This is a genomic window from Sporosarcina sp. AD_1 (assembly GCF_057373025.1).
Genome location: NZ_JBPVIR010000008.1, coordinates 1 through 57,161, shown reverse-complemented (window position 1 = coordinate 57,161; position 57,161 = coordinate 1). Strand labels below are relative to the sequence as shown.

Sequence of the window (57,161 nt, the reverse complement as noted above, 5' to 3'; positions counted from 1 at the left end):
GCTCTTCTGATTTTCGTCCATATCATCTTCACCCCATCTTTTGACCGATTGTTTCCTTCATCATATGCAAAACGAAACCGGTAATTGACCAAATTAACAGAAGAACGAAAATCCTGCCCCGTTTGTCCATGGCCCCAAACTCGCCTGGCTCACTATTTAGAACGACAAAAAACAAGGCTGTCTTGCCTAGCCTTGTTTGATCATACTTATCGATTCAATAAGCTGCCTACATAACGCAGCAATTCATTGGCAGATACCGAATTATAGCCATAATCATCGATGAGGCGCGCCACCACTTCATTGATCTTTTTTAATTGGGATTCATCCGGCGTGGCAGAAGACGTGGTAATTTTTACGACATCCTTTAAATCGGCAAACAACTTTTTCTGTATCGCTTCCCGCAGCCGCTCATGTGACTGGTAATTAAACCGCTGTCCTTTTCTCGCATAGGCGGAGATCCGGATCAGAATCTCTTCCCGGAATGCCCGTTTCGCATTTTCGGAAATGCCAATCTGCTCTTCAATGGACCGCATTAATTTTTCATCAGGATTCATTTCTTCCCCGGTCAACGGATCTCTCAGTTTATGTTTATTGCAGAACGCTTCCACATTATCCAAATAATTATCCATTAACGTTTTTGCGGATTCTTCGTACGAGTACACAAACGCTTTTTGCACTTCTTTCTTTGCGATTTCATCGTATTCCTTCCGCGCAATGGAGATGTAATTCAAGTACGCTTCCTTCGCCTCGGATGTAATGGACGCATGCTGGTCGAACCCATCCTTCAACGAACGCAGGACATCGAGTGCATTAATGGAAGGCACTTCTTTTCGGATAATCGCCGACGAAATCCGGTTGATGACGTAACGCGGATCGATGCCGTCCATGCCTTCATTCGGATATTCTTTTTTCAGCTCTTCCAGATCGTTAATATTGAAGCCTTCAACATTTTCCCCATCATACAGACGCATCTTTTTCACGATGTCGATCCCTTGTTTCTTTGAAGCCTTCAATCTAGTCAGGACAGAGAAAATGGCTGCCACGCGCAATGCATGAGGTGCGATATGGACATGTGCCATGTCACTTTCGCGAATCATTTTATCGTAAATACGCTCTTCCTGGCTGACCTTCAAGTTATACGGGATCGGGATGACAATAATCCGTGAATGTAAAGCCTCATTTTTCTTATTGGAAATGAAGGATCGATACTCCGTCTCATTCGTATGCGCTACAATCAATTCATCTGCACTAATCAAGGCGAAACGCCCTGCTTTAAAATTCCCTTCCTGCGTCAGTGATAACAGATGCCACAAAAACTTCTCATCGAGCTTCAGCATTTCTTGGAACTCCATAATGCCCCGGTTCGCTTTATTCAACTCTCCATCAAACCGGTACGCTCGAGGGTCAGATTCAGAACCGAACTCCGCAATCGTCGAGAAATCGATGCTGCCGGTCAAATCGGCAATATCTTGGGATTTGGGATCGGAAGGTGTGAACGTCCCAATCCCAACCCGTTTATCTTCGGAGAAGAAAATCCTTTCGACTAGGACATTTTCAATCCTGCCCTCATACTCCTGTTCAAGACGCATTGTGTTCAACGGCGATAAACTTCCCTCAATGCGGATGCCAAATTCCTCGTAAAACTCCTCACGCAGATGGTTCGGGATCAGGTGGAGCGGATCCTCATGCATCGGACAGCCTTTAATCGCATAAACGGCGCCTTCCTCAGTCCTCGAGTATTCTTCAAGCCCCCGCTTAAGCATCGTGACAATAGTCGATTTCCCCCCGCTGACTGGACCCATTAACAATAATATACGTTTTCTGACGTCCAATCGTTTAGCAGCAGGATGGAAATATTCCTCCACTAACCGTTCAATTGCCTCATCCAATCCATAGATCGCATCATCGAAAAAATGATATTTCGTGAGCCCTTTCTCTTTCGTTGTGCCAAAGCTGTTAATCATATGATAAACGCGAGAATGTGACGTCTGTGCTACTTCCTTCCGTTCTTTCAATAGGTCTAGATACTCGGCAAACGTCCCTTCCCATTTCAGCTGATCCTCTTCCTCACGGGCCTGTTTCACCTTATTTAATATATCCATAATGTCCCCCCCAGTTGGAGCATGGTTTGCATTAGTCTATGCATACAAGGACGCGATGATGTACAAATCGATAGATCCTCTCTGGGGGAGTAGATAGAATTGATTGACATAAAAATAGGCAGCCCCATGATGAGAGGCTGCCAATCCATTGTTCATTTTTCCTCTGGATAAAGGTCTTGCAAAAACTCAACCGATTGTCTGATCAATTTTCGTAGGATCTCTTCATCGATATCGTCTACCTTATTAATATAGACACACGCTTTCCCGGCTGTATGTTTACCGAAGTGTTGAAGCAATTGATCCCTATTCGGATCTCCAGTCGCAAAATACAAACTGATTTTCGCTTTTCGCGGAGAGAAGCCGACTAGCGGCGCATCCCCTTCATGACCGGAGTCATAAACGTAATGATAGCTGCCAAATCCGATAATACTCGGTCCCCACATTTTCGCTTCGAACCCAGTTGTGTCACGAAAAAGGTCAAGCAGCCGATACGCATCTTGCTTTTTCTTCGGGCTTTCCACTTGCTCAATAAATTCAATGACCGACTGGTCCGTTTCTTTCGTCTTTTGTTCATACATAGAAGGCTTCTCTCCCTGCATTTTGATTTATCATAGCATACATCCTCATCTGAATCGCTCCATTTTGCTGTTTTATTCTGATAATGTGCCTCGGTTGACCTGTGCATTCGAGGAAATTAAACTAGACTAGTCCCATTTTTTGATTGTAAACAAGGGAAACTATTTTGCAAAGGAGCACAACGATGAAAAAAATAATCACATCCATGCTATGCATCCTCCTATTATCGGCTTGCAGCACAAATAATTCTGAGAAAGAGCCTGCAACTACAAAAAATCCCGCTACCGAAACTCAATCTGCCAACGACGTATCGAATGAAGCGAATTCAGATGCAGCTGCTGACAATGACACAAGCTCAACGGACAACAAATTGGCTTCATATGATGAATACGATACCATTGCATCTACGATTGACCTGTCCAACAACAAAGGAATCGTGGAAACAGATAACAAAGGAAACCGCGTCATTTTATTTGAAGACGCCAATGGGATTAAAACATACAAAAGCATCTTTACGAAACATGACCGTTTTTTGAAAATCATTGATTTATCCACTGATCAACTGTTGTTTAAAGATCGGCTCAACTAAACGCAAAGCTTGAAACGTTCATGGCGTTTCAAGCTTTTTGCATATAGAAGTAAGTATGTCAATGGTAGTATAGCCACGCCGTTAGATGTAAACCATAAATGTAAAGAAAGGAGCTGACTTTACATGTTGGAATTGCAAACTGGCATCGAAGGCCTGCAAGCACATTTCGGGCCGACAATGGATTTAATTAGCGACTTAGGATATAAATTAGGTGGCGGCTGGGATTACGACGGCGGCTGTTTTGATTCGGTCCTCTGGAGAGAGGGCGGCGAGACGATTTACTTGCGCATACCCTTCCATGTTAGCCATGGTGAACTCGATCAGTATCATACATCGATCGTTTTTCGCACCCCATATGTTATCAAACATGTCGTCAATGTCGGCTTGGACCGGGATGCTAGCTCGCTAACAACAGCGACGTTCAATCAATTCCAAGATCCCATCGACAAAGACGCAGAAATCCGTGACAAGAGCAGATGGGAAGAAGCCGGCGAACAAGCTGTTGAGGAAGTCATTACTTTATTGCAATAAAAACAGGAGCATGGAATTCCTTCCATGCTCTCTTTTAGTTCAATTATTCGCCTGTATATAACCGTTTTTTCCTGCCTTCATCCCCGAAAGGAGGATAATGAACGAAGCGATAAGTAACACTACCAATGATACGGACCAACTTCCCGTCACATCATGCAGCGAGCCGAACAGGACCGGACCGATTGCGGCAAGCAAATAGCCGAAAGACTGTGCCATTCCCGAAAGCTCTGCGGCTTCCACCGGTGTATGTGTCCGCAGCGTGAAAAACATCATAGCGAGCCCAAAGGATGCGCCGCCGGCTATGCCTGTAATGACCATCCATAGCGGTACCAAACTTGATCCGCCGACGAGAATTCCACCATAACCGATCAAGTAAAGCAGCACGATGATGATTACGATGAGCCGCTGGTCCTTCAACTTCCCTGCGACTATCGGAATAATAAATGTCATGGGCAATTGGGCAATTTGCAAAAGAGACAGCATCCATCCGGCTTGGCCCGCGTCAAGTCCTTGGGATTTAAGCACTTCAGGCAACCATGCCGAAGTCGTATAAAAGAGGAGGGACTGCAATCCCATGAATAGCGTAACACCCCATGCGACTGGCGAACGCCAAAGTGTGGTTGGCCGTTTCGTTCTTGAACTCGGAAGAGATGTTGTTTCGTTCTTGCTGCGTCTTAATTGTGGCAACCAAATAAGAATCGCAAGCCCTGTCAGAACTGCCCAGACGCCAAGTGCCCCCTGCCAGCCATACGATGTCTTTTCTAAGATCGGTACACTTAGCCCAGAAGCAAAGGTAGCCGAAATATTCATCGAAACCGAATAAATTCCTGTCATTAGCCCGATTTGGAGCGGGAAGCTAAGTTTCAGAATAGCCGGCAGCAGTACGTTACCGAATGAGATGGCAACGCCAATTAAAAATGTTCCTGTAAAGAGGAATAGAATGCTCCCTGCTGAACGCAGCAAAATACCAGCCGTTAAGAGACAAAGTGAAAAGAATAATGTCGTTTCCATGCCGAAGCGGCTGCTCACTTTCGGAACGAGCGGTGAAATGAGTGCAAAGGCTAGAAGAGGTATTGTTGTGACAAAACCTGCCACAGCGTTTGGAATCCCTAAATCATCACGAAGCGGCGCAATAATCGGGCCGACAGAAGTGAGCGGCGCCCGAAGTGTAGCTGCAATACAAATGATACCGAGGATTAAAAGCCAGCTGGCCCGCTTGTAGGTTAGCTTTTTTGAAATATGTATAGTTTGTTCCTTTTCCAATCAACCAACCTCCTTTTATTAGATTTCAAAAGACACAAAGAGCATTTACAAGATCAAACTCGTTGCCCTCTATGATTGCTTTAAAAGGATAGCATACATCGAACCATAAAAAAACGGATTCCAGAGTACTTGGAACCCGTTAATTAATGGAACAAAAATGTTCCCTCTTATGAATAGCGATTCTCTGAACGCCTTAATTCAAGTGTTAATTATGATAAAGTTACCTTCTCCTTCAATACGGAACCAAGGATGTCAACCGCTTCGTCGATTTCCTGCATAGAGACCGTCAATGGCGGGAGCAGCCTGATCACAGTCTGCCCCGCTTGCACGACAAGCAATCCTGATTTCTGCAATTCCTCGATAAAAGGAACAACATCGACTCCGCATTCAATTCCGACTAACAGGCCTCTGCCTTTAAGTTGGAATGGACTCTCCTGAAACACTTCCTGCAGCCGTTTCTGTAAATACACCGATTTCGTGTTCACTTCATCCAAAAATACTGGATCGAAAATATGGTCGACAACCGCTTGAGCGACTCGAACCGCTAATGGATTACCTCCGAATGTCGTGCCGTGTGTGCCGGGACCGAAGGCGTCTGTAAGTTCATCGGTCCCCGCCATCGCGCCAATCGGGAATCCTCCACCCAGCCCTTTCGCAAGCGTCAGGATATTGGGTTTCAGCAAAGTTTGTTCATAAGCGAAACGGGTACCCGTTCTGCCGATTCCCGTTTGGACTTCATCGACGATTAATAGGATTCCTTTAGCGTGACAAATATCGGTGATCACCTTCGCAAAGTCAGGTGTGATCTCATTCACTCCTCCTTCGCCCTGGATCACCTCCAGCATGATAGCACCAACTTCATCTGTCACAGCTTCAGCTAGGCTGTCAGGGTCATTGAATGGCACGGTGACGAAGGAAGGCAGCATCGGACCAAATCCCTGCTTCACCTTTTCCTGCCCCGTCGCCGCCATCGCCCCAAATGTCCTGCCGTGAAAAGAGTGTTCAAACGTAATGATCGTATGCTTGCCAGTATATTTTCTTGCCAGTTTCATCGCCGCCTCATTCGCTTCCGCCCCACTATTGCAAAAGAACATCCGGCTCAAATGAGTGTCTTGCAAGAGGGAAGCGGCAAGCCTTTCCTGCTCGGGGCTTTCAAATAAATTAGAAACATGCCATAATTGCTGGCTTTGCTCATCTAACGCTTTGATTAATGCAGGATGGCTGTGCCCGAGGCTATTGACCGCAATGCCGCTAATAAAATCCAAATAGGATTTGCCATCAGAATCCGTTACGACGGAACCTTTTCCTTCCACAAGATGAATGGGGCGTCTGGCATAGTTCGGAAATAAATGGCTCAACTGAAAACCTCCTCCGCTTCAATGACAGTTCCGACGAGATGCTGATCCGTTATGCGGACGGTTGGAATGCCTTCTTGGATACAATCGAGCGCCGCTTTTACTTTCGGAATCATTCCGCCGTAGATGTCCTCTGTCTCAATCCACTTAACGATATCCCCGACTGTCGCACGTTGCTGGACATTGCCCTCAATTTTGATACCTGGCGTATCCGTCACGAGAAGCAGACTTTCCGCACCGACTGCTAGTGCGACTTTACTCGCTACGGTATCCGCATTAATATTCAACGTCTTACCACATTCAGTGGAACCGATGCAGGAAAAGACCGGAACCACACCAATACCGATGAATTGGTCAATCAATGGTTTATTGACAGACTTGATGTCGCCGACGAATCCATATATGTCTTTATTCAAAAAGCCGCACGTAAATAATTTACCGTCAAACCCGTTCAGCCCGATTGCCACAATTCCTTCCCTGTTCAGCTGATGGACAAGAAGCGGATTGACTGCTCCGACCAATACATTCCGGACGATATCCGCCGACCTTTCGCATGTGACTCGAATCCCTTCCATAATCGTGGACTGTATTTCATTTCTCGCAAGCTCCGCGTTGATGGCGGGGCCTCCGCCGTGGACAATGATGATGTCATAGCCTTCCGCTTGCAGCCGTTTGAAGTTGGTAAAGAAATGGCCGCTCAGACCGCCGAGCATGCTGCCTCCTAATTTGATGACGATGCGCTTACGATCGGTAGGTTGCATTGATTTGGACATAGTCATACGTCAAATCACACCCCCATGCTGTGCCGGAGCCGGATCCTGCATGTAAATGAACGGAGATTTTCACTTCCGGCTGCTTCAAATAATCGGTCAGCTGCTGTTCCGAAAAGAGGACCGGCTCTCCTGCCTTGACGACATATGTTGATCCGATTTGAATGTCGATCTTTTCCGGATCGATTGCCGCCCCGCTATAGCCAACGGCCGCAATAACCCGTCCCCAGTTCGCATCACAGCCGAAAACCGCCGTTTTCACTAAAGGCGAACCGACCACTGTCTTTCCAATTTTCCGCGCCTCTTCATCATTTATTGCTCCGGTCACTTCCACTTCGATCAACTTCGTTGCGCCTTCCCCATCCTTGGCAATCATTTTGGCCAAGTCTTGCGCAACCGCGTGCAATGCCTGCATAAAAGCCGGCCAATCGGGATGAAGAGCTGTCAGCGTTTCATTCTCAGCGAGCCCATTTGCAAGAGCGAGGACCATATCATTTGTAGACGTATCCCCGTCAACAGTAATGGAATTGAATGTCCGGTCTGTGACAGATGACAGCGCCTGCTGAAGATGTTTCGATTCAATATTGGCATCCGTTGTAATAAATCCAAGCATCGTCGCCATATTCGGTTCAATCATTCCTGAACCTTTCGCTGTTCCTGCCACGATGACTTCCTTCCCATCAATTTCAGTTTGATAGGCAATGTTTTTTGTTACTGTATCTGTCGTTAAGATTGCTTGGGAAAATTGAATGGATCCTTCTAAACTGGCAGTGGGCTGGAGCATGTCGATTCCCGCAAGCAACGTCTCCATCTTCAGCTTTTCTCCGATCACTCCGGTAGAAGCGACTCCGACGAGCTGTGGATCAATCCCTAGCTTTTCTGCCGTTTTCTGCTGCATAGTGTATGCGTCTGCCAACCCTTGTTTTCCTGTGCAGGCATTGGCATTGCCTGAATTGATGATGACCGCCTGCATTTTTCCAGTTTCATAGACGACTTGTTTTGTTACCTGCAAGGGAGCCGCCTGGATCTGGTTCGTCGTAAAGACGCCTGCAACACTGGCGGGGATTTCACTGACAAGTAAAGCCAAATCATTTTTCTTATGCTTCAGTCCACAATGCACACCGACCGCTTGAAACCCTTTGGGTGAGACGATATTCCGTTTTGAAATCCGCTTGATTTGTTGAACAGCTACTGTCATACAATCCCCTCCGAATGTTTTATTAAATAAATAAAGGAATGCCGGTCAATCCGGCCGTTTCCTTAAAACCGCATTGGATATTCATATTTTGTATGGCCTGCCCTGCGGCGCCCTTCACCAAGTTATCGATAACAGAAACGATCGTTGCCCTATTCGTCCTTTCATCTACTTTTACGTGGATATCGCAGTAATTGGAGCCATACACTTGATTCGTCCCTATGACGGCTGCATCCCGAATGATCCGTACAAAGGTGCTGCTTTCATATGCAGTTTCAAGACAGTCAAACAAATCCGTCTCTTGTATATCTGCCGTGACTGGCGCATAGCTTGTCGCCATAATACCGCGGGTCATTGGAACAAGATGAGTCGTGAACGTGATGGGTGAAGAAGCCTTGGCAAATTGGCCAATCGCCTGCTCAATTTCCGGGATATGCTGGTGTTCATGCAATTTGTATATCGAGAGGTTTTCATTCGTCTCCGCAAAGTGCGTGATGCGGCTTAGCGAATTGCCGGCTCCTGATACCCCGCTTTTCGCATCGATGACGAGAGAATCCCCGTCGATTACCCCTGATTTCAGCAATGGCAGCAAAGAGAGCAAAACTGCGGTAGGATAACAACCCGGATTGGCGATTAGCTGCGCTTCAGAAATGGCGGAACGGTTCCATTCCGATAGTCCGTACACACTCGCTTCAAGCATTTCCTCCGTGGCGGGCTGCTTCTTATACCAGTGACTATAATCATCTGGATTTTTCAACCGAAAATCGCCCGATAGGTCAATTAACTTCGGCTTCTTCCCAAGCAAAGATGGAAAGAGGGTACTCGTCACCCCTGCCGGCGTACTGGCGAAAACAATGTCCAGTTCCGCCAACAGATCCAATTTTATCGAGTGCAGCGGCACATCGTATAGTCCTCTCAAGTGTGCATACTTGGCAGAGTAATTCACGCCTTCTTCCGAAGAAGTGAATAAACTGATTTGTTCAACCTCCGGATGCCCGTGGAGCAGACGAAGCAGTTCGACTCCACCGTAACCCGTCGCACCAATGATTCCAACCTTCAACACCCTCACCCCTTTTGTGATTATGAATAGTATACTTATGCATAAATATAAAGTCAACTGTATTTTTATTAATTTAACAAACTACTTCTTATGTCCTGGGTAACATCTTGTTTTGCATTCAAGCGGATTATGATATAATATTTTTATTACTTGGTACTAATAGAAGGTGATAGTTTGTCGCCAAATCAGGAGGTCATTATGGAGGATTTGCTGAAGCTGAAAGGGAAAAATATTGTCGTCATGGGTGTGGCAAATGAACGGAGTATCGCATGGGGTGTAGCAAAATCACTTTTCGACGTAGGTGCGAATGTGATTTTCACGTACCGGAAAGAACGGTCTTTAGCAAAGCTGGAAAAGGCATTAGAGAAAGCTGGCTTGGAGCCAAAAATGATCGTCCAATGTGATGTAAATGAAGATGAAAGCATCGAACACGCCTTCACGTTAATTGGCGAAACATTGGGCACGATCCATGGGGTTGTTCACTCCATCGCGTTTGCTCATGCCGAAGACTTACATGCAGATTATATTAATACATCAAGAAGCGGGTACGCATTCGCTCAAGATTCCAGCTCTTATTCTCTTGTTGCGACAGCACGGGAGTCCCGCCGTTTCATGACAGAAGGCGGTTCGATCATTACGATGAGTTATTTAGGCGCGGAACGCGTCTTGGAAGGATACAATGTCATGGGCGTCGCAAAAGCTGCACTTGAAGCATCGGTCCGTTATTTGGCGAGCGACCTCGGTAAGGACGCCATCCGGATCAACGCCATTTCGGCCGGAGCTGTGCGTACCCTATCCGCAAAAGGCGTTCCGTCCTTCAACACCATTCTCGGTCAAATCGAAGAACGCGCACCACTCAAACGCAATATCACAAACGAAGAAGTCGCCAAGATGTCCATCGCCATGTTAAGCGATCTATCTTCTGGCGTAACAGGCGAAGTCATCTATGTGGATGCAGGATATCACATTATGGGATAAAACGAGTCGGCAGGGATGATATGTCCCTGCCGGTTTTTTTGTTTTATTTGATTTGGCGTGGGCGCCTGCTTCAAATTAACTTCAGCTGAACTCCAGTAAATCTGGATGTACGACATTGAATCAATTTGAACGCCATTAAATCAATTTGAACGCCATTAACTCTGGGGGAACGCCAATTAATCGAAACGAACGCCATTATCTCCGGGGGAACGCCAATTAATCGAAACCAACGCCATTAACTCCGGATGAACGCCATTAAATCGAAACGAACGACATTAACTCCGGATGAACGCCATTAAATCGATTTGAACGCCATTAACTCTGGGGGAACGCCATTAAATCGAAACGAACGCCATTAACTCTGGGTGAACGCCATTAAATCGATTTGAACGCCATTAACTTCAGCTGAACGCCAATAAATCGATTTGAACGCCATTAACTCCAGATGAACGCCATTAAATGGAGCGGCTGCTAAGCTTCTTTCAGCCTAATGCACGCTCACTCTCCCTAACCAAATCCACGAACGTCTTATTAATTGATTTCTTATGTACATCTCTGTTCTCTAAACAGTAAATCTACAAATCTAATGGATACACCATGCTGATTTCATCCTCGACCACTTCCCCCGTATGCTGGAAGCCTGCACTTTCGTATAGCTTGCATGCTACTTCATCTTCTTCGTGATAACAAAGAGTGATCGCTTCATGTCTCCCTTCCGTTTCAATCAACGACATCCACTCCTGCAGGGCGGCTCTCCCATATCCCTGGCCTTGATATTGTTCTTCAATCATGAATTGATCCAGCACACAATAGATCTTTCCGTTTTCTTCGTAGTCCCGCTGCATCAGCACGCCTATTGGTAATTCGGCATGATAGATTGCATGGACATGGCTATTTTGGCTCCGGTACACGTATGCCCTTGCCATGATAGTGACGTTCGGAGCGACATACTTGCTCTGCTCTTTCTTCACTTTCAATGAATTAAATAAACGCCAATTGTCTGGCGTAACCTCCCTAAACTGAATAGTCATCATATCTCCTCCCCTAAGGCTTACAATTATTTTACTGGTCCAATGGAAGAAGTCTAGTAAAGAATAGCAAACTAGTAACTTTGCAAAGCTTTTTTCGTCTTATCTATATGAGGTGAATGAATTGAAAAGTAAACCGATTTACGTGGAAATTCATATAGATACTGACGTGGATGCAGTTTGGGAGGCCTCCCAGGATCCGTTTCTTCATTCCCAATGGGATCTGCGCTTTTCTTCCATCACTTATTTGCCGCGGAACGAAGGAGAGCCCCAGTTGTTTACCTATGAAAGAAAGGTTTTGCCGTTCCTTTCTGTACAAGGCTGGGGGAAGAGCTCAGGTGTTTCGAATCAACTCGACGGCAGCCGTTCTTCTGCCCTTCATTTCGGGACGGATCAATGGTATTCTCCCATTAAGGAAGGAAAAGGATATTGGAAGTATGTACCTGAAAACGATGGCACGACATTTTTGACGCAATATAACTATGATGCTACCTTCGGCAAAATGGGAAAGTTTCTTGATACCTTTATCTTCCGTCCGATGATGGGCTGGGCGACCGCCCTCAGTTTTGACGTTTTGAAAAGATGGCTGGAGAAAGGCGAATCGCCGGCTTCCCAGTATTTACGTTTTTTCACTGCGTATGGCTTGTCTATTTTTTTCGCATTTATTTGGATGTACCAAGGCCTCATGCCAAAGCTAATCGGAATGCATCCTGAAGAGCGTTCCATGATTGGTTCCGCGTTGCATTTGACAGATGCCCAATCGGCTAAAGCGGTTATGGTGATTGGCATTATGGAAGTTTTATTCGGTCTTTTCTGGCTCGTTTATCGAAGAAAAAGGCACCTATTTGCTTTGCAGCTAATCGTTTTTCCTCTTTTGACGCTTGGCGCAATTCTATCCAGTCCAGAAATTGCGATTGATCCATTCAATCCCATCACATTCAATCTAGCCTTATTCGTCTTATCCTGGGTTGGCTATGTGAACAGCGATCGTTTGCCTACTGCCACAACATGTAAAAGAAAGCGGGGATAGTATGTCGATCTATAAAGAGATACTTGGGGATCGCTTTGATCAATTGCATCCTAAGCTGCAAAAGCGGTATCGAATCGAGGAAGGCTCCCCTTTTCGCGGGAAGGGGATAATGCATGAAATACAAGGAGGTCCTAAATGGCTTTTTCCTTTATTTTGGCTGGGCGTACGTTGGAAGCTGTTATTCCCGGAACGAGGTCATGCCGTTCCCTTTACGGTGACTAACCGTTTTCAAATGGGAAGAGATGGCGAGCAACAGATCCACTGGGAGCGGATTTTTCATTTTCCAAAGAAAAAGCGCTATTTCAACGCCTTGATGAGTTTGGATAAAGACCGTTCCATCATTAAGGATTACTTAGGGGAGCCCGCCATTGTCTATTCCGATTTACTTTTCACGGTCACAGATAATAAGGAACTGCTTATTCAGTCCAAGGATCAGCGACTTGTGATCGGAAAGCTGGAAATCCCGCTGCCATATCTTTTTCAAGGGCTTGCCACGGTCCATGAAGGATACGATGAATTGCGCGACGTCTATACAATTCACGTCCGAGTTCGTAACCCGTTACTTGGCCATCTCTTTTCATACAAAGGAGAGTTTGTGCAAGATGCGTAACTTTGTTCTGTTTCATCTACTATTACTTTTGGTAATTGCGATAGCAAGTTCCAATCCGTGGCCGTTTCTGCTGTTAACCGTAGCCCAAATTGTATATGTTCCGATCATGCTAAAGCTGTTGATGCGAGATAATTGGTTTGCCCGCATTTATCTGTACTTTGCCATACCGGCTTACGTTTCAGTAGCGCTCTTGCAAATTGTCCAAGTATCATGGGCAATTGTGCCAGCAGGCATCTATTTGCTCTACACACTCGCCGTTGCAACCTATGGGGTCACACGTTTTTTCCAAAGAGGATTTACGAACGCGGAAGAATTTTCAATTGATCTCGGGTTAATCTATCTCGCGATGGGAGGAGCCTGGTTCTTTGCCTTCATTGGCGATATCAACACTGGGTTTTCTCCACTTCTCACTTGGCTGACAGCAATCCATTTTCATTATTCGGCGTTTCTGCTTCCCGTCTTTATCGGACTGGCCGGTCGCATTTCCAAGCCGTCCCGTTTCACCCTTTATGCAGGACTGCTGTTGATTGCCCCGATGCTCGTAGCCATTGGCATCACGTTTTCAAGATGGATTGAGCTGCTATCCGTTTTGGTCTATATCATAGGATTAGTCGGAATGAATTTCATTGTTTGGAGAATTATACGGATCCCCCCGGCTCAGAAATGGCTCATACGAGTGTCGTTTGCGTCCTTGCTGGTGACCATTTTGTTTTCCTTACTCTATGTATTAGGAAATGGATTTGGATTGACCTCCATGACAATTGATGACATGCTGCGCTTCCACGGTATCCTCAATTGCGTCATTTTTGCTTTATTCGGAGTCGCCGGCTGGTTATTGCATATGCCGAAGCCTATTTACCAACCGCCCTCTTTTCCCATCAGTAACATACGTGGTAAGCAAATTGTCGAGCATTTAGGGGCTGCTGGAAGCGGAAAAGGCCTAGTGGACGATATGAAGCTGTATCAATTACAAGGTATCGCTCCTCAAATCGCGGATTTCTATGAGAACACGCGGGAGTACCGTTTATTCGCCACAGTTCGATGGCATGCCTGGTTCAAGCCTTTTGCTTGGATTTATTCATGGATTAGCCGAAGAACAGAGCAGATTAATTTGCCGACGCATGGTCGGCAAGTTGAGATGACGGGAGATGTGATCCAATTGCATGACGAGTTGGATGACAGGGAAGACGTCAGGGCGTGGATACGGAAAGTGGAGGAACAGTATGCCTTCATCGCCCTGTATTCCTTCCATCTTTCTACAGAAGGCAAACCGTATATGAATATTGCGCTGCCGCTTCCTTTTACGAATATGACGGGTGTTTTGGAACTGATTGGTACAGACGAGGGATTGATTTTGACCAGCGAACGCATCTCCCCTACTTCAGATGCAGGCATTTATTTGATTGGCAAGAAAGGGTATCGGTTCAGGCTCCCACTGGAAGAGCATTTTAAGGTGAGCGCAGAGGAAACTGGAACCTTGCAAGCAGAACATAAGATGAAATTGTTCTCAATCCCCTTTTTGACAATCGACTACACCATCTATAGAAAATAACGGCGAGGGGAAACCCCCCGCCGTTTTCATTTGCTTATTGATCCCCTACTTCTTTCATCAAACCTTTATTCCCTTTGGATAAAATATTTTCATAGTCGATGTATTCATAAATATCATCACGGATCGAACCGCTGAATGACGCAAGTTCTTCTACTGTCAAGTCTTCGATCGCCTTGCTTTCTGTTTCGCAATAAAGGATGATCTTGCCTACGATCTCATGGGCATCCCGGAAAGGTGTGCCTTTGCTGACGAGGTAATCAGCCACTTCCGTCGCATTTAAAAATCCGCCTTTGATCGCCGCTTTCATCCGATCTGCATTGACTGTTAACGTTTCAATCATTTTTGACATGATTTCCATACAATCCAGTACCGTATCGAGCGCGTCGAAAAACTGCTCTTTATCTTCTTGCATGTCCTTGTTATATGTCAATGGCAGACCTTTCAATGTAGTCAGCAAAGCGAAGAGCGAACCGTAAACCCGGCCGGTTTTCCCACGAATCAATTCAGCCGCATCCGGATTTTTCTTCTGCGGCATGATGCTGCTGCCTGTTGAATATGCGTCTGCCATCGTAATGAACTTGAATTCCTGGCTGCTCCACAGGATCAATTCCTCGCTCAGGCGGCTCAGGTGCATCATGATGATGGAGAAGTCGGACATGAGCTCCAGCATATAATCGCGGTCGCTGACGCCATCGAGAAAATTATCGACAGGTTTGGAGAAGTTCAGCAGCATGGTCGTGACATTGCGGTCGATTTCATGTGTCGTCCCGGCAAGCGCGCCACAGCCCAATGGATTTTCATCAAGCAATTCCATTGCATTGGAAATCCTTTTTTTATCCCGCTTGAACATTTGCTCATAAGCACCCAAATGATGCCCGAACGTCACGACTTGTGCACGCTGCAAATGGGTATACCCCGGCATAATCACATTATTTGTTTTTGCTTTCGCGTGCAAGGAGTCAATGAGCGTCTGCAAGCCATCCATCACTTCCGCTGCTTTGTTCTTCGCATACAGTCTCATGTCGACCGCCACTTGGTCATTCCGACTGCGGGCCGTATGCAGCTTTTTCCCTGTTTCGCCGACACGTTCCGTTAAATGGACTTCAATAAAGGAATGAATGTCTTCATAGTCCCCTTCAATAGACAGCACGCCCGATTCGATGTCATGCAGAATGGACTCAAGTCCTTGCACGAGGAGGTCGCCTTCTTCTGGTGTCAGCAGATCGCAATGCACTAGCATTGTCACATGCGCCAAGCTTCCCGCAATATCCTCTTTGTATAATCTATAGTCAACCGGCAGCGATGTATTGAACTGCTCCATAATTTCATCGGCCCGGCTTGTAAAACGTCCGCCCCAAAGTTTCATGTATATTCAACCTCTCTTTTGTATATTTATTCACATAAAGTAGTATAAAGATTTTTCTCCGATAACGCAAGGAGACGTGGCATGTTATTCCATACCATGATACTACAAAAAATAATGAATTGGCTTCCTCCTGCCCTTTATCCAGTAAAATCAAAAAGTTGCTCGCTTTCTCTAGGAATGGTATGCTGAAAGGACCGACTTATAAATGAGGGATAATCTTGAATACATCCATCTTACAATACAATGACTGTTTAAATCGCTGAACCCTTGACAACTCTATGTCAAGGGTTTTTGTTTCCTATGGGAAAATTCTAATTGGAGGGCTAACATTGTTGAATACTGAACACAATCACGGACATTCTGTCGCTTCTCTCGTTGCTATTTGGATCAGCCTCATGAGCAATATTGTCCTCACCATTTTAAAAATTATCGTCGGCATCCTGTTTAACAGTCCCGTCCTTTTAGCGGATGGCTTTCATAATGCCGGGGATGTCGCCGCTTCTGCCGCCGCCTTGACATCCATGCGCATCTCGAAAAGACCGGCTGATGAGGACCATCCTTACGGGCACGGGAAAGCTGAAGTGATCGGTTCTGGAATCGTAGCCATCATTCTCGGGATTGCCGCTTTGTATATTGCCTACGAATCCATTATGACATTCTTTGAAGTGCCGGCGAAGGCGAGTGTCATTGCATTAATTACAGCAATCGTCTCACTCGTCTGGAAGCAGGTTCTCTATATTTACACGATGCGGGTCGGTAAAAAGACGAACAGCAAGGGGCTGATTGCTACCGCATACGATCATTTGGCGGATGTGTATGCGTCCCTGGCAGCTGTTGTCGGGATCGGGCTGGCATTGATCGGTGATATCTATCAGATCGGATTCCTGTCATACGGTGATCCGTTTGCCGGTGTCGTCGTATCTGTCCTCGTCTTGCGTCTCGCCTACGAAATCGGCAAGGAATCCATCGACATTTTAATGGAGAAAAATGTGAGTCATGAGCGTCTGGAAGAATTCGCGAAATTGATCCGCTCATTTCCTGAAGTGAAACGGATCGATCGGCTGCGGGCACGGGAACACGGCCACTATATTCTTGTCGATGTCAGAGTAGGAGTCAGCGGGGGACTGACGATCCAGGAAGGGCATGACATTTCCAGCGCCATACGGAACTTGATACTGAAAGAACATGATGACGTCGATGAAGTGCTTGTCCATTTGAATCCTTGGTACCCGGATGAAAATTAGACCAACTTTCAGCGTATGCGCTATACTGGTGAATGAAAAGGAGTTGCTTTTATGTTAAAAGAACGACTAGAGGAACGATTAGCATCAACAGATGGAGCCGTCTCCCTCTTTCCAATCGAGAAAGACTATGCAGAGCGGCACGGTTTGATTTCCACTCAGCATATCGCAGAGAAGGAGTGGAGCTTCCAAACGGTGGAACGCTGTTTGAAAGAAACGGAAGAATTGATTCAAGCAGAATCGGAGAATTTCCTAGATAAACCGATTTCCATATTGCACAATCCGATCGAGGAATTTCTTTATATTGACTCAGATGATTTTCAAACGGTGAAGGTGGACGGGATGGCATTAGAGGTGGACGATGTTTTCAAAGTCTACACTGCCCTGTTTGGCCTGCAGCTTCAGAAAAAATGGCAGGACAAAATACAGTCTTTTATTGACAATAAACTATCGGAAGGTCCTTCCAGTGTGCTGTTTGATACGGACGGCACGTTTAGCGTAAACATCTCCCTGAATGGGCTGGATGGATTCGATGAGACACTGGCGATAAGAGAAGTCGTAGCTCTTATTTACAAGTTTCTTTTTGAGCTTCTTGAAACACTAGAGGTCGGAAATTGAAGCCTGCTAATCAGGAGTTCATTTACACATACATCCGCCACATCGATGAACACGATCTTTGCAGGCTGGAAATGCGGTCTTTTTTTGGAACACATAGCGAGTCGAATGTGTTGAAGAGTGAAGTGGAGATCGATCCAAGCCGTAGCCCATTTATGAAAGAGCGGTTGGAAGTGTTATGGAGTTGCGAGAGCTGGGAAGGGTTCCTTTCTCAAGCTGGAGATTTCATCCCGCCTTCCACGTTCAAAACTACCTGTCTGAATACGATGGATATGGAAGAAACGAAAAAAATTCCTCATCCGGACAGGCGCAAGCTGGAACGCCAATTAGGTGAAGCCATTCAAGGAGAAGCGGATTTGCTGGAACCGTCCATTGAGTATGGTTTTATTCAAATGAAGGGAAAATGGTACTTCGGCTTATTGGAAAGAAGCTTGCCGATTTGGAAGAAACATGAGCAGAAACCTCATATGTATTCAACCGCGCTGAGCACCCGCCTTGCCCGGGCAGTGGCGAATATTGCAGTGCCCCATCCGGCCGGAATCCGTGCTATCGATCCTTGCTGCGGCATCGGCACAGTACTTGTGGAGGCCCGTTCGATGGGAATTGATATTGTCGGCCGGGATATTAACCCCCTTGTTTGTAAAGGATCCAGAAAAAATTTAGCATACTTCGGTTTATCGGGCGAAGTGGTAAAAGGGCCGATTGCTGAAGTAAGCGATACATATGACGTGGCGATCATTGATATGCCGTACAATCTGTTTACACATATTACTTCTGAGGGACAGCAATCCATTCTTACGGAAGCCCGCAGAATTACGGATAAGCTTGTCGTTGTCACGATTGAACCGATGGATCAGATGATTGAAAATGCTGGATTTGCGATTGTGGACAGATGCATTGCTAAAAAAGGCACGTTTGAAAGGCAAGTCGTCGTTTGCGAATAAATCACGAATTTGTATCAATGTAAAAGGTGGAAAAACCGTATTGGTTTCTCCACCTTTTGTTTTTTCGGATATACGTCTCGCTTACTCCGAAATCTTCACTGTATAGTCCGCCAGCAATCTTGCTCCATAGCCCGTTGCAGATTTTGCATAATAGCCCGTTGCAGAGGAATGATCCATCATGCCCGCCATATCGACATGGAGCCACTTGCTGTTTTCCGGCACGAACCGGCGCAGGAATAAACCGGCTGTAATTGATCCTGCAAAATTTAATGTACTAATATTGTTCACATCCGCGTAGTCGCTCGCCAATGTTTTATCATAGGCGTCCACTAGCGGCATCGGCCATACAAAGTCGCCATTTTCGTCTCCGACTTTTTTCATGACATGAGACAATTCCTCGTCTCCGAAAACTCCGCCCAGTCCTGTGCCAAGCGCATTGACAATGGCGCCTGTCAACGTCGCGATGTCTACGATATATTCAGCTTCCAACTCGCCTGCACGAAGTAAGGCATCCGCCAAAATGAGGCGGCCTTCCGCATCAGTATTACCAACTTGGACTGTTGTCCCGTTTTTATAATGAATCACTTCACCAGGATACACTGCCGTGTTATCCGGTGCGTTTTCGACGATTGGAATCAATGCAATGACATTCACTTTTGCATTAGATTGGACGAGCAGCTGCATCGCACCCGCTACTGCTGCCGAACCTCCCATATCCATCCGCATATCGCTTAAATCCTTGCCGCTCTTCAAGCTGATGCCGCCTGTATCGAATGTGACGCCTTTCCCGACTAATGCGACCAATGGCTTGGATGCATCCCCTTGATAGGCAATTTCAACAAAGGAAGGGCTGTACTTGGATCCGCGGCAAACCGTCAACACGCCGTTCATCTCCATTTTCTCCAGCTGCTCCTTGCCGTGGACAGTTACTTCAGCCTTTGTGCCGGCAAATTTCTCCTTCAGTACCTCTGGATACGTTTCCGGGTTCAACACATTGGACACTTCATTCATCAAGTCACGGGAGAAAGCCATAGCCGCTGCACGAATCTGACCAGCTTGAACAGCATCTGCAGAGCCTTCTACTTCCAGTTCAGCCTTGCTGTCGTCCGCTTTGGATTTATATGAATTGAAACAATAGGAACCGAGTTCCCAACCTTCAACAAACGCAGTGACTGCTTTTTCTTTATCAAGCTTTGCAAATGCCTCAGCAATCGTCTCGTCCCCTACTAACGCTTTCTCCACTTTCTGCGCTGCCAAATCGCGAGCGATGTCGCCAGCAATGGAACGGACTTTCTCAAGCGTCAAGTTCTTTTCTTTCACTTCCTTCAGGACAACAACTTGCTCGTCATCAAGCAATAACGAACAATGCGCCCCTTTTTGTCTGGAGACATATTGCTTCCGTGCTTCATTCTCTACTACCCTTTTGTCATTCTCTAATAAAATCGTCACAGCCATTCTCAAAAACCCCCAACTTATTTATTTCGACTCTAGAAGTAGTTTATCATATAGTGAGGATTTTGAAAGAATTATCTTTTATGTGAAATAACAAGGCAAAATGTCGCAAATGGCCCCAATAGTAAGGAAAGAAGGAACCAGTTCAGTCCACTCCTGTTTTTTCCTTGGGCGATTCCTGCATTAATGAGAGCTAGCGTTCCCCATCCAACGAAGTATTCATTCATTCTGTTCACCCTCCGTTCTACGATCTTTTAAGAAACGGCTCGCTTCCAAAAGATCATTTGTGCAAAGTTGTACATCATGCGGTGCAAATACGGCCCTGTCCTCTGCATCCATATAATCGGACAAAGGAATCGAGTTAAAGAATTTTTTCCACTTCTGTTGCTGCTCCAGCTTTTTATATTCCTTCTGAATTTCTTCATAATCAATTTTATTGATGACAAAGACTGGCCGTTTTGGATCAACGTTTGGAAATCTCTCATATAAAATCGTTAAATGATCTTGATTGAACTCCTCGTTCACAATATAAGAGGAGGTGCCGACATTCTCAGCCGCATCCATCAATTCGTCCGTCCATGTTTCGAACTGGTGATCATCCACTTGGCCATCAGAGAAAATTCCTACACCATAATAAACTATATGATCCGCTTCTTTCTTCTTTTTTCTTCCGAACATTATGCTTCCCTCATTTCTGCTACACCTTTCTTACGAATCGGCTTTTAAAAGGTTCCCAAAAATATTTTATATAGTACCTTGCAATGAACAATACTGAATGATATATTATTAACAACAGTACTGTGCATTACATAGTAGTGTAAGAAAGGAGGCTATGTCGTGAATATCCAATTTAAAAAAGGAGTTTTGAATTTATGTGTTCTCGTTCTGCTCGATAAGCAGGATCGCTACGGCTATGAACTCGTTCAAAAAATCTCCGATCAGATTTCCATATCGGAAGGTTCGGTCTATCCCCTATTGCGCCGGCTGACAAAGGAAGGCTATTTTACAACCTATCTGAAAGAATCCAACGAAGGGCCGCCTCGTAAATATTATCAACTGACTGAGACGGGACGGACGTACTTGCACGAACAATTGGAAGAATGGCGGGCTTTCACGAATGGCGTTAATACTTTGATTGAGGAAGGTGTTCACAATGACTGAAGGACAATTTATTTCAGAGCTTGAACGGGCTCTCGCACGGCTTCCGCTCGACGAACGGAATGACATTCTACAAGATATTCGGGAGTATTTTCTCCATGGCAGAACAGATGGCAAATCGGATGATGAGATTGCCGCTTCTCTCGGCTCGCCTTCAAAAATTGCAGCAGAGTTGCTTGCATCATATCCGTTTTCCGAAGAGAAGGTCGTGCAGTCAACTGATTCAGATCAGGTTTTCACGATCCAGAACGATCAGTATGCGAATGTCGATATTCAAGTACAGCACGGTTCACTCACTTTGCTGCCATCAGCGAATTCAGTGACGACAGTAGAACTGACAGGTGCAAACGAACGAATGGAATTGGAAGCAGAGGTAATCGGGGACACACTCGTCGTGAAACTCCGAAATAAATTCCACTGGTCCTTCCTCTTCAACTTTAATGTAAAGGCGGTGGCATTACGCGTGTTTATTCCTAAAAAGCTTTACCAATCCATTGCAATGAAAACTGATAATGGCCGAATTGAGACCGAAAAGATGCTATGCAAATCTATGACAGCTGAAACGGATAACGGACGTGTCATCGTGACGGAAGTAGCGACATCCATATTGCACGCTGAATCGGACAATGGCCGGATTGAAATCGAAAAGGTGCAGACCGATCAGTTGAAGGCAAAAACAGACAACGGACGGGTCAGCCTGCGCTATGTCGATGCAGAGACCGTCTATGCGGAATCCGATAACGGACGAATCGAACTGGAGGAAGTCTCCGGAGAAGTGACAGCCATTACAGATAACGGACGCATCATATGTAATTCCGAAGAAATCAATCGGAACATAGACTTCCAAACGGATAACGGTAGTATTGAACTCCATTCTCGCACGACACCGACAGACGTCACGATCTATGCAAAAACAGGGCATGGACGAATCGATGTGTACGGTGAGAAAAACAAGAAAACCGTGTTCGGCAACGGATTCCATACCGTCAAATTGAAGACAGATAACGGACGAATTACTGTGCGATAAGCTATGTATAGTTCCTCCACTTGAAGTGGCATGCAAGTTTCTCTGAAAACTCCTTTAACAACGGATTCCGTTGAAAGGAGTTTTTTTATTTCCTCCTACACTGTCTTACGAATAGTCCGCAGTATCGTTACCTCCATCTACCTAACCGTCCAACTACACTTGTTACCGATCGATCGCCAGCGAATTAAAAAACATCGGCTGAATATGATATAGTTAACGCAATAACCAAGCATTCAATTCATGACAAAGAAAAGGTGATGGATCATGACCACAATCTATGTAGACGGAGATGGCTGTCCTGTTGTGAATGAAACAATAAGTGTAGCCAAATACTTTAAGCTGCCTTGTGTGCTCATCTGCGACACAGCTCATGAAATGCATCGAGAGGGCGCCGAGACAATCATCGTTTCTAAGGGAGCAGATGCGGTCGATTTCGTGCTCGTAAACCGAGTGAAAAAAGGCGATATCGTCGTGACGCAAGATTATGGCTTGGCCGCTATGGTACTTGCTAAGCAAGGATATCCCATCGACCAGAATGGCCGGCTTTATACAAACGATAATATTGATCAATTGCTTTACGCGAGACATACAGCGCAAAAAGTGCGAATGGCGGGAGGACGGCTGCGCGGACCGAAAAAGAGGACGAAAGACCAAACGGAATCCTTCCTTAACAGCTTGCGTGATTTGTGCAGATCGATACTTCCCTCTCCATAACGACAAAACTGCTTTGTGGCTTACCGGGCCGCATTGCGGTTTGCATACGATATTTTCCCTCTATATAAGTAGGCTGGCCATCATATCAATGCACGCCAGCTCATATATTACATAAATGGTTACTAACACAACAAATCTTTCACTGTTATGGCGTTCTTCCTGCAACATGGACTTGCCATCTGCAATTTCCAATATACTTCAACTTAGAACAGATATAGATTTCTCACCCTAGATCACCCTATGCCTCTCTATTTCACACATCTTAGATCCCTAGCTTTTCACCTTCTCATGAATCTTTTAAGGACAAGTCAGCATATGTTTAACAACCTAGCTATAAAGGGAATTCAATGATAGATACATATTCCCTTTTACAATAAACGGAACTATTTGAACAGCGTGATTATGAAATCTGGAGGTAACTCATGCCGAAAATCCAATCTGTTAGTACATTCGAGCCGCCTTTTGAAGTGAAACAGGAGGCAGCTGTCGAACTGACCCGCTCCTTATTCAGCGAGAAATTCAAGGATATTGAGCGGCTTTTACGCGTGTTCCAAAATGGAGACATTGAAAAGCGTGATGTTTGCATGCCGCTAGAGTGGTATGGAAAGCATCATGATTTTGAGGAAAGAAATGAACTGTATATCGCCCATGCAGTGGAATTTGGAGCTGCGGCAATCCGTAAGTGTTTAGATGGTGAAGGCATGCTGGATGAGCCGGTTGCCGAGCGGGAAATTGACGCGATTTTCTTCATTTCCAGTACTGGTCTGGCGACGCCGAGCATCGAAGCAAGGATCATGAATCGTCTCCCCTTCCGTGATGACGTGAAGCGGATACCAATATGGGGACTGGGATGTGCTGGAGGGGCAGCTGGCATCAGCCGGGCTTTTGAATATTGCCAAGCTTTTCCGGAAGCGAAAGTTCTTGTGCTTGCTGTCGAGTTATGCAGCCTCACCTTCCAAAAAGACGATTACACCAAAAGCAATCTAGTCGGCGTTTCCTTGTTTTCGGACGGTGTGGCTTGCGCGCTTGTCACAGGAGATCGGTCTTCTATCTCTTCAAGTCAGCCAAAACCGGCCATCCTATCGACCACTTCGAAATTAATGCCCGATTCGGAGGATGTAATGGGCTGGGATGTAAAAAATAATGGGCTGTATGTCGTTTTTTCAAAGAGCATTCCCTCCATTATCACCAATTGGCTCGGGCCATTTGTCCATGAATTTTTAGATAGAAATGAACTGTCACAGAAAGAAATCACCCACTTTGTCGCCCATCCCGGCGGCAAGAAAGTGTTGCAAGCATACGAAGAGGCGCTTCATTTTGATTCGGCCAAGACTGAAATTTCACGGAACGTATTGAGTCAGCACGGTAATATGTCATCCCCTACTGTTCTCTATGTCTTAAAAGAGTTTATGGATCGATCGCCTTCTAAAGGAGAATATGGGCTGATGGCGGCATTAGGGCCGGGATTTTGCGGTGAATTGCTGCTATTGCGCTGGGAGTGAGGTGCTATCATGTTATTTTATTGGGTCATCGGGATTGTCATCGTCCAAAGGCTGATTGAATTGCTCGTCGCCCGGAGAAATGAACGGTGGATGAAAAGCCAAGGTGCGATTGAAGCAGGAGCATCCCATTATCGTTATATGGTCGCCATGCATGTGTGCTTCTTTGTTTCATTGCTCGCAGAAGTCTTCTATTTTCACCTGTCCCCTCCTCCGCTCTGGCCATTATGGCTTGGCATCTTCCTGCTCGCCCAAGTGATGCGGACCTGGTGTCTCGCTTCGCTCGGGAAGTACTGGAATACGAAAATCATCGTACTGCCTGGGGCCAATGTCGTACGGAGAGGGCCGTACAAATTCATCCGGCATCCGAATTATGTGATCGTCGCAACGGAACTGCTCGTCTTGCCTTTGTTATTTAACGCGTACTTTACTGCAATCTTATTTACGTTATTAAACATTTGGATGATGACCGTGCGGATTCCGGAAGAAGAGAATGCGCTCAAAAATGAAACGGATTATCAAGATGTCTTTTCGATCAAGTCATAAGAAGTTTGGAAAAAGAACAGGCGAGGGGCCATATTGGTTCCCTCGCCTTTTTGGATGCAGCGGACTGTCAGTTAATGCGTGTCAATGTTTTTCCCATAAACCCAAACAGCACTGTCAAGATCGGAGACAGCAGGCAGAAGAAGGCAAATGGCAAGTAATCGACTGTCGAAACACCTAGCACATCTGTAATGAAAATCCCGCACACACTCCATGGCACGAGCGGGTTGACTACAGTACCTGCATCTTCCATGACACGGCTCAAGTTTTTATTGGCCAGCCCCAGCTTTTCGTATTGGGTTTGGAATGCCTGCCCCGTCAGCAAGATGGACAAGTACTGTTCTCCGATCAGGACGTTGATGCCAATTGCAGTTAGCGCGGTAGCAGAGATGACGGCATATGTCTTTCGGAGCAAGGAAGAAACGAGATCCAGCAGCGTTTGAACGATGCCAAGTGTGAATAATAAGCCTCCCATGCTTAACGCCAGCAGGACAAGACCGACTGTAAACATCATGCTTTCCAATCCGCCGCGAGTGAGCAGCTTATCGACATCTTCTACGCCAGTCGCTGATTTAAAACCGCCAAACAAAATGCTGAAAACCTGGTCGACTCCATAGCTTTGATGAAAATATGAAAGCAGCACGGCTACGAATGAACTGATTGCCAATGTTAAAATGGCAGGTACTTTGCGGATCGTCAGAATGAAAAGCAAGACGAGCGGGATCATGGCATACCAATGGATGGACCCCGTTTGAAGCAAACCCTCTTTAAACACATTGATTTTATCCAAGTTGGCCGTTTGCACTTTCGGTGATATTACGGCGAATAAGCCAAATGAAATGACAAAGGCTGGAATGGTCGTCCATGCCATATTGCGAATATGTTCAAAAAGATCCACTTTTACAATCGAGGATGCCAGGTTCGTCGTATCAGACAGCGGAGACATCTTATCCCCGAAAAATGCACCCGATACGATCGCTCCTGCCGCAATTGGAAGCGATAATTCCATGACATGCGTCATTCCGATAAATGCGACGCCCACTGTCGCTACTGTCGTCAAGGAACTGCCGATGGAAACCCCGACAATCGCGGTGACGACAAAAACAATTGCAAAAAAGAACGACGGTGTCATCATTTGAAAGCCTAAATAGATCAATGTTGGAATCGTGCCGCTCATAATCCAGCTGCTGATGAGCATCCCGATGAAGAAAAATAGGAACACGGCGCTCATGCCGGCACCTGCCCCATCTACCAGTCCCTTTTCCAAGCTTCGGAACGGAATTCCTTTGGCCAGTCCGTAAGCAAAGAGCAATAACACAGAGAAAAGAATGGGAAGATGCGGCACCGCATCAAATGCGATAATGCTTGTGCTGATAATCAATATAATGGCAATAACCAACGCAATCGATTCAAATGCGGATGGTTTCTGAATGGCTTTGATGTGATTCATGATGAATTCCTCCTATCTTCCTAATCAATATAAAAAACCCCTTCATCCCTAAAATAAGGGACGAAGGAGTTCTCCGCGGTACCACCCTAGTTGATGACGAAAAAACGCCATCCGCTCAATGAAAAGCTGGAAGACAAACGGATGGTGTAATTCAATATGCCGCCGCCTGGATTTTCACTACCCATCCAGTCTCTGTCTTCTGCAAACGACATCTCTACTCGGCCATCCTTCCAAGCCATTTATGTAATTGGAATGAAATAATTTATTGTATAGTGTTGAATCTTATCATGTTTCCGCAAGATGTCAAGTGGTTGCCGACTGAAAAAACAACTGCCTGATCACCAGCAAGTCATTCACAAGCAAACCCATCCCGATCACCATCCATCTTTTCAGAGTATGCCGGATGGCCTTTTTTTACACCGTTCGGATATTTTTTTCGTAACTCCGTGCAATTGGCGAACACTTCTATTGGGGCATTATCCGGCTTACTTTCAACCGCATACGTTTCACTGTCAAATCCGCGATCGGTCGCATAATCTTCCAAAGTCCAAATACCAACGCCCGCTTTTTTCGCTTTGATCTGCGCCTTTTCGAAATCGTCCAAGTGACGGGTATTAGGAGGATATACATATGCTACCCTGGCAAGTCCTTCCTCCAGCAATATTTTTTGGACGCTCTCGCCGTCAGCATACACATAAGCGAGCAGTCTTCCATATTTATCGTATCGTTCGCCAATATCAAACTCGATTTCCACTTGAGCGCTTTTTTGCAGCAGTTCCCAATTCCGCTCTTTCGCTTCCTCGCCGAAAGGCTGCTTTCCGAGTCTAGGATGATTTGTCTCCGGTGTATCCACAAGCAAATACCGGACGTTCTGCTCTTTTCCCTCGTACTTTATTTTGATCGTATCCCCGTCTATTGCGCTTATGAGCTGGACTGGAATCCGGCCTGCTTTAGTAGGTGTTTCCTCTTGATTTAACCAAGCAAATGCAAGGATGGCCAGAATAGCAATTGCTGATACAATCCAACTTTTCTTTTTCTGTCTCTGTTTTCCCATCGTTCGACGCCCTTTCCATCAATCGTTGTAATGATAGCATGCCGCTAGAGCAGTTGCCATCGGACGAACGAAGCATGAGACACTATAAAAAAACTGCCAGCCGCCGATCATCGGCAGCTGACAGCTTCTCTTATCCTTCCCAACCATATACGTTTCGGTTCCAATGGCGATGGGCAGCAACCGCTTCGATGAAAACTTCCGGCTTATCCTCTACTTCATTCGGCAGCACGATGCCCGGCCCTTCTTCAGCGGCAGATGCTTCGAAATATGGCATACCCGTCTTGGCTATTCCAATAGGCTTGTAGTGTCGGTACGCTTCATTAATGAAATCAGCCATATCCAGCTGGAACTTTTTCATATTATCCGCTGTCCCGCCTGCAACATAAACAGCATCGTATAATGTGGAATGCGCAGTCAAAAAGGTCTGGTCGATTTCAGCAGCTAATCCTTCTGTTCCATGCACAGTTCCGAAACGTTCTCCGACCAGTTCTACGGTCATTCCTGCAGTTAGGCATGCATTGACGAGCGGCTCAACTACCGATCCATCAAATCCTTCTCCGATGAGAATCGCCACTTTTCGGGTATCAGGAAGCTTTGCAGTATTCATTTGGCTAAGAGCCGGTGATGCTTGAGTGACTTTGGATTCCTCCACTCCAGAAGGAAATTCCGCACCTACCGCTTCAGCAACAGCCGTCGCCAATCCTACATCGACATTCGCAAACATATCAACAACTTGCTGTCTCACGCTTTTGCTCATCACTTTACCGAGTTCAAAGCTGAATGCATCTACAATGTGTTTCTTTTCCGTTTTCGACATGCTGTTCCAGAAGAGTTTCGCTTGAGAGAAATGATCCTCGAATGATTCACTTCTCGATTGGATTTTTCGTCCTTCGACCTTTTCCTGATAATGCACGTATCCTCCTTCCACATCTCTTGACACGGCAGGCGTATTGTCCGCCAAGGAATTTTTATGGTAGGCCACTTGCCCGACATTGATTGTTTGCCGGCTATAGCCATCGCGCTGATTATTATGGAATGGACAAACCGGACGGTTAATCGGGATTTCGTGGAAATTTGGACCGCCTAGACGGATCAGCTGAGTATCCGTATAGGAAAACAAACGCCCTTGCAGCAATGGGTCATTTGTAAAATCAATACCAGGAACGACATTGCCCGGATGGAATGCGACTTGCTCCGTTTCGGCAAACACATTATCCACGTTCCGGTTCAACGTCATTTTTCCAATGATTTTAACGGGGACCTGCTCTTCCGGCCAGATCTTTGTCGGATCCAAAATGTCGAAATCAAACATGAACTCGTCCTTTTCATCAATCAATTGGACGCCGAGTTCAAATTCAACCGGATTCCCCATTTCAATCGCTTCCCATAAGTCGCGACGATGGAAATCCGGATCTTTCCCGCTAATCTTTTGCGCTTCATCCCAAACGAGGGAATGGACGCCCAGTTTCGGTTTCCAGTGGAATTTCACAAAATGGGCTTGTCCTTCTTCGTTTACCAATCGGAATGTATGAACGCCAAAGCCTTCCATCATTCGAAAGCTCCGCGGAATCGCCCTGTCTGACAAATGCCACATAATCATATGGGCCGACTCTTGGTTGTTCGCCACGAAATCCCAGAAGGTATCATGGGCAGAGGCTGCTTGCGGCATTTCATTATGGGGCTCGGGCTTCACTGCATGAATTAAATCAGGGAACTTAATCGCATCTTGAATGAAAAATACAGGAATATTATTGCCGACTAAGTCATAATTCCCTTCCTCTGTATAAAACTTCACAGCAAAACCACGGACATCCCGCACGGTTTCAGCGGAGCCCCTGCTACCCGCCACTGTTGAAAAACGAGTAAATACAGGCGTCTTTGAACCCGGCTCCTGTAAAAATGCAGCTTTCGTATATGGCTTCATCGACTCGTACAATTCAAATTCACCATGGGCCGCAAAACCTCTTGCATGGACGACACGTTCAGGGATTCGTTCATGGTCGAAATGCGTTATTTTTTCCCGAAAATGAAAATCCTCCATCAATGTCGGCCCTCGATAACCAGCTTTTAAGGAATGTTCATCTTCCGAAATTTTCAACCCTTGATTCGTCGTCAGCCGTTTGCCTTTATCCAGCGCACGGAACTGATCCAGCTGTTTTTCTTTTTTCGTCATGTCTGCAGTATGCTTGTCCATTTCTCATCCTCCATCCTTCCTAGTAGTCTTCTACTCTATTCCCGAATAGAACGGACTGAAACGGACTAAGCTTTATATGTTACGACCGATCATGAAGCCAACAGCTGCGAAAAGGATTCCTATGCTATACGTACTGAATAAATATATAAAAAATATTCTTTTTCGCTCACTCCATAAGGAGAGGAGTTCTTTATTCAGAGTCGAAAAAGTTGTCAAACCTCCTGCAAATCCAGACACAAAAAATAGAGTTGCCCACATGTTCATCTGCAAGCCGACGATTATACCGATTAACAAGGAACCGGCTGCATTTACGAGAAAAGTACCTGTTGGAAATTTACCGGCCTGGTTCATCTTGTTTGCAAAGAACCAGCGGAGCACAGCTCCGATGGAACCGCCTGCCCCAACGGCAAGAAACTGAAGAATCATCATTTCCGCCCACCCCATTTCCGTCCGAAGGCAGCCATCCCGATTCCACCCGCAAAGCTGCTCGCTACGTAAAGGACTGCGACTCCCCACTTGCCCTCTTGCACGAATGTCACGGTTTCGATACTGAGTGCCGAGAAGGTCGTGAAGGAGCCAATGAACCCGGTCATGATGGCCGTTTCCATAGCTTGATCCCTCGTCAGCCGCTGAATGGCACCTGCTGCAAGAAATGACAGCAGGAACGTTCCAATCAGATTGGCACTGAACGTCCCCAGCGGAAATCCCTCTGATAAGGGCAGGAACAGCATTCCCAGGCCGTACCGGCACATCGCCCCTATGGCTCCCGCCACTCCTACAAGCAGTCCTGTTCTCATACTTCCATCACTTTCAAAAGTCTTCTGCTTATGATCATTTCCAGCGATAATCTCTTCACTGTTTCACCAAAACGAATTTGAATGTCCTCTTCACCGATCGACTCGATGACGCCTCTTCCGAAAACCCGGTGCGTCACAATCATGCCTTCCGCTAGCTCCTTGCGCTCCGCCACCCCATCCGGATCTAGCGGAATCGAGTGGTCGGCTTTTTTAAGTTTAGGCTTGTTCATCTCTTCCGGCTTCATCAGGATCCCTCGCACTTCATTCATAAATTTCGAGTCTTCTTTCGTCTTGCCGTCCAGCGTACGATACGACAGCAATTCTAATCTACGCTTCGCCCTCGTCATGCCGACATAGAAGAGCCGCCTTGCTTCTTCCATCGCCGCCAGGTCGCCTTCATCCTCATCGGAGGGAATAATACCTTGGATTAAGTCGATCATAAATACACGGCTGAACTCCAATCCTTTCGCGCTGTGGAAGGTGGATAAGGTGACTGCATCACCTCTTGGAGCATATTTCGCTTCCGTCACTGCCGTTTCCAACTCTTTGAGCCGATTTGCGAATTCGACCATTGTCCGTAATTGCGATGCGATGCTTTCCAACGTGTCTAATATGCCAATTAAATTTTCAATCCGATACCCGAATTTTTCTGCCCGGCTTTTCAATGCATCTTCATACTCCAATTCATATCGAATCAGGCGGATGACTTGTGCCGGCCGCATTGAAGCCATCTTTTCATAGATGGCCTGATAATGTTCCAGTTTATCGATCTGACTCTTTTTCAAATCGGTCATGCGGAGAAAGGATTCAAATACATTCCCCGTGGTTTGAGCATTCATAAACTGATTCACCATATGGCGTGAGACAAAGACATTCATTTTCATGATGACTTTAGAAAAAATATCTTTCCGCTCCACATTAAAGCTCAGTCGCATGAAATTCAAAATATCTTCTACGATCCAATGAGAGAAAAACTGATCATCCGCATCCTTCATATAGAAAGGAATACCGCGTCGATGCAGTTCGTTGACAAAGAGGGTGGATGAGGAATTGTTACGGAATAGGATGGCCACCTCATTCAAATTCTTTTCATTCAACACTTCATAGGTTACGTATTCCAGTTGTTCCTTTGGGGAATCAAATGATTTGAGCACAATCGGGCCGGCAGTGTCATTCGTTGTATGCATGGCCTTTTCATAACGCATTTTGTTTCGTGTAATGAATTTCGCCGCTGTCTCAACAATTTCCTTGGAGGACCGATAATTTCTTTCCATCTTTAACAAGGAGGCATCCGGATAAACCTTTTGAAAATCAAGCAGATAATCAGGATCGGCGCCGCGCCACGTGTAAATGGATTGGTCATCATCTGCCACAACACATAAGTTGCTATGATCTTTGACAAGATGCTCAATAATTTTATGCTGCACGAGCGACGTATCCTGGCTCTCATCGGTTAAAAGATAGTCATATCGGCTGCCGAACGACGCGGCGAGACCAGGATCAGAGCGAAGCGCCTGTTCTGCAATAGTGAGCATATCATCAAAATCGAGAAGCAAATGGCCCGTCGTCCTTGATTTCGCCTGTTCATATTTCAGTGCGATGGTCCCTGCCTTGTGAAACGGCCCTTTCACCTCTTCCCACTGGGAATGGGGAATCATTCTGTTTTTTAGGAATGAAATGAACGTCTGCAATGCCTTTAGATCATCTTCCGTTCCCTCTTCCTGCATAGTTTTTCGATATAGCTCTTTTAATATCAGACTCTTGGTTTGCGCAGGGCGCTCTCTTTTATTTCCCTCAAGCAGCTCAAACGAAGTACCTGTTTTCTTTAAATATGTACGTGTAATCTGAAACGCCAAGCTATGAATAGTTGAAAAATCAATGGGAGGGTGATTTGGGAAGAACCTTTCGTACCGTTCCGCCATATCCCTGGCAGAAGCCCGGCTAAAGGTGATTGCCTTTATTCGGGAGGCTGGCACATTCTTTACTTCTAGCAAATAGCCGATACGCATAATCATCGTTGTCGTTTTGCCCGATCCTGGGCATGCTAATAAGAGCAACGGGCCAGCGGTTTGCATGACCGCCTTTTTTTGCACGTCATTTAACACAATGCCGAGCTCCCTCTTTTTCCTTTCAAAAAAATCACTCATGTTGCGATAACTCCTTCAGTTGACGTTATTTCTAATTTACCATACGAACGGATATTTGTAGAGGCAATGCAAAAAACCTCTGCATGGGCAGAGGTTTCAGAGTGTAGACAAAGTCGATTTTAACTTTGTCTACACATTTGTAATTGCTTTTTCGACTAATTAGCACACACCTCAGCCTGGCTTGAAAACGCTTGCCAGACTAGGCGCGAAGGCGAGCGAAGACTCGAATAGAACTAAAAGTTCATGAGAGGACGAGCGAGCCGAGCAACAACGTATGAAAGCGTTTTTTCAACAGGCTGAAACCTCTGCATGGGCAGAGGTTTTGCTATCACCAGGTGCTGCTTAATAGCCGCCTGTTTCCAATTTGTCGTCCTTCAAATTCGTCTTATCTTTTCGACTCCCGGTATAGGAAGTAGAAGCCACTTCGTTAGTCTGGCGCTGTTCATCTGTGAATTCCACACCGGACATTTTCGGTTGGGCCGAGTCATGCATGCTGTCGTTCTTCTTGTTGTTCTTGTCTTTTGCCATGATCGTCACTCCTCTATGCGTAGTCTTTTAAAGGATACCCGCAATCGAATGGAGATAATCATGGAATCTTTTTGTTTGCGATGTCCCGTTCCAGACGAAATCCGCCCGGTTTACCGGATCATTTTCCCTTACATATTCCTCTTCCGCCGGGAAATAACGCTCGTTGTACTTCTTCAAAATTGCTTGAGGCGAGCCGATATATAAATCGCGTTCCAGCACCCTTTGGAGTCGGGTTTCTTTATCGATATCGATAAAAATGACTTGGTCAAAGTACTCCCTTAATGCAGGCCGTTGCAAAAATACACCTTCTATGATTAACATGCCGCCTACCGGAATATCAATCCATTTTTCGACATAGGAATCATTGATTTTATTATAAATCTCGATCTTTTTATGCACCGGTTTGCCTTTTCGTATTGGCTTAAATATTTCTTCAATCAAATAGGAGTACCGCCATTGTTCAAAGTAATACGCTTTCCACGGTTCCAATCCTTCTGCATACCGAATCAATCTCGGATGAATGAAATCATCGATATGTAAAAGGACGGAGTCCACGAACTCCTGCTGAATCTTTTCAGCAATTGTCGTTTTCCCCGCCCCGCCTAAGCCGTCAATCCCTAGGACTAGCGTCTGCATTATTTTGGTATTCCTATTGAATTGAATGGAAAGAATCGAAATTCAACTTTTCCAACGACCGACGACTCTTCAATGCATCCAATAATCCGGCTGTCTGTACTGTTGCGACGATTATCGCCAAGAACAAAGAGCTGGCCTTCCGGAACTGTAACCTCAAAGTCTTCTGTCAATTTTTGATCTTTAAAGATCTTTTCTTTATTTTCCTCAATATAAGGCTCATCATACGCCTTGCCATTGATGAATAATTGATCGTCCTTCATTTCGACAGTATCTCCCGGCAACCCAATCACACGCTTAATGTAATCTTCCTTTGTACCCGGCGCATGGAAAACGACTAAATCAAAATGATCGAGTTTATGGATTTTGGAAATGACAACACGGTTGTTCGATTCAAAAGTCGGTTCCATGGATTGGCCCGAGACGACAACTGGAGCAAATAGAAATTGACGGACGACAAATACGATGACAAACGCGATTGCCAACGATTTAACCCAAGACATAATTTCACTTTTCGTTTCTTTTTTCAAAACTGACTTCCTCCGATCAAAATCTCTCTATTACTAGACTACTCCATTTAATAAAAAGTTTCACGCATTCCTGACGAAATTTGCTGAAAAAATTTCCGCTTCAGAACTCGTACGATTCCTTACGGTACAGCAGCCTATTTCTATCTTATTCCACTAAGGCCCAATGTTTCACCTGGGGCGGGCAAAAAACTTTTTTTGCCTGCTTTCATTATTTAAGAGGCAGAAACCTGCCATTATAGACGGGTCAATCGGGTGATGATCGCTTCATGTTGTGGATATTGCGCTACTAATTCCTCTCGTTCAAATAGCTCAAAATCCTCAAAATCAAAGCCAGGCGCGACCATGCAACCGACGAGCGAGAAGGAGCCTTCTTGAATCATAGAGGAACCAAAGATGGTTCCCTTCGGCACAACGGCTTGTGGTTGTTCACCTTCATGAACAGCCAGTCCAAGTTTAATTTCATTGTATACGCCGTTTGGATCAATCGTATGAATGATCAACGGACTGCCGGCATGGTAATACCAAACTTCATCCGATTTCAATCGATGGAAATGGGAAACTTCTCCGGGCTGCAGCAAGAAATAAATGCTCGTATACAAACTGCGCCGGTTACCCTGCCTGTCTATCTCTTCATCGGAATGAAAAGTGCCTACATAATGACCACCTTCTGGATGAGGCTCCATGTTAAGCTGGTCTATGAAATATTGGGCATCCTGTTTCATGCATCCACCGCCTTCAAGTGTGCCGTGCAATTAAATAAAGAACAATGATTCCCTTCGTCTTGCAACGTCAAGATCGTGACCGATGTATTATCGACTCCCTGGTCGAGATCGGCATCTGGGACCAGTTCATTTAAAAGGCGTTTGATGAAACTGCCATGGCTCACAAGCAGCACCCGCTTGCCTGGATATTTATCTTGGATCTCATTAATGCAAGCCATCCCACGAGAAATAACCTCATTATGAGGTTCAAAACCCATATCGAGCTCCCGCCAATTCGCTCCCCATTTTTCAATACGCTCTGCTTCTGTCGTGCCCTCGATCTTTCCTCCGCCCGTTTCGCGAATTCGATCATCCAGTACCATCGGAACACCCGGCATCTCGTTCCCTATAATTTCAGCAGTCATCTTCGCCCGGCTCAATGGACTCGAATAAATCACATCCCACTGTTCGCCTGCCAATCGTGCGGCTACTCGTTCTGCCATTGCAATTCCTTCCGCATCGAGAGGAATATCGGAGCTCCCTTGCGCACGCCCTTCTTTATTCCAAGCAGTCACCCCATGGCGTATCAATCCAATTGTCGTCATGTTCCCCATCCTTCCTTTATTCAAAATTACACAACATAGCCAAGAGATCGAAGCACATTGTTCATGAAGGATTCAATATATTGATAGACTTCATCCCGTTCCGGCTCTTGATACAAATCATGATACAACCTCTTCCATTCCTTGAAATGGAATTCAGATAGCTGTTGATTAGAAAGCCATTTTTTGGCGTATGAGTTGTCGGTTATTTTATCGCGGCCACCCGTCTGCAGCAGAACAGGAACATCTTGAATGGATGTTTCATTGGTCTGCACAGCCTTCATGAATGCAGTCAATTCCCGGTACCAGGAAGCAGTCACCGCCGAACTGTAATGACGGTCATTTTGGGCGTCTATGTACAGATCATAATTTCTCGTCAGCCTCTCAATCGTCACGTCATGATTAATTTTCATGGAAGGCGATAATTTTGTCAGAACGGACGAAAACTTGGACGGCTGATGTTTTAATGAAAGCCAAGGCGAACTGAAAATACAGCCTGCACATTCCAACTTCTCCGTTTGCAGCAGATGCATCACCAATGTCGCACCCAAGCCGTGGCCGACAACGAACATCGGAACCGTATCGAGCAGCGCGACCTCCATCATCTTCTTAATATGTTTTACATAAGAATCAAATGACTCATCATGCACGCCTCTGCCACTCTCTTCGCCATGCCCCGGCAAATCACTTGTGACGACATGAAAGCCGCCATTCCGTAGTGTCTGGATCAACCATGCATACCGGCGATGGTGTTCATACGCATTATGAACGAGGACAACAATCGCTTTGGGCTGTCCTTCCGCTTCCCATTTCCACATGGAATTCTCCCCTTCCTGCGAAAAATCTATCGAACCTAGCCTGTCTTTGTTACAATGAAAACAGGATGATAATACGATGATTATACACGATTTTTAAAGAAAGAGGGGATCATCTTGATTTATCCATACAATGGTAAAACACCAGCGATTGACCCGTCTGTTTACATTGCGGACTACGCAACCATTACGGGTGACGTGACAATCGGTGCAAACTCATCCATCTGGTTCAACACCGTCATCCGCGGGGACGTCGCCCCTACAATAATTGGAGAACGCGTCAGCATCCAAGACTTGAGCTGCCTCCACCAAAGCCCAGGCAAAACACTGCTCATCGAAGACGATGTCACCGTCGGCCACAAAGCATTACTGCACAGCTGCATTATTCGGAAAGGCGCCCTCATCGGAATGGGTTCCATCATATTAGATGGAGCTGAAATCGGCGAAGGAGCTTTCATTGGAGCAGGAAGCCTCGTGCCACCCGGAAAGAAAATTCCTCCGAACTGCCTCGCCCTCGGCTCCCCTGCTAAAGTAGTCCGAGAACTCAACGACGAAGACCGGGCAGACATGGAACGCATCGTCAACAGCTATGTGGAAAAAGGACAAGTTTATAAAAAAATGCAAAAATGAAAGCACAACGCGTGTGCTTTCATTTCTCTAATATAAATAAAGTGACAATGCCCGCCAACAATACAAACCCTACTCCCCCAAGCAGAACCATAAGCCACATCTCTAATCCCATATCCTTCAACCTCCCTATGAGAGTCGTCGATCTTCCCCTACTAAGAGGAACAAGCGATTGGAAAAATCTCCATATAACTATAAGTAGTATTACCATACCAAACCGTTTCTGGAAAATCAAAATACACGCTATCTTGATATGTATTATTTTAGCTGAATAATTGGATTGAGGACTATACAATTGGTTCGGAGGCGAATACGGATTGTTGGTTGAATATACGGGTGGTTCGCTGGTGGATACGAGCGGTTGCAGAAATATACGAGTGGTTCGGCAGCCGATACGAGCGGTTGCCGGAAGATACGAGTGGTTCGATTGCGGATACGAGCGGTTGCCAGAATATACGAGTGGTTCGGCAGCCGATACGAGCGGTTGCCAGAATATATGAGTGGTTCGGCAGCCGATACGAGCGGTTGCCGGAAGATACGAGTGGTTCGACGGCCGATACGAGCGGTTCGACCGTTTTATCTAAACGCGGGAAATTTTTATGTCTTTGCCTGCACCAGGTCGCGCTGCATGCCTTTGACCAATCAAGAAAATTGATCGGATCGTTAAGCTTATTCTTCTCGAGGAATTTTACGAGCGGTTCGGGAGTGGATACGAGCGGTTGCCGGAAGATACGAGTGGTTCGACGGCCGATACGAGCTGTTGCCGGAAGATACGAGTGGTTCGATTGCGGATACGAGCGGTTGCCAGAATATACGAGTGGTTCGGCAGCCGATACGAGCGGTTGCCAGAAAATATGAGTGGTTCGACGGCCGATACGAGCGGTTGCCGGAAGATACGAGTGGTTCGACGGCCGATACGAGCGGTTCGACCGTTTAATCTAAACGCGGGAAATTTTTATGTCTTTGCCTGCACCAGGTCGCGCTGCATGCCTTTGACCAATCAAGAAAATTGATCGGATCGTTGAGCTTATTCTTCTCGAGGAATTTTACGAGCGGTTCGACCGCGGATACGAGTGGTTCGGCGGCCGATACGAGCGGTTCGACCGTTTAATCTAAACGCGGGAAATTCCATGTCTTTGCCTGCACCAGGTCGCGCTGCATGCCTTTGACCAATCAAGAAAAATGCTCGGATCGTTGAGCTTATTCTTCTCGAGGAATTTTACGAGCGGTTTGGGAGTGGATACGAGTGGTTCGATGGCGGATACGAGCGGTTGCTGAAATATACGAGTGGTTCGACCGCAGATACGAGCACTCCAACGTTCAATCTAGCACCTCTTAAAACTGACGATTTCTATGTTACTGGGGAAAACACTTATAATGAAGCATTTGTAAATAAAGCAGGACGAAATCATAACCTGTTTGTTAAGATGAAACTAATCATAAATAAATCTTTACTAACGCATATGGATTAGGCTACTTCTGATCCACCATGCTACTGCAAATAAACATCGGAAAAGGTGAAATCATATTAAAAAGTATAAGCAAGGACTCATCATTTCGCTTATTTTTCTAATCATACTCTTTATTATAGATCGGAGCCTATACAGTGGAGTCATGTCGTTAAAAATGCCGATTGTTTTATTAGGACTTCATGTTATTGTTTACCATCAGCTAATTCCGAATAAGAGGCTCACACGTTATTTCATTTATATTGGTATAATTATTTTATCTGTTTTCCTTTCTTTACCATCGTTAACTTATAAACAAGCAAAAGAAAAAGTCTTAAACAATCATACTATGACCATCGTGGATACGGGTACCGTTCAAGTGGAGTCTAGTTGGAATCCTTTTGCTCCAGATCGTGCTTACTATTTTAAAGGAAAGAATGCAAGCTCCGAAGAGATTACGCTAATGGTTGTCCCTGATACAGGTAAAGTTCTGGTAATCAATTATTAATTAGCGCCAAGAAAGAAATTAAAGTGGCTTTTCGTATGATTGCAGATCAATACCCTTGTATTAAGTACTCCACTCTCCCTTCAATAGCAAAACGAAAACAGATACCCTTTATTTTGGATATGGATGGATTCCTGCCCTCCAACCCATTGTAAGGGATTTTTTTAATCCCCAAATTCCCCTTCATCTCACGCCCTCTTCCAATCAAAAAAACAGGAGAAGAAAAACATAACGTTTTTCTTCTCCTGTTTCATTATTACCCGACAACGATGCCGGATTTCTCTTTCAAAGCGGCTGCTTTGTCGGTTTGTTCCCAAGGAAGCTCGACATCTGTGCGGCCAAAGTGACCGTATGCAGCAGTTTGTTTGTAGATCGGTCTGCGAAGATCAAGCATTTTGATGATGCCGGCAGGACGGAGATCAAACAGCTCACGCACCATTTCGACTAGCTTGCTTTCTTCGACTTTTCCAGTTCCGAATGTGTCGATGGAAATGGAAACGGGTTTCGCAACACCGATTGCGTACGCCAGCTGTACTTCACAACGGGAAGCGAGTCCAGCAGCTACGATATTTTTCGCTACGTAGCGTGCCGCATAGGATGCGGAACGGTCTACTTTTGTCGCGTCCTTACCGGAGAATGCACCGCCGCCGTGACGAGCGTAGCCGCCATACGTATCAACGATAATTTTCCGGCCTGTCAATCCTGCATCCCCTTGTGGTCCGCCGATAACGAAACGACCGGATGGGTTAATGAAGTATTTGGTTTCTTCATCTAATAATTCAGCAGGGACGACTGCATCAATCACGTGTTCTTTAATGTCACGTTTGATTTGATCTAACGTTGTGTCCGGGTGATGCTGTGTCGAGATGACAATGGTATCGACACGGACCGGTTGGTTGTTTTCATCATATTCGATCGTTACTTGCGTTTTTCCATCCGGACGTAAATAAGAAAGGATGTCTTCTTTGCGAACTTGCGCTAAGCGTCGGGATAATTTATGCGCCAAGCTAATTGGCAAAGGCATTAATTCCGGAGTTTCATCACATGCGTATCCGAACATCAAGCCCTGATCCCCTGCACCGATGGCTTCCAATTCTTTATCGGTCATCGTTCCTTCTCTTGCTTCGAGCGCCTGATCCACACTCGCTGCGATGTCCGGTGATTGTTCATCAATGGAAGTCAAAACAGAAGAGGTTTCCCAGTCGAATCCGAATTTCGCGCGGGTGTACCCGATTTCCTTTACTGTGTCCCGAACGACCTTCGGAATATCAACGTACGTTGTCGTTGTAATTTCACCTATAACAAGTACGAGACCTGTTGTGATAGTTGTTTCACACGCAACGCGTGCATTTGGGTCTTCCTCTAAAATTGCATCCAAAATGGCGTCAGAGATCTGATCGCACATTTTATCCGGATGTCCTTCTGTTACCGATTCCGATGTGAACAGTCGGCGATTTGTCAATGTAATTTCCTCCTTAACGGCTTGCTCATATTGATACGGTACTCTATATGTCCCAGTAGTTCCACGCCTGAAGAGAGTCGACGTCAACATACACAAGGATTAAGGGCCAGACAATATAAAAAGCCTTCCACTCACGTAAATATACATGAGGAAAGGCATTATTTCAAAAGCAGCACCTTTCACTCTTATCGTCCAAGGATTCAACCTTGCTCCAGGTTTGGCACCTTTTCGCAGTGTATGCGCAGGTTGCCGGGCTTCATAGGGCCTGTCCCTCCGCCAGCTCGGGATAAGAGTATCCGTTCATGATATAATGCTACGAAAAACTCGCGCTTTTGTCAAATCATTTTAATGAGAAACACTTGAGTTTTTAATTAGTATAGATTATTATTCTTAATGTGTTATACTAATTACGAAAATAAGGATACCCATTGAGTTGGGACTATATGTAAAGGACGGTACGTAAACTATGATTTCAGCGAAAATCGAAAACGGACTTAAAGAACTTCTTGCAGGCAACAATGTTACAATCCAGCCATCCGTCGCGGAATTGGTTGAAAAGGCGACAGCTCGCGGAGAAGCACAACTTTCAGCAGACGGTGCACTCGCTGCACGCACTGGAAAGTATACGGGCCGTTCACCTGGAGACAAATTCATTGTTGAAGAACCTTCCACTAAAGATAAAATCGACTGGGGCAAAGTGAACCGTCCGATTTCTGCGGACATCTTTGATTCACTATACACGAAAGTGATCAATCATTTAAAGCAAAAAGATGAATTATTTGTTTTCAAAGGCTTTGCAGGTGCTGATAAAGACTCCCAGCTTTCCCTTCAGGTCATCAACGAATACGCGTGGCAAAACTTGTTTGTCCACCAATTATTCATCCGCCCGACTGAAGAAGAATTGAAAACGCATGAAGCACAATTCACGATCTTAGCTGCACCGTCTTTCAAAGCAGATCCAGCTGTTGATGGAACGAACTCCGAAACATTCATCATTGTTTCCTTTGAGCGCCGTATTGTGTTGATCGGCGGTACTGAATATGCTGGAGAAATGAAGAAATCGATTTTCTCTGTCATGAACTTCTTGCTTCCTGAACGCGGCATTTTACCGATGCACTGTTCTGCAAACGTTGGTGAAGAAGGCGATGTTGCTTTGTTCTTCGGCCTTTCAGGTACTGGAAAGACAACGTTGTCTGCAGATGCACAACGTAAATTGATCGGTGATGACGAGCACGGCTGGTCGGATAACGGCGTCTTCAATATTGAAGGTGGCTGCTATGCTAAATGTATCAACCTTTCGCCTGAAAAAGAACCGGAAATTTATGGTGCAATCCGTTTTGGTTCTGTCTTGGAGAACGTTGTCTTGGATGAAGAAACACGTGTTGCAGATTATGATGATAACTCCTTAACTGAAAACACTCGTGCCGCTTATCCGATTCAATATATCGATAACATCGTTACGCCATCAGTGGCTGGCCAGCCAAAAACAATCATCTTCTTGACTGCGGATGCATTTGGTGTGCTGCCTCCAATCTCCAAGTTGACGAAAGAGCAAGCGATGTATCATTTCCTTAGCGGCTTCACGTCCAAATTGGCAGGTACTGAACGCGGGATTACAGCTCCTGAAGCGACATTCTCGACATGCTTCGGTTCTCCGTTCCTTCCGCTTCCTGCAACGGTTTATGCGGAAATGCTCGGTAAGAAAATCGATGAGCATGATGCACAAGTATTCCTTGTCAATACAGGCTGGACTGGCGGCGAATACGGCGTCGGCAAGCGTATGGCATTGAAACATACTCGTACAATGGTTCGTGCAGCTCTTGCTGGCAAGTTGAAAGACGTAGAAACTGAAACGAACGAAGTGTTCGGTCTTGCGATGCCTACAGCAATTGAAGGCGTTCCTAGCGAAGTATTGAACCCACGCAATGCTTGGGCAGATACTGCAGCATACGATAAGAAAGCTAACGAATTGGCTGATCTGTTCCGTGAGAACTTCAAGAAATTTGAAAATGTCTCTGCAGATATTGTCAAATTTGGCGGACCAACTGCCTAATCGAATACAAGCAAGCCGTCTCGCACATAACGTGAGACGGCTTTTCTTATTGAAATTCACCTCCGATTTTCGTCCGCTAGAAAACACCTCCGAGACCGATCCGCTCGAAGGTGCTTTTTCAATGCAATCTATTCAACTTTTTTCATCCACTCGCATAATTCGCGGACAACCCTCGCATTTTCAGCTGCCGGGAAGTGGTGTGTATAGTCAGGAAAATACCAGGTATCATACGTCTTATCTTGTTCCCGCAACGCGTCCTCCAGCATGATCGCCTGTTCAAATGAGACATTTTCATCTTTCATGCCGTGGATAATCAAAATAGGCGCATCCATTTCCTTAATACGGAATAAGGCAGTCCGTTCCCGGTACGCTTCCGGCAAATTGTTCGGCGTACCGCCGATAACCCGTTTCATCATTCTTCGCATGTCTTCTCTTTCATTGTACGTGAACACGACATCCGAAATACCCGCCCACGTGACGACAGAGGTGATATCATCTCGTAAAATCGCAGTCCATAATGCCATGATCCCGCCACGCGAAAAAGCGTACAAATGAATGCGATCTTTCCGCAGCTTTGGATGTTGCTTGAGTACATCCACTCCAAAGACCGCATCCTGACGGTCGGCTCCTGCAAACTCGTCTCGCCCTTCCCCACCGCGGTTTCCTCGGTAGTAAGGGGCGAACACGACAAAACCTTGCGAAGCGAACTGCGCAATCCGGGAAGGGCGCACCATACCGACATGCTGCATGCCGCCGCGCAAATAAAGGATGCCTTCATATTGGCCTTCTTCTACCGGTTCCCCCAGCAGTCCCTTCACTTTCACTCCGCCCGACCAGTACGTCACTTCCTGGAGCTTCACGCGGGGATTTGGCGACGGGTAGATCCTTTTGGAAATGATGCTACCGTTATCCGCCATGGGTTTCCACCCACTTCCGGATTTTCTCCATGCCGGTGTCCTTCATATGGAAACTTAATTCGTTGCAAAGGTCCAGTTCCTCATCCGTGAACCATAAAGCACCGCCTGTTTCGTACAGCACCGGATTTTCCTCAATGGAATCGACAGTACCCGTAAATACCGCTTTGCAAAAAGGAGGATCGGTTTCCACGACATATTCGGCAAATTTAACAAGGTCCTTCAGTGTAACGCCTGTCTCTTCGATCGCTTCACGGACCGCGGCCTCTTCTATTGTTTCGCCCGGCTCTGCCTTGCCTCCGGGAAATTCGATCCCTCTGCTTTCATGGCGAGTCAAAAGCCATTTCCCCTCATGCTTCAGGACCACGAGAACATGTCTTGCTTCCATGCCTTTGCGATTCTCACCAAAAGTCAATTCAACTGCAGCGCCTTTAATGTCATTATACGTAATCATATGTAACACATCCTTTCCTATAGTGTAGCGAAGGACACGCGCATTTACATTCCAAATGTTCTTTTTATCCAAATAAAATATAGCAGGACGCTTGAACGCCCCGCCATCAAGTAAATCTTTAGAACGGATTGTACTTTTTCTCAGGTTCCGGACGGAAATAAGGCAATTTCTCGATAAATAAACGTGTTTCCGTATCTGTAAACTCATGGATTAACGCATAAAGCTTCATCGTCCGAACATCGATATCCGTATTATCACTGTCGAAATGATAGGGAACATAAGGCAGGTGAGAACGCAGGAAGTTGCGGAACTCCAAATGATTCATCTGCTCAAATAAATGTTCAAAGATCGGGATGTATTCTCTCGTAATCGTCAATTCATATTCCCAAGGGGATGAATGCTTATCTGTCATGATTTGCTGGTTGGCTACAGACACGTATAGCTTTACTGGGTTCTCTTGCATCACATATCATTCCTTTTTCGTTAGTATGGAACAATGTGGCGGAATGATACGCTTTTAACTGAACCCCGAAGGTTTACTACGTTATTCGTTTTTCTCGTTCGCCATGCGTTCCACCGCACTTGAGACGTTTGCATGAACCATTGGATCCAGTGGATGCGGAACCAGATCACCTGGTTTTGTTGAATCCACGATGGCAAGCGCCGCCGCAATCAACATCGGATAGGTGATTTCCTTCGCACGCGCATTTAAGGTTCCTCGGAATATGCCAGGAAAGCCGAGCACATTATTTACTTGACGTCCGTCTGCCGCAAATGCCGCGCCCGCTTTCAATGCCACTTCTGGCTGTATTTCAGCATTTGGATTCGATAGTGCCAGGATGATCTGCCCTTTACGGACCATTTCAGGTTTGATCAACCCTTCAACGCCTGTAGTTGCTATAACAATATCGCAAGTCTCCATCAATGTCTCAATAGATGGCAAAGTAGATCCACCAAAGTCTTTTAGTCTTTGCAAGGCTGCTTCATTACGGTCCACTCCGTACATTTCCTTGACTCCGTAATTCAATAGCATTCTGCTGATCGCAAGCCCTGCTGCGCCGAGACCGATTTGCCCTACTACGGAATTGGACAGATCCACGCCCGTTTGCCTACAGGCGTTTAGAACAGATGCCAGCGTGACGACAGCAGTCCCGTGCTGGTCATCATGCATGACCGGAATCGGCAATTCGGCTTTCAGGCGCTCCTCGATTTCAAAGCAATGCGGTGAACCAATATCTTCAAGTAAAATACCGCCGAATCCTTGATGGATATGCTTGACGGTTTCTACCACTTCGTCCGGATCACTCGTGTCCAAAAGAATCGGAATCCCGCTAATTCCGGCAAATTGATCGAATAACACCGCTTTTCCTTCCATCACGGGCATGCCAGCCACCGGTCCGATATTGCCCAACCCAAGTATCGCCGTTCCATCCGTCACAATCGCTACTGTATTGGATATGCTGGTGAAATAATTCGCCTGTTCCGGATCTTCCTGAATGACCTTGCAGACATTCGCAACACCTGGTGTGTACACGCGGCGTAAATCCCCTAGTGAACGGATTTCAATCTTGCCTTTCATATGGATTTTTCCGCCTTCATGGGCATGCAGGACATCGTCTGTCACTGCCAGGACTTGAATGCCGCCACCTAGTGCATTGATCGACTTCACAATTTTTTGAAGCTGATCTTCACTTGTGCATTGCACCGTCACGTCGCGGATAGTTGATAATGTGCCTACTTTTATGGTTTGTATATCGCCGATGTCACCGCTCTGCAGCCCGATAGCTGTGGCGACTTTTGCAAAATTCCCTGGCACGGAAGGTGTTTCGATGATTAAATTTCTCATATATTGCACTTCTGCCATGCTGAAAACCTCCATGTTTATTAATAAAGATAGAATGCTCTTGCCTAACCCATACCCCATTCTACATGGAGTTAATTCAGCATCCAACCAAAAAATGAGCATACACCCCAAACGAGGCGTATACTCACTTCCTATTACGCTTTCATATCAAGCGCCGTTCCTTTGTAAGGATGGGCTACCGACTGCTGTGGCAAGCTTTCCAATAAATCCGTCGCTGCGGTTGCGTTAACGGCCATCGCCTTGTTCAACACGCTTAACTGGACTGTAGATTGAAGGCTGCGCAGTTGGCTCGCCATAATGGAATTCAACTCCATTCCCATCCCTCCTTCCCCTTCTTCTATCGGCAAACCGATAAAAATATCAAGGGAAATCAAATCATTTATTATCTTCGCCTAGGAATGCATTTAGCATCCATTGATGTTTCTCCACGCTCTGGTATGTTGCATTCAATAAATCTTCCGTCATATCGTCACCGTCCTCAGCAGCCAGCTTCATGCCGTGTTTCAATGATTCCATAATGGCATTGAAATCATCGACTACTGATTTGACCATCTGCTCTGCTGACTCAGAACCGGTTGCTTCTTGAACGACAGACAGCTCCAGATGTTTGCGCAAGGCAGCAGCCGGTTCCCCGCCAAGTGTCAGCATCCGTTCTGCGATTTCATCCATATGAAGAGTCGCTTCGTTATATAGTTCTTCAAATTTGGCATGTAACGTGAAAAATTCTCTTCCTTTCACATACCAATGATAATTATGAAGTTTGGCATACATGACCGACCATGTGGCCACCTGCTTATTTAATTCGTTTAACAATTCCTTGGACATATAATTCTCTCCTTCAAACCGATTTATATAAAGCATCTCTCTGTTAATTTACCTCTAAAAGAAATAAAATAAACCTATCAGCAAAAGAGGAGTCCAGTCCATTGAAGTATATCTTAATGAGTTTGATTAAAATTTATCAAAAAGTTATTTCTCCGCTCACACCACCGACATGCCGGTTTTATCCGACCTGTTCCCACTATGGGATAGAAGCGATCGAAAAACATGGTGCCTTAAAAGGATCATGGCTTGCAATCCGAAGAATATCAAAATGCCATCCCTTTCATGAGGGTGGATTTGACCCCGTACCCGACAAAATTGAAAAAGACAAATGATCTTCCGGCGAAAGCCGGTTTTTTTATGGATGTTAAGGGTTGCGCATTCTTCCATTCTCCTGTATGATAAAAAAGCCTTCTTAAATAGTAACCATTACGATTAACAAGAAAAGGAGAATATTTAAATTGAAACGATTCCTACTTATTGTATTGACGTTAACACTTGTCTTAGGAGCTTGCGGTAAGACGAGCGAAAAAGTGAAGACGAAGGAAAAAGATGGTACGATTTCGATCTATACCACTGTCTATCCCCTTCAGTATTTTGCTCAGCGGATCGGCGGATCTCGTGTGGACGTCCATTCCATCTATCCGGCTGGAGCAGATGAACATACATTTGAACCAACACAGAAAGATATGATGAATTTAGCGGACGCAGATCTCTTTTTGTATATCGGCCTTGGCCTTGAGGGATTTGTTGAAAATGCGAAAAAGACATTAAAAAATGAAAACGTGCAGATGATTGCCACAGCTGAAAACATCCCTACTGAGGAATTACATGCTGGACATGATCATGGCCATGATGATGAGGATCACGACGAAGATGGGCATGAAGAAGAACATCATGACCATGGAGAATTTGATCCCCACGTCTGGATTTCTCCAAAATTGAGCATCGAACTGGCCAAATCCATCGAACAGGCATTAATTAATCAAGCACCGGAATACGAAGAGGAATTCAAAACGAATCTGGAGCAGCTGGAACAGGATCTCATTGCTTTAGATGGTCGGTTCCAAGAGATGGCAAGCAAAGCCCCATCCAAAACCTTCTTCGTTTCCCATGCTGCGTTTGGGTATATCGCCGAAGAGTATGGTTTAGAACAAGTGGCCATTTCCGGTTTGAATTCACAAAGTGAGCCTTCCCAAAAACAATTGGCCCATATTGTAGAGCAGGCGAAGGAAAAAAAGGTCCACTATATCTTATTCGAACAAAACGTCTCCTCAAAATTGACAGATGTTATCCGTAAAGAAATTGGAGCAGAATCGTTGATGCTTCATAATTTAGGTGTTCTGACACCTGATGATGTGAAAAACGAGGAAACATATTTCACGCTGATGGATCGTAATATTAAGGTCTTCCAAAAAGCACTAAGCCAATAAAGAATTAAACAGCCGAAGCAAAACGGGGAGCATCGTCTAGCTTCCCCGTTTCTTTTTATATGGACGGGAGGAGTTTCTTCAACTCCCGCCTCAATAATTTATTTGAAGCATTACGAGGCAATTGATCAACAAAAATGATCTGTTTAGGCACTTTATATTTTGCCAATCTTGCGGCACAATAGTCGATCAGCTCGTCACCCGTTCCGTCACCTTTCTTGACAATAAAAGCGATCGGGACACTTCCCCATGTATCATTTTCTATCCCGCACACTCCTGCCTCTTGTACAGCAGGATGCCCCATCAATACATTTTCTATTTCCGCAGGGTAAATATTTTCTCCGCCTGAGATAATTAAATCGGAACGCCGGTCCATTACATATAAATAACCGTCTTCGTCCAAATAGCCAATATCCCCGGTGTGCAGCCAGCCATCCACCATCGGCTGTCTTTCTGAAAAGCGGCCGATATATCCGGGCGTGACATGAGGACCACGTATTAAAATTTCTCCTGCCTCATTCGGCTTGCTGGCACCCTCAATTTTGATTTCATTAAAGAATAATGGTTTTCCGGAGGAGCCAAGCTTTTGCAATGCATCCTCAGCCGAGAGAGTTGCTGTCTGAGAACTTGTCTCCGTCATTCCGTACGTTTGGAGAACAGGGATGCCCAATTCGCTTGCACGGTCAAGTACAGAACGTGCCACTGGCCCACCACCAACTAGCATGGTTTTGAAATTCGGTGATACAGCCCAGTCGTTATCGAGCAATTCCTCCATCACCTTCTCGAGTGTCAACGCGACGACGGACATACGGGTCACCTTGCCATCTCGGATATCCATAGCGGATTTTATCGCATCAAATTTTTCGTATAGGCGAACTTCCATTCCGTATAGCAAAGAACGGACTAAAATGGAAAAGCCGCTTATATGGAAAAGAGGCATCGCACAAAGCCAGACATCCTTTTCTGAAAGCCCGAGATTCAAGACAGAGGACAAAGCACTGGAAGTATGGTTCCCTGCAGTTTGCCGGACTCCCTTCGGAAAACCGGTTGTTCCGGAAGTATACATGATGGTAATCGTTCGATCCTCATTCCACGACCGTTCCGGGAGAAAAGCTGTTTCTTCCATCGACTGCAGCTCAGACACGGTGAGCATCCGGACCTTCGATTCGTTTATCAACTCTGTGTAATCATCCGAAACAATTACGGTTTGCACTTCTGCATCTTCAAGCTGCCATTCCAGTTCAGATATTGATAATCGGCTGTTCAACATGACCATCTCCAGCCCTGCCAACATGCATCCATGGATAATAAATACCATTTCTGGAGTTGATTTTCCGAGAAGAGCGATTCGATCCCCATTTATCAAGCCGCATGATGTTAATTGCCGCGCCCTCCTCATAGCTTCACCGTGCAGCTGCTCAAATGTCCATTGTTTGCTGCCAAATGTCAAAGCGAGGCGGCCCGGAGTTAAATATGCTCGTTGCAATAGCCAATTTGGTATCATTTGATTCACCTGACTTTCCCTAAAAAACTGTTGGTCACCACATTTTTCATCTTAATTATAAATAAAAGAAAAACTGCCTAGCGAAAGGCAGTTTCATTTATTAAGGGAAGCGTGGGAATTGACCAAAGTCCGGTTTGCGCTTTTCTTTAAACGCATCTCGTCCTTCTTTTGCTTCGTCAGTCGTATAGTAAAGAAGGGTCGCATCGCCTGCCATTTGTTGAAGACCCGCCAGGCCGTCCGTATCTGCATTCATAGCTGCTTTAATAAAGCGAAGTGCTGTTGGACTCATGGATAGCATTTCTTCGCACCATTGGACTGTTTCATCTTCCAATTGCTCATATGGGACAACCGTATTGACCAATCCCATATCCAGAGCTTGCTGTGCGTCGTATTGGCGGCAGAGATACCAAATTTCGCGGGCTTTCTTATGGCCAATGATTCTTGCTAAATAACCGGAACCATAACCTGCATCAAATGAGCCGACTTTTGGTCCAGTCTGTCCAAAAATGGCATTGTCAGCAGCAATCGTCAAATCACATACTACGTGAAGCACGTGTCCGCCACCGATAGCATAGCCTGCAACCATCGCGACAACCGGTTTAGGAATTACGCGGATTAAGCGTTGTAGATCCAAAACATTCAAGCGCGGAATTTCGTCATCGCCAACATATCCACCATGTCCTCGAACCTTTTGGTCACCGCCTGAACAGAAAGCTTTTTCGCCTTCACCAGTTAAAACGATGACGCCGATGCTGTCATCATCACGTGCTCGTGAAAAAGCATCAATCATTTCCATAACCGTTTTTGGACGGAATGCATTGCGCACTTCCGGACGGTTGATCGTCACTTTGGCAATGCCGTTGTATTTTTCGTATTTGATATCTTCGTATGTACGAATTGTTTCCCATTGACGTGTCATACTGTACCTCCTCAATAAGTTATACCTTCTAAATACTCCTTCACTATTGTAACAAATAGTTCGGGTTTTTCCACGTGAATTGCATGTCCAGCCTGTGGAACAATGATTTGGGAGGCGTTCGGGAGATCTTTTTTCATTTCCCGGGCAATAGCTACAAATTTCGAGTCTAACTCTCCCGTCATTAATAATACAGGCATTTGAAGCTTATTTAATACCTCCCAATACGATGGCTGGCTGCCTGTCCCAAAGCCTCTCAGGCTGTTCGCCAGTCCAGCCGGAGACTGGGACATCCGTTCTTCTCGTATTGCTTGGCGCTTATCCACGGACAGCATTTTCTGCGACTCGAACAGAGGGATATTTTCCCAATTATTCACAAAAGTTTCTATCCCATCATGTATGATGCGTTCTGCCAAACTGGCATCGCTTGCCCGTCTTGCGATCCGCTCTTCCTCTTTTTGAAGTCCAGGAGAGGAGCTTTCCAATAATAATGCTTCAATCTTTTCAGAATGTGAGGCAGTATATCCGATTGCCAGCCGGCCACCCATTGAATAACCAACAAGAATAAATCGGCTGAGCTGGAGTTGATCAAATAAACAATCTAAATCTGCCACTTGTTCAGACATGGCGTATCTAGCTGGTTCAGTCGGAATAGACGTCTTGCCGTGACCAGTCAAATCTATGGCGTAAACAGAATAGTCATCCTTCAGCATGTTCATTGCATCACGCCAAGTCGAGGTGCTTCCTGTAAACCCATGGAGAAATACGATAACGGGTTTTTCTGGATTCACAAACTGCTCCACATACATGTCAAGACCGCGAATGGAGTATGTCTCTCCCATTATCCCAACTCCTTCTGAACAGAGTCCCAATACGCTCGATGTGCCTCCACATTAGCTTTTCGATCTGTAAAGACTTCGATAATCCGAATAGACTTCACTTTCATCTTTTCGAGTTCACTTCTGAAAGCTTCTGCAGAGGAGACCGCTGCGTATTGTGCATCATACATGGAAGCGATGTGCTGGAACGTTAAGCCGGTCGGAGTACCGAATAATTCTTCAAAATGATTGTCAACACTCGCCTGAGGAAGATAAGAGAAGATGCCGCCGCCATCATTATTCACAATGATAATCGTCACATCATATTCCTGGAACCGTGAAACGAGTAAACCATTCTGGTCATGAAGAAATGATAAATCGCCGATTAGCAAGTAAGCAGGACGCTTGCGTGCTGCCTGCATGCCAAATGCACTGGAAACTATACCGTCAATCCCGTTTGTGCCCCGATTTGAAAAGATAGAAATATCTTTCTCCGTCTTTTGGAAGAAGGTATCAACGTCCCGGATCGGCATACTGCTGCCGCTGAATAGATCTACTCCATCCGGCAAATGTTCAAATAAGATTTTGGCAATGGCACCCTCATCACCAGGTATTCCAATATCGTACTTTTTCAAAAGTGAGCCTGCGACTTCATTCGCCCTTGACCAAGTTTCCACATAATCCGACCGATCTTTTTGAATAGAGATCGCAAGGACAGCCTCTGGAGCGGCTTGGATATGGTGTGTCACTGCTCCGATTGAGTCTCTGAAGATAGGCGATTCATCAACTGCCAAATAGGTAGCGGGGCGTGCTTTCTTTAAATAGAGGGACAGCGGCTTGGAAATCGGCTGTGCACCAAAACGGATGACCGCTTCCGGCATGGTCCTATCAGCAAATGAAGCACTTTTTAATAACGCATCATAATGTTCTATGCACAACTCCCAACAGTCAACTGGAACTTCTGCACGCAAATTGGATAGCGGATCACATAGCACCGGCCATTGGAGCGCTTTGGCAAATCGCCAAAAGTGCTCCTTATTTAAGCCAGTATCCAGCTCACCGGCGATAATTAATCCTTTCTCCGCACCAGTAAGAAGTGTTTGAATCTCCTCGGCTGACTCGGGAGACAAAGAAGAAATACCTTGAATTTGGTGTTTATAGGTGACCTCAGGTTCCTCCTGATCAAAATCGATCAGCAACGGTTCCCGGAATGGCACATTAATATGAACTGGCCCTTTAGGAGCTGTCTTTGCAGCCGAAATAGCGCGATTCAAATGACGGTCGAGAAATCGATCCATCTCTTCATTATCTTCTGGCAAAGGAAAGTCGACACTGAACTTCACATGCTTACCATAAATATCGACTTGATCGATAGCTTGAGGAGCACCGACTTCGCGCAATTCGTGCGGCCTGTCCGCCGTCAGTACAATCAATGGAATACGTGCATAAAAAGCTTCCGTAATAGCAGGATGATAATTGGATACGGCAGTTCCTGATGTACAAAGCAAGATGACCGGTTTCCCAGATGCTTTGGCAAGACCCAGTGCATAGTATGCGGCGGATCGTTCATCAATTTGCAAATGTGTCTGCATCCCTTTTGATGAGGCAAATGCATAGGCTAGTGGCGTCGAGCGGGATCCTGGACTGATCACCGCCTGTTCGACACCAGCTTGCACGAAAAGACGTGTCAGTCTTTTTACATATGCGGTCAGTACAGCACGTCTATCCATTTAAATTTCCTCCAAGCGCCCGTAGGACTGGTCTGAATTTCACCCATGTTTCCGCATACTCCGAATTTGGATCAGAGTCCGCGACAATGCCGCCGCCGGCGTACAAATAAGCCCGGTTTCCTGCAAGCAGTGCAGAGCGTATCGCCACCGCAAATTCTCCATTTCCTGCTGCATCCGTCCAGCCAATGGGAGCTGCGTAATACCCACGGTCAATTCCCTCTTCCTGCCGAATCATGTCGAGGGCAATATTGGTAGGGACTCCCCCAAGAGCAGGTGTAGGATGTAGGGACTTGATAAAACTAAAAATATCCGTATCCTTGCCTACTGAACCTTGAACAGGCGTGAAAAGATGCTGAATATCTCGGACTTTCATCAGTCGAGGTGTTTTCGGTATCGACACATCCTGGCTCAGACGGTTAAAAATTGCAGAGATCATATCAACGACATATTGATGCTCTTCACGATTTTTCCGATCCCTCATCAATTCTTCCCCAAGGATGCGGTCTTCCACCGCTGTATCTCCACGACGGATAGATCCGGCCACGCAGGCTGAATAGGCCTGGCCATTTTTAATTTCAATTAATCTTTCCGGCGTTGCGCCAAAAAACAGCGTATCGCGGTTCTCGAGACCGAAGTGATAGCTCTGCTGCTGTTCATTTGTAATCGAATGCAGTACAGCTGTCGAAGACACTTCTTCCTGCAAGACAAGCTCCAACATGCGGGCAATCACTACTTTTTCCGCTTTGCCTTCACGGATATGCTTCGTTACTTGGGCTACCGCCTGTAAATACCTCTCCTTCTCTCTTTCGACAGTCGACATGATTTGAGGCTTGGCGCCATACTGAAAATCATGAACTTGCGAAATATGGATCAGTCGGTCCCGCTCCTCACGCAATGTATCAAACTCGGATACTGCATGCTCCTCTTCCGTAATCATATTGATCGAAATGGAAGTTACACCATCCTCAATGACAAGCTGAAAAGTAGGCACAACAAAAAAAGCGGATGGGTATGAGCTCCACTCACTCTCTTTCCTATGCAGCGGATCATAAGAAAACCCTCCGAAAAGAACGGGATCCCGATCTTTTTCCTCTTTAACAAGAACGGAACATAATCGCTTCCATTCATTCGATACATCCCTATATCTATCTGTACAGCTTTCAGATGAAATGACATAGGCATGTCCCAAACCGACAAGAGTCTTGCTTGCTTCTGCATTCTGCCAATAAAACCGTTCGTTTTTATAATCAGCTGAGCCAGACTCAAAAAATGTCAACGGCGTGATTCCACGGATTTCAATTGTTTCAGTGAAGAAATGCAACTTTTTCGAAGCACGCGCAAGTTGTCGGTGATCACCATCGGTTAAATTCCGAATCATGATGTTCTCTCCTTACGTTACCATTCACACACTTTTGTTCTTTTCCCTTCTTCCATTATACCGGAAACCTATGGGAAAGGCATAAATAATGCAAACCAGCATATCCTATTTCTTCATTTTGGAGTACAATGGATTCGAGCATTTTTTATAGTTAGGAGCGAATCAATTTGCAACAAACGATTAAGGCAGATACCGGCTGGAGGATCTGGTGGCAATTAACAAGACCCCATACACTGACAGCGGCTTTTGCACCCGTATTTCTAGGAACAATGATTGCCCTCTCATATGGAGAGTTCCACTTTTCTCTTTTTCTAGCCATGCTAGTGGCAAGCATATTCATCCAAATGGCTACGAATATGTTTAATGAGTACTATGATTATAAAAGAGGGCTGGATACTGAACATTCCATTGGTATCGGAGGAACGATTGTGAGAAACGGCGTTCAGCCTAGAACAGTGCTCAACATCGCCTTCTTGTTGTATGCCATCTCCATAGGTATCGGAGTCTATATCTGCATGGAGACGTCATGGTGGCTGGCAGCTGTCGGATTGGTCTGCATGGCAATCGGCTACTTTTATACCGGAGGACCTTATCCCATTGCATATACGCCATTTGGAGAGCTCTTCTCCGGCGTCGTTATGGGCATGCTGCTTGTATTGATTGCTTTCTACATCCAAATGGGCAGCGTAACCTTGGATGCGATTCTGTTATCCGTACCAAGTATGCTACTCGTAGCCGGCATTATGATGGCAAACAACATCCGGGACATAGTGGGGGATCGCGAAGGAGGAAGGAAGACACTTGCTATACTCGTTGGCCGTTCCCGTGCCATCACCATTTTAGCTCTCTTTTTTATTATCTCCTACTGCTGGATTGTTGCACTAATTATTACAGGACATGTGAGTATTTGGGCACTCCTTGTCTTTCTTAGTGTCAAGAAGCCAATACAGGCCATTAAAACCTTTAGAATGCATGAAGTTCCATTGCAAGTCATGCCAGCCATGAAGAATACAGCCGTAACGAATACACTATTCGCCCTGTTGCTTGGAATTGGAATTCTGATAGGATATCTAGTCTAACAGTATGTAAGGACTCGCTCCCAGCGAGTCCTTTTTACATGGAACGAAGGTTTAGCGAGATTGAAGAAGAGGGAAAGAGAGAAGTACAACAAAGCAATAGAAATCATGAATTTGCTGTAGGTGGAGCATACTACAGTCATTATGGAAAAAGGAAGTGCTGCAAATGTTGAACGATAAGCAATTAGCCGTTTTGAAGGATGAATTACTAGAATTAAAAGGACAATTGACAAAAACAGAAAAAGAAACGGATACCGTAAATAGTCAAAGAGATGAAATTGGAGAACTATCGATGTACGATAATCATCCGGCGGAAATGGGAACGGAACTATTTGACCGTCAAAAGGATATGGCGTTGAATGAACATGCAGATTCAGAATTTGCCAAGGTGGAGGATGCCCTGGAAGCGATGCAGAACGGCACCTATGGCCAATGCGAAGTCTGCCGCCAGGATATACCGTTTGAGCGGTTAGAGGCCTTACCCTATACAACCTTTTGTATTGAACACACACCAGAAAGACAAATCCCAACAGACAGACCTTCCGAAAAGGATATCTTAATTATGTCGGAGGAGCCGAATACATTTGCCAATCGCCATGAGGATGATTCAATTGAAGATAGCGAAGATAGCTTTCAGGAAATTGCAAAGTCGGGTACCTCAGAAACCCCTTCCGATTTCGTAGGAGACCGAGACGACTATAATTCCTTATATGATGATCCGATAACAGATGGAGCTGCAGAAGAATATGAGGAATTTGCAAGTACCGATATCAGTGCCGAAGAACGAGGATTTGTCCGCTCCTCCGCTTCAGAAGAATATGAGGAAAACTTGGACCAAGAAGGCGTTGAATCACCGATGGGCGACATCCCATATCACCGGGGCGATAGTTACATCGAAGAGAAGAAATGAAAAAAACTGTACAGTCAAAGACTGTACAGTTTTTTGTTATGACCCCTACGGGATTCGAACCCGTGTTACCGCCGTGAAAGGGCGGTGTCTTAACCGCTTGACCAAGGGGCCAAACATATGGCGGAGAAGGAGGGATTCGAACCCTCGCGCCGCTTTCGCGACCTACGCCCTTAGCAGGGGCGCCTCTTGAGCCTCTTGAGTACTTCCCCATATGAAATGGATGGCTCCGCAGGTAGGACTCGAACCTACGACCGATCGGTTAACAGCCGATTGCTCTACCACTGAGCTACTGCGGAATGGTGGGCCTAAGTGGACTCGAACCACCGACCTCACGCTTATCAGGCGTGCGCTCTAACCAGCTGAGCTATAGGCCCTTGGAGCGGGTGAAGGGAATCGAACCCTCGTCATCAGCTTGGAAGGCTGAGGTTTTACCATTAAACTACACCCGCATTACATGGTGGCTCAGGACGGAATCGAACCGCCGACACAAGGATTTTCAGTCCTTTGCTCTACCGACTGAGCTACTGAGCCACATTAACTTGAAATTCATTTGCCGAATGAGTAGAAGAACTTCTCTTGTAAATTACTCTATGTATTAGGA

59 protein-coding genes, 6 tRNA genes and 1 riboswitch (1 of these 66 running past the window's edge) are annotated in these 57,161 nt (G+C 45.7%); of the genes, 22 read left to right on the top strand and 43 right to left on the bottom strand.

Annotation, left to right across the window (positions count from 1 at the left end; genetic code table 11):
* The 3 genes from yhbH to ACSW3C_RS15575 form a co-directional block, all read right to left on the bottom strand.
* Positions 1–21, bottom strand: the beginning of a protein-coding gene (gene yhbH, locus ACSW3C_RS15585) for a sporulation protein YhbH (protein WP_486563714.1). 1,137 nt of this gene lie to the left of the window's left edge; 21 of the gene's 1,158 nt are visible here — the first part of the coding sequence; it begins with the start codon at positions 19–21; its stop codon lies beyond the left edge, outside the window.
* A 185-nt stretch (positions 22–206) separates the two neighbouring features.
* On the bottom strand, positions 207–2,102 hold the full coding sequence (locus ACSW3C_RS15580) for a PrkA family serine protein kinase (protein ID WP_486563713.1): 1,896 nt from the start codon (positions 2,100–2,102) through the stop codon (positions 207–209).
* Between the two features lie 152 nt (positions 2,103–2,254).
* Positions 2,255–2,680: a DUF1801 domain-containing protein gene (locus tag ACSW3C_RS15575; RefSeq protein WP_486563712.1), complete on the bottom strand. Its 426-nt coding sequence runs from the start codon at positions 2,678–2,680 to the stop codon at positions 2,255–2,257.
* 182 nt (positions 2,681–2,862) lie between these two features.
* Here ACSW3C_RS15575 and ACSW3C_RS15570 point away from each other — a divergent pair, with 182 nt between their 5' ends.
* Positions 2,863–3,267: a hypothetical protein gene (locus ACSW3C_RS15570; RefSeq protein ID WP_486563711.1), complete on the top strand. Its 405-nt coding sequence runs from the start codon at positions 2,863–2,865 to the stop codon at positions 3,265–3,267.
* A gap of 123 nt (positions 3,268–3,390) precedes the next feature.
* A complete protein-coding gene (locus ACSW3C_RS15565; RefSeq protein ID WP_486563710.1) occupies positions 3,391–3,798 on the top strand; it encodes a YugN family protein in 408 nt (135 codons plus the stop codon).
* A gap of 39 nt (positions 3,799–3,837) precedes the next feature.
* Here the strand turns inward: ACSW3C_RS15565 and ACSW3C_RS15560 are convergent, their stop codons facing one another.
* The 5 genes from ACSW3C_RS15560 to argC form a co-directional block, all read right to left on the bottom strand.
* Entirely contained in the window at positions 3,838–5,061 is a 1,224-nt protein-coding gene (locus tag ACSW3C_RS15560) for a CynX/NimT family MFS transporter (RefSeq protein WP_486563709.1), read from the bottom strand.
* A 209-nt stretch (positions 5,062–5,270) separates the two neighbouring features.
* The gene (gene argD / locus ACSW3C_RS15555; protein WP_486563708.1) at positions 5,271–6,419 is read right to left on the bottom strand and encodes an acetylornithine transaminase; all 1,149 of its coding nucleotides are present in this window, start codon (positions 6,417–6,419) and stop codon (positions 5,271–5,273) included.
* Positions 6,416–7,189, bottom strand: a complete 774-nt coding sequence (gene argB / locus ACSW3C_RS15550; protein WP_486563707.1) for an acetylglutamate kinase — start codon at positions 7,187–7,189, stop codon at positions 6,416–6,418. Before argB ends, argD begins: the two co-directional genes overlap by 4 nt.
* Complete coding sequence (gene argJ / locus ACSW3C_RS15545) at positions 7,158–8,384, bottom strand: bifunctional glutamate N-acetyltransferase/amino-acid acetyltransferase ArgJ (RefSeq protein ID WP_486563706.1); 1,227 nt, start codon at positions 8,382–8,384, stop codon at positions 7,158–7,160. The genes argB and argJ overlap by 32 nt, the downstream gene beginning before the upstream one ends.
* 22 nt (positions 8,385–8,406) lie before the next feature.
* Positions 8,407–9,441 carry an N-acetyl-gamma-glutamyl-phosphate reductase gene (gene argC / locus ACSW3C_RS15540; RefSeq protein ID WP_486563705.1) on the bottom strand — a complete coding sequence of 345 codons (1,035 nt, stop codon included), beginning with the start codon at positions 9,439–9,441 and terminating at the stop codon, positions 8,407–8,409.
* 198 nt (positions 9,442–9,639) lie between these two features.
* Here argC and ACSW3C_RS15535 point away from each other — a divergent pair, with 198 nt between their 5' ends.
* Positions 9,640–10,419 (top strand): SDR family oxidoreductase, encoded by a 780-nt coding sequence (locus ACSW3C_RS15535; protein WP_486563704.1) that lies wholly within the window; start codon positions 9,640–9,642, stop codon positions 10,417–10,419.
* Positions 10,420–10,994: 575 nt separating this feature from the next.
* On the opposite strand, the gene ACSW3C_RS15530 is transcribed toward ACSW3C_RS15535, so the two are convergent.
* Positions 10,995–11,450, bottom strand: a complete 456-nt coding sequence (locus ACSW3C_RS15530) for a GNAT family N-acetyltransferase (RefSeq protein ID WP_486563703.1) — start codon at positions 11,448–11,450, stop codon at positions 10,995–10,997.
* A gap of 112 nt (positions 11,451–11,562) precedes the next feature.
* Here ACSW3C_RS15530 and ACSW3C_RS15525 point away from each other — a divergent pair, with 112 nt between their 5' ends.
* From ACSW3C_RS15525 to ACSW3C_RS15515, 3 genes are read left to right on the top strand one after another with little or no spacing between them, the layout of a single operon-like run.
* A complete protein-coding gene (locus ACSW3C_RS15525; RefSeq protein WP_486563702.1) occupies positions 11,563–12,477 on the top strand; it encodes a DoxX-like family protein in 915 nt (304 codons plus the stop codon).
* 1 nt (position 12,478) lies between these two features.
* Positions 12,479–13,087: a DUF4166 domain-containing protein gene (locus tag ACSW3C_RS15520; protein ID WP_486563701.1), complete on the top strand. Its 609-nt coding sequence runs from the start codon at positions 12,479–12,481 to the stop codon at positions 13,085–13,087.
* Entirely contained in the window at positions 13,080–14,639 is a 1,560-nt protein-coding gene (locus tag ACSW3C_RS15515) for a YndJ family protein (RefSeq protein WP_486563700.1), read from the top strand. Before ACSW3C_RS15520 ends, ACSW3C_RS15515 begins: the two co-directional genes overlap by 8 nt.
* Positions 14,640–14,673: 34 nt before the next feature.
* Here ACSW3C_RS15515 and argH read toward each other — a convergent pair whose 3' ends face one another.
* Entirely contained in the window at positions 14,674–16,005 is a 1,332-nt protein-coding gene (argH, locus tag ACSW3C_RS15510) for an argininosuccinate lyase (RefSeq protein WP_486563699.1), read from the bottom strand.
* Positions 16,006–16,334: 329 nt separating this feature from the next.
* Between argH and ACSW3C_RS15505 the strand changes: the two genes are divergently transcribed.
* The 3 genes from ACSW3C_RS15505 to ACSW3C_RS15495 are packed head-to-tail and all read left to right on the top strand — an operon-like array spanning position 16,335 to position 18,805.
* On the top strand, positions 16,335–17,249 hold the full coding sequence (locus ACSW3C_RS15505; RefSeq protein ID WP_486563698.1) for a cation diffusion facilitator family transporter: 915 nt from the start codon (positions 16,335–16,337) through the stop codon (positions 17,247–17,249).
* Between the two features lie 51 nt (positions 17,250–17,300).
* Complete coding sequence (locus ACSW3C_RS15500) at positions 17,301–17,864, top strand: branched-chain amino acid aminotransferase (RefSeq protein ID WP_486563697.1); 564 nt, start codon at positions 17,301–17,303, stop codon at positions 17,862–17,864.
* Complete coding sequence (locus ACSW3C_RS15495) at positions 17,861–18,805, top strand: TRM11 family SAM-dependent methyltransferase (protein WP_486563696.1); 945 nt, start codon at positions 17,861–17,863, stop codon at positions 18,803–18,805. Before ACSW3C_RS15500 ends, ACSW3C_RS15495 begins: the two co-directional genes overlap by 4 nt.
* An 81-nt stretch (positions 18,806–18,886) precedes the next feature.
* Here ACSW3C_RS15495 and ACSW3C_RS15490 read toward each other — a convergent pair whose 3' ends face one another.
* Together ACSW3C_RS15490 and ACSW3C_RS15485 are read right to left on the bottom strand one after the other, a co-directional pair.
* Positions 18,887–20,260 (bottom strand): leucyl aminopeptidase family protein, encoded by a 1,374-nt coding sequence (locus ACSW3C_RS15490; protein WP_486563695.1) that lies wholly within the window; start codon positions 20,258–20,260, stop codon positions 18,887–18,889.
* 216 nt (positions 20,261–20,476) lie between these two features.
* Complete coding sequence (locus ACSW3C_RS15485) at positions 20,477–20,935, bottom strand: hypothetical protein (protein ID WP_486563694.1); 459 nt, start codon at positions 20,933–20,935, stop codon at positions 20,477–20,479.
* A 159-nt stretch (positions 20,936–21,094) separates the two neighbouring features.
* Here ACSW3C_RS15485 and ACSW3C_RS15480 point away from each other — a divergent pair, with 159 nt between their 5' ends.
* The 5 genes from ACSW3C_RS15480 to ACSW3C_RS15460 all read left to right on the top strand — a co-directional run bounded on the left by ACSW3C_RS15480 (position 21,095) and on the right by ACSW3C_RS15460 (position 25,201).
* Complete coding sequence (locus ACSW3C_RS15480) at positions 21,095–21,418, top strand: PadR family transcriptional regulator (protein WP_238080015.1); 324 nt, start codon at positions 21,095–21,097, stop codon at positions 21,416–21,418.
* Positions 21,411–22,442: a DUF4097 family beta strand repeat-containing protein gene (locus ACSW3C_RS15475; RefSeq protein WP_486563693.1), complete on the top strand. Its 1,032-nt coding sequence runs from the start codon at positions 21,411–21,413 to the stop codon at positions 22,440–22,442. Before ACSW3C_RS15480 ends, ACSW3C_RS15475 begins: the two co-directional genes overlap by 8 nt.
* Positions 22,443–22,706: 264 nt before the next feature.
* Complete coding sequence (locus tag ACSW3C_RS15470) at positions 22,707–23,156, top strand: YaiI/YqxD family protein (protein WP_486563692.1); 450 nt, start codon at positions 22,707–22,709, stop codon at positions 23,154–23,156.
* A gap of 422 nt (positions 23,157–23,578) precedes the next feature.
* Entirely contained in the window at positions 23,579–24,658 is a 1,080-nt protein-coding gene (locus ACSW3C_RS15465; protein WP_486563691.1) for a type III polyketide synthase, read from the top strand.
* Positions 24,659–24,667: 9 nt separating this feature from the next.
* Positions 24,668–25,201, top strand: a complete 534-nt coding sequence (locus ACSW3C_RS15460; RefSeq protein WP_486563690.1) for an isoprenylcysteine carboxyl methyltransferase family protein — start codon at positions 24,668–24,670, stop codon at positions 25,199–25,201.
* Between the two features lie 67 nt (positions 25,202–25,268).
* Here ACSW3C_RS15460 and nhaC read toward each other — a convergent pair whose 3' ends face one another.
* The 13 genes from nhaC to ACSW3C_RS15395 form a co-directional block, all read right to left on the bottom strand.
* Positions 25,269–26,648: a Na+/H+ antiporter NhaC gene (gene nhaC, locus ACSW3C_RS15455; RefSeq protein WP_486563689.1), complete on the bottom strand. Its 1,380-nt coding sequence runs from the start codon at positions 26,646–26,648 to the stop codon at positions 25,269–25,271.
* Between the two features lie 86 nt (positions 26,649–26,734).
* Complete coding sequence (locus tag ACSW3C_RS15450) at positions 26,735–26,860, bottom strand: hypothetical protein (protein WP_486563688.1); 126 nt, start codon at positions 26,858–26,860, stop codon at positions 26,735–26,737.
* Between the two features lie 137 nt (positions 26,861–26,997).
* Complete coding sequence (locus tag ACSW3C_RS15445) at positions 26,998–27,702, bottom strand: thermonuclease family protein (RefSeq protein ID WP_486563687.1); 705 nt, start codon at positions 27,700–27,702, stop codon at positions 26,998–27,000.
* 130 nt (positions 27,703–27,832) lie between these two features.
* Positions 27,833–29,896: a catalase gene (locus ACSW3C_RS15440; protein ID WP_486563686.1), complete on the bottom strand. Its 2,064-nt coding sequence runs from the start codon at positions 29,894–29,896 to the stop codon at positions 27,833–27,835.
* Between the two features lie 72 nt (positions 29,897–29,968).
* The gene (locus ACSW3C_RS15435; RefSeq protein ID WP_486563685.1) at positions 29,969–30,325 is read right to left on the bottom strand and encodes a fluoride efflux transporter FluC; all 357 of its coding nucleotides are present in this window, start codon (positions 30,323–30,325) and stop codon (positions 29,969–29,971) included.
* On the bottom strand, positions 30,322–30,693 hold the full coding sequence (gene crcB / locus ACSW3C_RS15430) for a fluoride efflux transporter CrcB (protein WP_486563684.1): 372 nt from the start codon (positions 30,691–30,693) through the stop codon (positions 30,322–30,324). Before crcB ends, ACSW3C_RS15435 begins: the two co-directional genes overlap by 4 nt.
* A complete protein-coding gene (locus ACSW3C_RS15425; RefSeq protein WP_486563683.1) occupies positions 30,690–32,840 on the bottom strand; it encodes an ATP-dependent helicase in 2,151 nt (716 codons plus the stop codon). The genes crcB and ACSW3C_RS15425 overlap by 4 nt, the downstream gene beginning before the upstream one ends.
* A 342-nt stretch (positions 32,841–33,182) precedes the next feature.
* On the bottom strand, positions 33,183–33,368 hold the full coding sequence (locus ACSW3C_RS15420) for a hypothetical protein (RefSeq protein ID WP_238080032.1): 186 nt from the start codon (positions 33,366–33,368) through the stop codon (positions 33,183–33,185).
* Positions 33,369–33,395: 27 nt separating this feature from the next.
* Entirely contained in the window at positions 33,396–34,004 is a 609-nt protein-coding gene (locus ACSW3C_RS15415) for a nucleoside/nucleotide kinase family protein (RefSeq protein WP_486563682.1), read from the bottom strand.
* Complete coding sequence (gene lepB, locus ACSW3C_RS15410) at positions 34,004–34,531, bottom strand: signal peptidase I (RefSeq protein ID WP_248511752.1); 528 nt, start codon at positions 34,529–34,531, stop codon at positions 34,004–34,006. The genes ACSW3C_RS15415 and lepB overlap by 1 nt, the downstream gene beginning before the upstream one ends.
* A gap of 233 nt (positions 34,532–34,764) precedes the next feature.
* Positions 34,765–35,253 carry a cupin domain-containing protein gene (locus tag ACSW3C_RS15405; protein WP_486563681.1) on the bottom strand — a complete coding sequence of 163 codons (489 nt, stop codon included), beginning with the start codon at positions 35,251–35,253 and terminating at the stop codon, positions 34,765–34,767.
* The gene (locus tag ACSW3C_RS15400) at positions 35,250–35,837 is read right to left on the bottom strand and encodes a histidine phosphatase family protein (protein WP_486563680.1); all 588 of its coding nucleotides are present in this window, start codon (positions 35,835–35,837) and stop codon (positions 35,250–35,252) included. The genes ACSW3C_RS15405 and ACSW3C_RS15400 overlap by 4 nt, the downstream gene beginning before the upstream one ends.
* Before the next feature lie 26 nt (positions 35,838–35,863).
* Positions 35,864–36,652, bottom strand: a complete 789-nt coding sequence (locus tag ACSW3C_RS15395; protein WP_486563679.1) for an alpha/beta hydrolase — start codon at positions 36,650–36,652, stop codon at positions 35,864–35,866.
* Between the two features lie 114 nt (positions 36,653–36,766).
* Between ACSW3C_RS15395 and ACSW3C_RS15390 the strand changes: the two genes are divergently transcribed.
* The 3 genes from ACSW3C_RS15390 to ACSW3C_RS15380 all read left to right on the top strand — a co-directional run bounded on the left by ACSW3C_RS15390 (position 36,767) and on the right by ACSW3C_RS15380 (position 39,232).
* Positions 36,767–37,279, top strand: coding sequence for a gamma carbonic anhydrase (locus ACSW3C_RS15390; RefSeq protein ID WP_486563678.1), 513 nt, complete (start codon positions 36,767–36,769; stop codon positions 37,277–37,279).
* A 333-nt stretch (positions 37,280–37,612) separates the two neighbouring features.
* Positions 37,613–38,134 carry a hypothetical protein gene (locus ACSW3C_RS15385; protein WP_486563677.1) on the top strand — a complete coding sequence of 174 codons (522 nt, stop codon included), beginning with the start codon at positions 37,613–37,615 and terminating at the stop codon, positions 38,132–38,134.
* A gap of 768 nt (positions 38,135–38,902) precedes the next feature.
* On the top strand, positions 38,903–39,232 hold the full coding sequence (locus ACSW3C_RS15380; protein WP_486563676.1) for a hypothetical protein: 330 nt from the start codon (positions 38,903–38,905) through the stop codon (positions 39,230–39,232).
* 253 nt (positions 39,233–39,485) lie between these two features.
* Here the strand turns inward: ACSW3C_RS15380 and metK are convergent, their stop codons facing one another.
* Positions 39,486–40,691 carry a methionine adenosyltransferase gene (gene metK, locus ACSW3C_RS15375; protein WP_269135877.1) on the bottom strand — a complete coding sequence of 402 codons (1,206 nt, stop codon included), beginning with the start codon at positions 40,689–40,691 and terminating at the stop codon, positions 39,486–39,488.
* Positions 40,692–40,873: 182 nt separating this feature from the next.
* A riboswitch (SAM riboswitch) is annotated at positions 40,874–40,984 on the bottom strand.
* 173 nt (positions 40,985–41,157) lie between these two features.
* On the opposite strand from metK, the gene pckA reads away from it, so the two are divergent.
* The gene (pckA, locus tag ACSW3C_RS15370; RefSeq protein ID WP_486563675.1) at positions 41,158–42,744 is read left to right on the top strand and encodes a phosphoenolpyruvate carboxykinase (ATP); all 1,587 of its coding nucleotides are present in this window, start codon (positions 41,158–41,160) and stop codon (positions 42,742–42,744) included.
* A 128-nt stretch (positions 42,745–42,872) separates the two neighbouring features.
* Here pckA and ACSW3C_RS15365 read toward each other — a convergent pair whose 3' ends face one another.
* The 6 genes from ACSW3C_RS15365 to ACSW3C_RS15340 all read right to left on the bottom strand — a co-directional run bounded on the left by ACSW3C_RS15365 (position 42,873) and on the right by ACSW3C_RS15340 (position 46,801).
* Entirely contained in the window at positions 42,873–43,661 is a 789-nt protein-coding gene (locus ACSW3C_RS15365) for an alpha/beta hydrolase family protein (RefSeq protein ID WP_486563674.1), read from the bottom strand.
* Positions 43,651–44,112 (bottom strand): NUDIX hydrolase, encoded by a 462-nt coding sequence (locus ACSW3C_RS15360; RefSeq protein WP_486563673.1) that lies wholly within the window; start codon positions 44,110–44,112, stop codon positions 43,651–43,653. The genes ACSW3C_RS15365 and ACSW3C_RS15360 overlap by 11 nt, the downstream gene beginning before the upstream one ends.
* Positions 44,113–44,230: 118 nt before the next feature.
* Complete coding sequence (locus ACSW3C_RS15355; RefSeq protein WP_248511768.1) at positions 44,231–44,575, bottom strand: transposase; 345 nt, start codon at positions 44,573–44,575, stop codon at positions 44,231–44,233.
* An 81-nt stretch (positions 44,576–44,656) separates the two neighbouring features.
* Positions 44,657–45,976: an NAD-dependent malic enzyme gene (locus ACSW3C_RS15350; RefSeq protein WP_486563672.1), complete on the bottom strand. Its 1,320-nt coding sequence runs from the start codon at positions 45,974–45,976 to the stop codon at positions 44,657–44,659.
* A gap of 134 nt (positions 45,977–46,110) precedes the next feature.
* The gene (locus tag ACSW3C_RS15345; RefSeq protein WP_486563671.1) at positions 46,111–46,290 is read right to left on the bottom strand and encodes a putative motility protein; all 180 of its coding nucleotides are present in this window, start codon (positions 46,288–46,290) and stop codon (positions 46,111–46,113) included.
* A gap of 61 nt (positions 46,291–46,351) precedes the next feature.
* A complete protein-coding gene (locus ACSW3C_RS15340) occupies positions 46,352–46,801 on the bottom strand; it encodes a Dps family protein (protein WP_238080046.1) in 450 nt (149 codons plus the stop codon).
* A 116-nt stretch (positions 46,802–46,917) separates the two neighbouring features.
* On the opposite strand from ACSW3C_RS15340, the gene yidD reads away from it, so the two are divergent.
* Both yidD and ACSW3C_RS15330 read left to right on the top strand, forming a co-directional pair.
* Complete coding sequence (gene yidD, locus ACSW3C_RS15335) at positions 46,918–47,133, top strand: membrane protein insertion efficiency factor YidD (protein WP_486563870.1); 216 nt, start codon at positions 46,918–46,920, stop codon at positions 47,131–47,133.
* 126 nt (positions 47,134–47,259) lie between these two features.
* Positions 47,260–48,231 (top strand): metal ABC transporter solute-binding protein, Zn/Mn family, encoded by a 972-nt coding sequence (locus ACSW3C_RS15330; RefSeq protein ID WP_486563670.1) that lies wholly within the window; start codon positions 47,260–47,262, stop codon positions 48,229–48,231.
* A 55-nt stretch (positions 48,232–48,286) separates the two neighbouring features.
* Here the strand turns inward: ACSW3C_RS15330 and ACSW3C_RS15325 are convergent, their stop codons facing one another.
* The 5 genes from ACSW3C_RS15325 to ACSW3C_RS15305 all read right to left on the bottom strand — a co-directional run bounded on the left by ACSW3C_RS15325 (position 48,287) and on the right by ACSW3C_RS15305 (position 54,574).
* Positions 48,287–49,732 carry an o-succinylbenzoate--CoA ligase gene (locus tag ACSW3C_RS15325; RefSeq protein WP_486563669.1) on the bottom strand — a complete coding sequence of 482 codons (1,446 nt, stop codon included), beginning with the start codon at positions 49,730–49,732 and terminating at the stop codon, positions 48,287–48,289.
* 100 nt (positions 49,733–49,832) lie between these two features.
* Positions 49,833–50,651 carry a 1,4-dihydroxy-2-naphthoyl-CoA synthase gene (gene menB, locus ACSW3C_RS15320; RefSeq protein ID WP_486563668.1) on the bottom strand — a complete coding sequence of 273 codons (819 nt, stop codon included), beginning with the start codon at positions 50,649–50,651 and terminating at the stop codon, positions 49,833–49,835.
* A gap of 11 nt (positions 50,652–50,662) precedes the next feature.
* Positions 50,663–51,490: a 2-succinyl-6-hydroxy-2,4-cyclohexadiene-1-carboxylate synthase gene (gene menH / locus ACSW3C_RS15315; RefSeq protein WP_486563667.1), complete on the bottom strand. Its 828-nt coding sequence runs from the start codon at positions 51,488–51,490 to the stop codon at positions 50,663–50,665.
* Positions 51,490–53,196 (bottom strand): 2-succinyl-5-enolpyruvyl-6-hydroxy-3-cyclohexene-1-carboxylic-acid synthase, encoded by a 1,707-nt coding sequence (gene menD / locus ACSW3C_RS15310; RefSeq protein ID WP_486563666.1) that lies wholly within the window; start codon positions 53,194–53,196, stop codon positions 51,490–51,492. Before menD ends, menH begins: the two co-directional genes overlap by 1 nt.
* Complete coding sequence (locus ACSW3C_RS15305) at positions 53,189–54,574, bottom strand: isochorismate synthase (RefSeq protein ID WP_486563665.1); 1,386 nt, start codon at positions 54,572–54,574, stop codon at positions 53,189–53,191. Before ACSW3C_RS15305 ends, menD begins: the two co-directional genes overlap by 8 nt.
* 167 nt (positions 54,575–54,741) lie before the next feature.
* Here ACSW3C_RS15305 and ACSW3C_RS15300 point away from each other — a divergent pair, with 167 nt between their 5' ends.
* Together ACSW3C_RS15300 and ACSW3C_RS15295 are read left to right on the top strand one after the other, a co-directional pair.
* The gene (locus ACSW3C_RS15300) at positions 54,742–55,653 is read left to right on the top strand and encodes a 1,4-dihydroxy-2-naphthoate polyprenyltransferase (protein ID WP_486563664.1); all 912 of its coding nucleotides are present in this window, start codon (positions 54,742–54,744) and stop codon (positions 55,651–55,653) included.
* 163 nt (positions 55,654–55,816) lie between these two features.
* Positions 55,817–56,560, top strand: coding sequence for a TraR/DksA C4-type zinc finger protein (locus ACSW3C_RS15295; protein WP_486563663.1), 744 nt, complete (start codon positions 55,817–55,819; stop codon positions 56,558–56,560).
* A gap of 39 nt (positions 56,561–56,599) precedes the next feature.
* Here ACSW3C_RS15295 and ACSW3C_RS15290 read toward each other — a convergent pair.
* The 6 genes from ACSW3C_RS15290 to ACSW3C_RS15265 form a co-directional block, all read right to left on the bottom strand.
* Positions 56,600–56,671 (bottom strand) — tRNA-Glu (locus tag ACSW3C_RS15290).
* Positions 56,672–56,678: 7 nt separating this feature from the next.
* Positions 56,679–56,769: transfer RNA gene (locus tag ACSW3C_RS15285), tRNA-Ser, on the bottom strand.
* 12 nt (positions 56,770–56,781) lie between these two features.
* Positions 56,782–56,856, bottom strand: a tRNA-Asn gene (locus tag ACSW3C_RS15280).
* A gap of 1 nt (position 56,857) precedes the next feature.
* Positions 56,858–56,934, bottom strand: a tRNA-Ile gene (locus ACSW3C_RS15275).
* Between the two features lies 1 nt (position 56,935).
* Positions 56,936–57,009: transfer RNA gene (locus tag ACSW3C_RS15270), tRNA-Gly, on the bottom strand.
* A gap of 6 nt (positions 57,010–57,015) precedes the next feature.
* Positions 57,016–57,091 (bottom strand) — tRNA-Phe (locus ACSW3C_RS15265).
* Positions 57,092–57,161: the final 70 nt, after the last annotated feature.

Bases quoted from the DNA above. Each gene is read 5' to 3' on its own strand.
- ACSW3C_RS15500 (WP_486563697.1), top strand. From the start codon at position 17,301: ATGTTAAAAGAACGACTAGAGGAACGATTAGCATCAACAGATGGAGCC.
- menB (WP_486563668.1), bottom strand. From the start codon at position 50,651: ATGACACGTCAATGGGAAACAATTCGTACATACGAAGATATCAAATAC.
- ACSW3C_RS15575 (WP_486563712.1), bottom strand. From the start codon at position 2,680: ATGTATGAACAAAAGACGAAAGAAACGGACCAGTCGGTCATTGAATTT.
- ACSW3C_RS15440 (WP_486563686.1), bottom strand. From the start codon at position 29,896: ATGGACAAGCATACTGCAGACATGACGAAAAAAGAAAAACAGCTGGAT.
- ACSW3C_RS15580 (WP_486563713.1), bottom strand. From the start codon at position 2,102: ATGGATATATTAAATAAGGTGAAACAGGCCCGTGAGGAAGAGGATCAG.
- pckA (WP_486563675.1), top strand. From the start codon at position 41,158: ATGATTTCAGCGAAAATCGAAAACGGACTTAAAGAACTTCTTGCAGGC.
- ACSW3C_RS15400 (WP_486563680.1), bottom strand. From the start codon at position 35,837: ATGACGACAATTGGATTGATACGCCATGGGGTGACTGCTTGGAATAAA.
- ACSW3C_RS15530 (WP_486563703.1), bottom strand. From the start codon at position 11,450: ATGACTATTCAGTTTAGGGAGGTTACGCCAGACAATTGGCGTTTATTT.
- ACSW3C_RS15475 (WP_486563693.1), top strand. From the start codon at position 21,411: ATGACTGAAGGACAATTTATTTCAGAGCTTGAACGGGCTCTCGCACGG.
- ACSW3C_RS15565 (WP_486563710.1), top strand. From the start codon at position 3,391: ATGTTGGAATTGCAAACTGGCATCGAAGGCCTGCAAGCACATTTCGGG.
- ACSW3C_RS15425 (WP_486563683.1), bottom strand. From the start codon at position 32,840: ATGAGTGATTTTTTTGAAAGGAAAAAGAGGGAGCTCGGCATTGTGTTA.
- ACSW3C_RS15380 (WP_486563676.1), top strand. From the start codon at position 38,903: ATGCCGATTGTTTTATTAGGACTTCATGTTATTGTTTACCATCAGCTA.
- ACSW3C_RS15460 (WP_486563690.1), top strand. From the start codon at position 24,668: ATGTTATTTTATTGGGTCATCGGGATTGTCATCGTCCAAAGGCTGATT.
- ACSW3C_RS15415 (WP_486563682.1), bottom strand. From the start codon at position 34,004: ATGCAGACGCTAGTCCTAGGGATTGACGGCTTAGGCGGGGCGGGGAAA.
- ACSW3C_RS15305 (WP_486563665.1), bottom strand. From the start codon at position 54,574: ATGATTCGGAATTTAACCGATGGTGATCACCGACAACTTGCGCGTGCT.
- nhaC (WP_486563689.1), bottom strand. From the start codon at position 26,648: ATGAATCACATCAAAGCCATTCAGAAACCATCCGCATTTGAATCGATT.
- ACSW3C_RS15570 (WP_486563711.1), top strand. From the start codon at position 2,863: ATGAAAAAAATAATCACATCCATGCTATGCATCCTCCTATTATCGGCT.
- menH (WP_486563667.1), bottom strand. From the start codon at position 51,490: ATGGGAGAGACATACTCCATTCGCGGTCTTGACATGTATGTGGAGCAG.
- menD (WP_486563666.1), bottom strand. From the start codon at position 53,196: ATGGATAGACGTGCTGTACTGACCGCATATGTAAAAAGACTGACACGT.
- ACSW3C_RS15490 (WP_486563695.1), bottom strand. From the start codon at position 20,260: ATGGCTGTGACGATTTTATTAGAGAATGACAAAAGGGTAGTAGAGAAT.
- ACSW3C_RS15465 (WP_486563691.1), top strand. From the start codon at position 23,579: ATGCCGAAAATCCAATCTGTTAGTACATTCGAGCCGCCTTTTGAAGTG.
- ACSW3C_RS15420 (WP_238080032.1), bottom strand. From the start codon at position 33,368: ATGGCAAAAGACAAGAACAACAAGAAGAACGACAGCATGCATGACTCG.
- ACSW3C_RS15355 (WP_248511768.1), bottom strand. From the start codon at position 44,575: ATGCAAGAGAACCCAGTAAAGCTATACGTGTCTGTAGCCAACCAGCAA.
- ACSW3C_RS15435 (WP_486563685.1), bottom strand. From the start codon at position 30,325: ATGATGATTCTTCAGTTTCTTGCCGTTGGGGCAGGCGGTTCCATCGGA.
- crcB (WP_486563684.1), bottom strand. From the start codon at position 30,693: ATGAGAACAGGACTGCTTGTAGGAGTGGCGGGAGCCATAGGGGCGATG.
- ACSW3C_RS15405 (WP_486563681.1), bottom strand. From the start codon at position 35,253: ATGAAACAGGATGCCCAATATTTCATAGACCAGCTTAACATGGAGCCT.
- ACSW3C_RS15325 (WP_486563669.1), bottom strand. From the start codon at position 49,732: ATGATACCAAATTGGCTATTGCAACGAGCATATTTAACTCCGGGCCGC.
- ACSW3C_RS15485 (WP_486563694.1), bottom strand. From the start codon at position 20,935: ATGTTCGGAAGAAAAAAGAAGAAAGAAGCGGATCATATAGTTTATTAT.
- ACSW3C_RS15295 (WP_486563663.1), top strand. From the start codon at position 55,817: ATGTTGAACGATAAGCAATTAGCCGTTTTGAAGGATGAATTACTAGAA.
- ACSW3C_RS15515 (WP_486563700.1), top strand. From the start codon at position 13,080: ATGCGTAACTTTGTTCTGTTTCATCTACTATTACTTTTGGTAATTGCG.
- ACSW3C_RS15445 (WP_486563687.1), bottom strand. From the start codon at position 27,702: ATGGGAAAACAGAGACAGAAAAAGAAAAGTTGGATTGTATCAGCAATT.
- ACSW3C_RS15340 (WP_238080046.1), bottom strand. From the start codon at position 46,801: ATGTCCAAGGAATTGTTAAACGAATTAAATAAGCAGGTGGCCACATGG.
- argJ (WP_486563706.1), bottom strand. From the start codon at position 8,384: ATGACAGTAGCTGTTCAACAAATCAAGCGGATTTCAAAACGGAATATC.
- ACSW3C_RS15345 (WP_486563671.1), bottom strand. From the start codon at position 46,290: ATGGAGTTGAATTCCATTATGGCGAGCCAACTGCGCAGCCTTCAATCT.
- argH (WP_486563699.1), bottom strand. From the start codon at position 16,005: ATGAAACTTTGGGGCGGACGTTTTACAAGCCGGGCCGATGAAATTATG.
- ACSW3C_RS15360 (WP_486563673.1), bottom strand. From the start codon at position 44,112: ATGATTACGTATAATGACATTAAAGGCGCTGCAGTTGAATTGACTTTT.
- yidD (WP_486563870.1), top strand. From the start codon at position 46,918: ATGAGTTTGATTAAAATTTATCAAAAAGTTATTTCTCCGCTCACACCA.
- ACSW3C_RS15365 (WP_486563674.1), bottom strand. From the start codon at position 43,661: ATGGCGGATAACGGTAGCATCATTTCCAAAAGGATCTACCCGTCGCCA.
- argB (WP_486563707.1), bottom strand. From the start codon at position 7,189: ATGTCCAAATCAATGCAACCTACCGATCGTAAGCGCATCGTCATCAAA.
- ACSW3C_RS15350 (WP_486563672.1), bottom strand. From the start codon at position 45,976: ATGGCAGAAGTGCAATATATGAGAAATTTAATCATCGAAACACCTTCC.
- ACSW3C_RS15395 (WP_486563679.1), bottom strand. From the start codon at position 36,652: ATGTGGAAATGGGAAGCGGAAGGACAGCCCAAAGCGATTGTTGTCCTC.
- ACSW3C_RS15470 (WP_486563692.1), top strand. From the start codon at position 22,707: ATGACCACAATCTATGTAGACGGAGATGGCTGTCCTGTTGTGAATGAA.
- ACSW3C_RS15535 (WP_486563704.1), top strand. From the start codon at position 9,640: ATGGAGGATTTGCTGAAGCTGAAAGGGAAAAATATTGTCGTCATGGGT.
- ACSW3C_RS15520 (WP_486563701.1), top strand. From the start codon at position 12,479: ATGTCGATCTATAAAGAGATACTTGGGGATCGCTTTGATCAATTGCAT.
- ACSW3C_RS15450 (WP_486563688.1), bottom strand. From the start codon at position 26,860: ATGTCGTTTGCAGAAGACAGAGACTGGATGGGTAGTGAAAATCCAGGC.